At 72.0% G+C, this 57671-nt stretch carries 51 protein-coding genes, 1 tRNA gene and 1 pseudogene (1 of these 53 running past the window's edge); 27 read left to right on the forward strand and 26 right to left on the reverse strand.

All coding sequences use genetic code 11. The annotated features are described in order from the left end of the window. Positions 1–613, forward strand: a 613-nt coding sequence (locus Saso_RS03125) for a SidA/IucD/PvdA family monooxygenase (RefSeq protein ID WP_203833503.1), incomplete at its 5' end; no start/stop codon positions are given. Between the two features lie 115 nt (positions 614–728). Here the strand turns inward: Saso_RS03125 and Saso_RS03130 are convergent. Then, entirely contained in the window at positions 729–2543 is a 1815-nt protein-coding gene (locus Saso_RS03130; protein WP_189916704.1) for a bifunctional metallophosphatase/5'-nucleotidase, read from the reverse strand. Between the two features lie 444 nt (positions 2544–2987). On the opposite strand from Saso_RS03130, the gene pyk reads away from it, so the two are divergent. Further along, a complete protein-coding gene (gene pyk / locus Saso_RS03135) occupies positions 2988–4424 on the forward strand; it encodes a pyruvate kinase (protein WP_189916702.1) in 1437 nt (478 codons plus the stop codon). A gap of 3 nt (positions 4425–4427) precedes the next feature. Here the strand turns inward: pyk and Saso_RS03140 are convergent, their stop codons facing one another. Together Saso_RS03140 and Saso_RS03145 are read right to left on the reverse strand one after the other, a co-directional pair. Next, positions 4428–5009 carry a helix-turn-helix domain-containing protein gene (locus Saso_RS03140; protein WP_189916701.1) on the reverse strand — a complete coding sequence of 194 codons (582 nt, stop codon included), beginning with the start codon at positions 5007–5009 and terminating at the stop codon, positions 4428–4430. Positions 5010–5115: 106 nt separating this feature from the next. Next, positions 5116–5190 (reverse strand) — tRNA-Leu (locus Saso_RS03145). A 99-nt stretch (positions 5191–5289) separates the two neighbouring features. On the opposite strand from Saso_RS03145, the gene Saso_RS03150 reads away from it, so the two are divergent. Then, on the forward strand, positions 5290–5946 hold the full coding sequence (locus Saso_RS03150) for an ANTAR domain-containing response regulator (RefSeq protein ID WP_189916700.1): 657 nt from the start codon (positions 5290–5292) through the stop codon (positions 5944–5946). A gap of 75 nt (positions 5947–6021) precedes the next feature. Here the strand turns inward: Saso_RS03150 and Saso_RS03155 are convergent, their stop codons facing one another. From Saso_RS03155 to Saso_RS03195, 9 genes are all read right to left on the reverse strand, one after another. Then, positions 6022–6738: an ABC transporter ATP-binding protein gene (locus Saso_RS03155; protein ID WP_189916699.1), complete on the reverse strand. Its 717-nt coding sequence runs from the start codon at positions 6736–6738 to the stop codon at positions 6022–6024. Further along, on the reverse strand, positions 6735–7640 hold the full coding sequence (locus Saso_RS03160; protein WP_189916698.1) for an ABC transporter ATP-binding protein: 906 nt from the start codon (positions 7638–7640) through the stop codon (positions 6735–6737). Before Saso_RS03160 ends, Saso_RS03155 begins: the two co-directional genes overlap by 4 nt. Before the next feature lie 5 nt (positions 7641–7645). Next, positions 7646–9472 carry a branched-chain amino acid ABC transporter permease gene (locus tag Saso_RS03165; protein ID WP_189916697.1) on the reverse strand — a complete coding sequence of 609 codons (1827 nt, stop codon included), beginning with the start codon at positions 9470–9472 and terminating at the stop codon, positions 7646–7648. Between the two features lie 5 nt (positions 9473–9477). Continuing rightward, positions 9478–10410: a branched-chain amino acid ABC transporter permease gene (locus Saso_RS03170; protein WP_189916696.1), complete on the reverse strand. Its 933-nt coding sequence runs from the start codon at positions 10408–10410 to the stop codon at positions 9478–9480. A 110-nt stretch (positions 10411–10520) separates the two neighbouring features. Beyond that, positions 10521–11750 carry a branched-chain amino acid ABC transporter substrate-binding protein gene (locus Saso_RS03175; protein WP_189916695.1) on the reverse strand — a complete coding sequence of 410 codons (1230 nt, stop codon included), beginning with the start codon at positions 11748–11750 and terminating at the stop codon, positions 10521–10523. 271 nt (positions 11751–12021) lie between these two features. Further along, complete coding sequence (locus Saso_RS03180; RefSeq protein WP_189916693.1) at positions 12022–12732, reverse strand: Tat pathway signal sequence domain protein; 711 nt, start codon at positions 12730–12732, stop codon at positions 12022–12024. Next, positions 12729–13154, reverse strand: coding sequence for a hypothetical protein (locus Saso_RS03185; RefSeq protein WP_189916691.1), 426 nt, complete (start codon positions 13152–13154; stop codon positions 12729–12731). The genes Saso_RS03180 and Saso_RS03185 overlap by 4 nt, the downstream gene beginning before the upstream one ends. 94 nt (positions 13155–13248) lie before the next feature. Next, the gene (locus Saso_RS03190) at positions 13249–13737 is read right to left on the reverse strand and encodes a PaaI family thioesterase (protein ID WP_189916689.1); all 489 of its coding nucleotides are present in this window, start codon (positions 13735–13737) and stop codon (positions 13249–13251) included. 50 nt (positions 13738–13787) lie between these two features. Then, positions 13788–16082 carry an FdhF/YdeP family oxidoreductase gene (locus tag Saso_RS03195; protein WP_189916687.1) on the reverse strand — a complete coding sequence of 765 codons (2295 nt, stop codon included), beginning with the start codon at positions 16080–16082 and terminating at the stop codon, positions 13788–13790. A 176-nt stretch (positions 16083–16258) separates the two neighbouring features. Between Saso_RS03195 and polA the strand changes: the two genes are divergently transcribed. Next, positions 16259–18985 carry a DNA polymerase I gene (gene polA / locus Saso_RS03200; protein WP_189916685.1) on the forward strand — a complete coding sequence of 909 codons (2727 nt, stop codon included), beginning with the start codon at positions 16259–16261 and terminating at the stop codon, positions 18983–18985. A 280-nt stretch (positions 18986–19265) separates the two neighbouring features. Continuing rightward, complete coding sequence (locus tag Saso_RS03205; RefSeq protein ID WP_189916683.1) at positions 19266–19667, forward strand: hypothetical protein; 402 nt, start codon at positions 19266–19268, stop codon at positions 19665–19667. Here the strand turns inward: Saso_RS03205 and Saso_RS03210 are convergent. Beyond that, positions 19636–20547: a DUF4184 family protein gene (locus tag Saso_RS03210; RefSeq protein ID WP_189916681.1), complete on the reverse strand. Its 912-nt coding sequence runs from the start codon at positions 20545–20547 to the stop codon at positions 19636–19638. The genes Saso_RS03205 and Saso_RS03210 overlap by 32 nt on opposite strands. Before the next feature lie 403 nt (positions 20548–20950). On the opposite strand from Saso_RS03210, the gene Saso_RS03215 reads away from it, so the two are divergent. From Saso_RS03215 to Saso_RS03225, 3 genes are all read left to right on the forward strand, one after another. After that, positions 20951–22717 carry a lytic transglycosylase domain-containing protein gene (locus Saso_RS03215; protein WP_189916679.1) on the forward strand — a complete coding sequence of 589 codons (1767 nt, stop codon included), beginning with the start codon at positions 20951–20953 and terminating at the stop codon, positions 22715–22717. Between the two features lie 164 nt (positions 22718–22881). Beyond that, a complete protein-coding gene (locus tag Saso_RS03220) occupies positions 22882–23016 on the forward strand; it encodes an SPW_0924 family protein (RefSeq protein ID WP_189916677.1) in 135 nt (44 codons plus the stop codon). Between the two features lie 37 nt (positions 23017–23053). Continuing rightward, on the forward strand, positions 23054–24046 hold the full coding sequence (locus tag Saso_RS03225; protein ID WP_189916675.1) for a PorA family protein: 993 nt from the start codon (positions 23054–23056) through the stop codon (positions 24044–24046). On the opposite strand, the gene hrpB is transcribed toward Saso_RS03225, so the two are convergent. Further along, positions 24036–26597 (reverse strand): ATP-dependent helicase HrpB, encoded by a 2562-nt coding sequence (gene hrpB, locus Saso_RS03230; protein ID WP_189918448.1) that lies wholly within the window; start codon positions 26595–26597, stop codon positions 24036–24038. The genes Saso_RS03225 and hrpB overlap by 11 nt on opposite strands. Before the next feature lie 82 nt (positions 26598–26679). Then, complete coding sequence (locus tag Saso_RS03235) at positions 26680–27654, reverse strand: class I SAM-dependent methyltransferase (RefSeq protein WP_229900968.1); 975 nt, start codon at positions 27652–27654, stop codon at positions 26680–26682. A gap of 226 nt (positions 27655–27880) precedes the next feature. Here Saso_RS03235 and rpsA point away from each other — a divergent pair, with 226 nt between their 5' ends. The 4 genes from rpsA to Saso_RS03255 all read left to right on the forward strand — a co-directional run bounded on the left by rpsA (position 27881) and on the right by Saso_RS03255 (position 31678). Further along, positions 27881–29383, forward strand: a complete 1503-nt coding sequence (gene rpsA, locus Saso_RS03240; RefSeq protein ID WP_189916674.1) for a 30S ribosomal protein S1 — start codon at positions 27881–27883, stop codon at positions 29381–29383. Positions 29384–29555: 172 nt separating this feature from the next. Next, positions 29556–30494 carry a PAC2 family protein gene (locus tag Saso_RS03245; protein WP_189916673.1) on the forward strand — a complete coding sequence of 313 codons (939 nt, stop codon included), beginning with the start codon at positions 29556–29558 and terminating at the stop codon, positions 30492–30494. 132 nt (positions 30495–30626) lie between these two features. Beyond that, positions 30627–31247 carry a dephospho-CoA kinase gene (gene coaE, locus Saso_RS03250; protein ID WP_189916672.1) on the forward strand — a complete coding sequence of 207 codons (621 nt, stop codon included), beginning with the start codon at positions 30627–30629 and terminating at the stop codon, positions 31245–31247. 50 nt (positions 31248–31297) lie between these two features. Next, the gene (locus Saso_RS03255; RefSeq protein ID WP_189916671.1) at positions 31298–31678 is read left to right on the forward strand and encodes a tetratricopeptide repeat protein; all 381 of its coding nucleotides are present in this window, start codon (positions 31298–31300) and stop codon (positions 31676–31678) included. A 106-nt stretch (positions 31679–31784) separates the two neighbouring features. Here Saso_RS03255 and Saso_RS03260 read toward each other — a convergent pair whose 3' ends face one another. Next, complete coding sequence (locus tag Saso_RS03260) at positions 31785–32051, reverse strand: DUF6343 family protein (RefSeq protein ID WP_189916670.1); 267 nt, start codon at positions 32049–32051, stop codon at positions 31785–31787. A 173-nt stretch (positions 32052–32224) separates the two neighbouring features. On the opposite strand from Saso_RS03260, the gene Saso_RS03265 reads away from it, so the two are divergent. From Saso_RS03265 to Saso_RS03275, 3 genes are all read left to right on the forward strand, one after another. Beyond that, a complete protein-coding gene (locus Saso_RS03265) occupies positions 32225–32908 on the forward strand; it encodes a class I SAM-dependent methyltransferase (RefSeq protein ID WP_189916669.1) in 684 nt (227 codons plus the stop codon). A gap of 102 nt (positions 32909–33010) precedes the next feature. Continuing rightward, on the forward strand, positions 33011–33511 hold the full coding sequence (locus Saso_RS03270; protein ID WP_189916667.1) for a DoxX family protein: 501 nt from the start codon (positions 33011–33013) through the stop codon (positions 33509–33511). 271 nt (positions 33512–33782) lie between these two features. Next, positions 33783–34475, forward strand: coding sequence for a uracil-DNA glycosylase (locus Saso_RS03275; protein WP_308426816.1), 693 nt, complete (start codon positions 33783–33785; stop codon positions 34473–34475). Positions 34476–34482: 7 nt separating this feature from the next. Here the strand turns inward: Saso_RS03275 and Saso_RS03280 are convergent, their stop codons facing one another. Then, positions 34483–35940, reverse strand: a complete 1458-nt coding sequence (locus tag Saso_RS03280) for a LamG domain-containing protein (RefSeq protein WP_189916665.1) — start codon at positions 35938–35940, stop codon at positions 34483–34485. A 96-nt stretch (positions 35941–36036) separates the two neighbouring features. Beyond that, entirely contained in the window at positions 36037–36711 is a 675-nt protein-coding gene (locus Saso_RS03285) for a GntR family transcriptional regulator (RefSeq protein ID WP_189916663.1), read from the reverse strand. Between the two features lie 151 nt (positions 36712–36862). On the opposite strand from Saso_RS03285, the gene Saso_RS03290 reads away from it, so the two are divergent. The 5 genes from Saso_RS03290 to Saso_RS03310 all read left to right on the forward strand — a co-directional run bounded on the left by Saso_RS03290 (position 36863) and on the right by Saso_RS03310 (position 43232). Further along, positions 36863–38347 carry an NCS1 family nucleobase:cation symporter-1 gene (locus Saso_RS03290; RefSeq protein ID WP_189916661.1) on the forward strand — a complete coding sequence of 495 codons (1485 nt, stop codon included), beginning with the start codon at positions 36863–36865 and terminating at the stop codon, positions 38345–38347. Positions 38348–38361: 14 nt separating this feature from the next. Further along, complete coding sequence (locus Saso_RS03295; RefSeq protein ID WP_189918445.1) at positions 38362–39075, forward strand: aspartate/glutamate racemase family protein; 714 nt, start codon at positions 38362–38364, stop codon at positions 39073–39075. 479 nt (positions 39076–39554) lie between these two features. Next, positions 39555–39917 carry a hypothetical protein gene (locus Saso_RS03300; protein WP_229900966.1) on the forward strand — a complete coding sequence of 121 codons (363 nt, stop codon included), beginning with the start codon at positions 39555–39557 and terminating at the stop codon, positions 39915–39917. 55 nt (positions 39918–39972) lie between these two features. Next, positions 39973–40704, forward strand: coding sequence for a DUF7873 family protein (locus tag Saso_RS03305; protein ID WP_189916657.1), 732 nt, complete (start codon positions 39973–39975; stop codon positions 40702–40704). 614 nt (positions 40705–41318) lie between these two features. Next, positions 41319–43232 (forward strand): FUSC family protein, encoded by a 1914-nt coding sequence (locus tag Saso_RS03310; RefSeq protein WP_372442426.1) that lies wholly within the window; start codon positions 41319–41321, stop codon positions 43230–43232. 46 nt (positions 43233–43278) lie between these two features. Here Saso_RS03310 and Saso_RS03315 read toward each other — a convergent pair whose 3' ends face one another. Continuing rightward, positions 43279–44274: an endonuclease/exonuclease/phosphatase family protein gene (locus Saso_RS03315; RefSeq protein WP_189916653.1), complete on the reverse strand. Its 996-nt coding sequence runs from the start codon at positions 44272–44274 to the stop codon at positions 43279–43281. A gap of 228 nt (positions 44275–44502) precedes the next feature. On the opposite strand from Saso_RS03315, the gene Saso_RS03320 reads away from it, so the two are divergent. Together Saso_RS03320 and Saso_RS03325 are read left to right on the forward strand one after the other, a co-directional pair. Further along, the gene (locus Saso_RS03320) at positions 44503–45171 is read left to right on the forward strand and encodes a DUF899 family protein (RefSeq protein WP_189916651.1); all 669 of its coding nucleotides are present in this window, start codon (positions 44503–44505) and stop codon (positions 45169–45171) included. Positions 45172–45327: 156 nt separating this feature from the next. Continuing rightward, positions 45328–45504 carry a hypothetical protein gene (locus Saso_RS03325; protein WP_189916650.1) on the forward strand — a complete coding sequence of 59 codons (177 nt, stop codon included), beginning with the start codon at positions 45328–45330 and terminating at the stop codon, positions 45502–45504. A gap of 4 nt (positions 45505–45508) precedes the next feature. On the opposite strand, the gene Saso_RS03330 is transcribed toward Saso_RS03325, so the two are convergent. From Saso_RS03330 to Saso_RS38155, 3 genes and pseudogenes are all read right to left on the reverse strand, one after another. Next, a complete protein-coding gene (locus Saso_RS03330) occupies positions 45509–47434 on the reverse strand; it encodes an ABC transporter ATP-binding protein (RefSeq protein WP_189918444.1) in 1926 nt (641 codons plus the stop codon). A gap of 327 nt (positions 47435–47761) precedes the next feature. After that, positions 47762–48208, reverse strand: a complete 447-nt coding sequence (locus tag Saso_RS03335; RefSeq protein ID WP_189916648.1) for a hypothetical protein — start codon at positions 48206–48208, stop codon at positions 47762–47764. Positions 48209–48684: 476 nt separating this feature from the next. Then, positions 48685–49233: pseudogene (locus Saso_RS38155) on the reverse strand (ATP-binding protein); the annotation flags it as partial. 263 nt (positions 49234–49496) lie between these two features. On the opposite strand from Saso_RS38155, the gene Saso_RS03345 reads away from it, so the two are divergent. The 3 genes from Saso_RS03345 to Saso_RS03355 all read left to right on the forward strand — a co-directional run bounded on the left by Saso_RS03345 (position 49497) and on the right by Saso_RS03355 (position 51582). Then, positions 49497–50357, forward strand: coding sequence for a helix-turn-helix domain-containing protein (locus Saso_RS03345; RefSeq protein WP_189916647.1), 861 nt, complete (start codon positions 49497–49499; stop codon positions 50355–50357). After that, on the forward strand, positions 50358–50633 hold the full coding sequence (locus Saso_RS03350) for a DUF397 domain-containing protein (protein ID WP_189916646.1): 276 nt from the start codon (positions 50358–50360) through the stop codon (positions 50631–50633). 136 nt (positions 50634–50769) lie between these two features. Then, on the forward strand, positions 50770–51582 hold the full coding sequence (locus tag Saso_RS03355) for an SAM-dependent methyltransferase (RefSeq protein ID WP_189916645.1): 813 nt from the start codon (positions 50770–50772) through the stop codon (positions 51580–51582). Between the two features lie 178 nt (positions 51583–51760). Here Saso_RS03355 and pdxR read toward each other — a convergent pair whose 3' ends face one another. The 4 genes from pdxR to Saso_RS03375 all read right to left on the reverse strand — a co-directional run bounded on the left by pdxR (position 51761) and on the right by Saso_RS03375 (position 56378). Further along, on the reverse strand, positions 51761–53263 hold the full coding sequence (gene pdxR, locus Saso_RS03360) for a MocR-like pyridoxine biosynthesis transcription factor PdxR (RefSeq protein ID WP_189916644.1): 1503 nt from the start codon (positions 53261–53263) through the stop codon (positions 51761–51763). Between the two features lie 183 nt (positions 53264–53446). Further along, positions 53447–54934 (reverse strand): glutamate synthase subunit beta, encoded by a 1488-nt coding sequence (locus Saso_RS03365; RefSeq protein WP_189916642.1) that lies wholly within the window; start codon positions 54932–54934, stop codon positions 53447–53449. Positions 54935–55078: 144 nt separating this feature from the next. After that, complete coding sequence (locus Saso_RS03370) at positions 55079–55558, reverse strand: anthrone oxygenase family protein (RefSeq protein ID WP_189916641.1); 480 nt, start codon at positions 55556–55558, stop codon at positions 55079–55081. 7 nt (positions 55559–55565) lie between these two features. After that, positions 55566–56378: a DUF2293 domain-containing protein gene (locus tag Saso_RS03375; RefSeq protein WP_189916640.1), complete on the reverse strand. Its 813-nt coding sequence runs from the start codon at positions 56376–56378 to the stop codon at positions 55566–55568. Positions 56379–56514: 136 nt separating this feature from the next. Here Saso_RS03375 and Saso_RS03380 point away from each other — a divergent pair, with 136 nt between their 5' ends. Further along, positions 56515–57147: a nucleoside/nucleotide kinase family protein gene (locus Saso_RS03380; RefSeq protein WP_189916639.1), complete on the forward strand. Its 633-nt coding sequence runs from the start codon at positions 56515–56517 to the stop codon at positions 57145–57147. A gap of 123 nt (positions 57148–57270) precedes the next feature. Continuing rightward, a protein-coding gene (locus tag Saso_RS03385; protein WP_189916638.1) for a CBS domain-containing protein crosses the window boundary here: on the forward strand, positions 57271–57671 show its 5' portion. Its footprint extends 34 nt past the window's final position; the window shows 401 of its 435 coding nt (coding positions 1–401); the start codon lies at positions 57271–57273; the stop codon falls past the right edge of the window.

The following is a 57671-nucleotide window of genomic DNA, read 5'->3' on the forward strand; positions in this document are numbered from 1 at the left end:
CACCCGCGACCGCCTCACCACCGCCCAATGGCAACTCCACAAAGGCATCGACGCGGACACCCTCGCCGCCCTCCACGACGAGCTCTACCGACGCACCCTCGACGGCCACTGGCCCGACACCGTCCTCACCCCCGGCGTCCGCGTCCGCACCGCAGGCCGCATCGCCACCACCCGGATCGAACTCCACCTCGAACACACCCAGCAGAACACCCGCACCCGCCTCACCACCGACGCCGTCGTCCTCGCCACCGGACACCGCGAACGCCCCCTCGACCGCATCCTCGCCGGCCTCGACCCCTACATCCGCCGCGACAACAGCGAACGCCCCCGCATCGACGAACACTTCCGCCTCGTCCTCGACCCCTCCATCACCGCCACCGGCAGCAACGTCTACGTCCAGAACGCCGAACGCCACACCCACGGCGTAGGCGCACCCGACCTCGGCCTCACCGCCTGGCGCGGCGCCACCATCCTCAACACCCTGACCGGCAAGGAGACCTACCCCCTCCCCACCCGAACCGCCTTCACCACCTTCGGACTCCACCAACCCCGACCCCGCGTCCCCCAAGCCCGCCAGGCACCCACCCTCACCCCCCTCGTCGACCTGCGCTGAACCCCACCACCCCCACCCGAGGCCCCCACGCGAAAGGCGGTGCCCCGCCGATGACCCACCAGGCCACCACACGGAACACCGCCCGACGCCGCCGCGGAACGACGACCCGCCGACCCTAGAAGACCGGCGTACCCTCACGCGTCAGCCGCCAGTCCACCGACGCGAAGTCCTTCGGATCCAGCACACCCTTCGCCGTCACCCACTCCGAGATCCGCGTACGGATCTCCGTCGACTCCGACCACAGCTCCTGCGCCGACGCCACGTGCGGGAACGCCCCACCACCATTGGCCCGGTAGTTGTTCACCGCCAGCACGAACTGCTGCGCGTCGTCCAACGGCGCACCACCGAACGTCAGGTTCGTGATCCGCGAACCCGCCGCCCGCGAGATGTCGATGTCGTACGCCAGACCCGACACATAGTCGTAGTTGTAGTCCGGACGCCCCGCCGCGTTCGTCAGCTTCTCCGTGTCCACGGCCGCACCCACCGCCGTCTGCACGAAGTACTCCGCCGAATACTCCAGGTACGCCCGCACCTGCGCACCCGTCAGCAGCTTCGCCACCAGCGTGTTGTCGTACACGTACAGACTCGACAGATCCCGGATCGTCACCTGACCCGCCGGGATCTCCGACGTCCGCGAGAACGGCGAAGCCTGCGCGATCACCGGCAACGACGCGTACGACGTACCCGCCAGCGCCGCCTTGACGACGTCCTCCTGCACCTTCGTGATCAGGTCGATGATCGGCGCGTCCTTGAACCGCGCCTCCACCGTCGTCAACGTCTCCGTCGCCGTACCCACCACCTGGTTGACGTACGTCACGACCTTCGCGTGCTCGTCGCTCAACAGCTTCGTGATCTTCGGATCGTCCGCCACCGTGTTCGAGTTCAGCACCTTCGAGGCGACGGACTCCACCGACCACCGCCCCTTCTCGAACACCAGCTGCACATCGAACACCGACAGCCGCTCCGCGTACGCCAACGGCTCCGACAGCACGACCGTCCGCCCGGACTTCGCGTTGACGACCTTCAACTCCGGGATCTCCACATGCGCGTGACCCACCAGCACCGCATCGATGTCCGGCACCTGCTGCGCCACCAACGCCGCCGAGTTCTCCACGTACGGCAACTGGTCACCGTACGACGACGTACCCGACGAACCCGAGTGCGCCGACACGATCACCACATCCGCACCCAGCGACTTCAGCTTCGGCACCCACTTCGCCGCCTGCTCCTCCAGCCCCGGGAACGCCAGCTTGCCCTGCACGTACGCCTTGTCCCAGATCGCGATACCCGGGTTCGTCAGCCCCAGCACCGCCACCTTCACCGGCGGCGCGCCCTTCACACAGAACGTCTTGATCACATACGGCCGGAACGCCGGCTTCAGGGTCTTCGCGTCGACCGCGTTCGCCCCCAGCAACGGGAACCGCAGCTGCGACTCGAACTTCCGCAGCGTCTCGATGCCGTAGTTGAACTCGTGATTGCCCAGCGCCGCCGCGTCGTACCCGATCGCGTTCATCGCCTGCGCCATCGGGTGCACCGGGCCACCCTTGGCGGTGATCGGGTCCACCTTCGCGTAGTAGTACGTCAACGGCGTGCCCTGGATCGTGTCACCCGCGTCCAGCAGCAGCACGTTCTCGCGCCCCTTCTCCTCCCGGATCCGGTTCACCAGCGTCGAGATACGCGCCAGTCCCTGCGCGTTGCCGGCCGCGTCCTTGTACTCCGCGTCCTTGAAGTAGTCCCAGTTGAAGACATGCCCGTGCAGGTCCGTCGTCCCCAGCACCGTCAGCGCGTACCGCTTGGGCTGCTTGCCCGGCTTAGCGGGCTTCCCCGCCTCCGCGGCCTGCGCCGCCGGAGCCGCGGCCGCACCCGCCAGCGCCACCCCCGCCCCGGTCACGGCGGACTTCTTCAGGAACTTCCGGCGATTCAACGGCATGTCTCAGGCTCCTCGGCGAACGGTGAACAACGCGCGTAGATTCTGACCCGGCCACCGCCGACGGCAACAGGTCCAGGAGGTTTCGATCTGGTGACCGGCAGGGTCAACTCCCCCCGGGGAACACACAAAGCCAGGACAAGATGGGACGTACGACCTCCCTCCCCGGGAGAGATACCCGGCGTCGTCCGTCCGGCCCCGTCCGGCCCCGCCCTCGGGGGCGAGGCGACACCCGCCCCGCCGCAAACCCACCCGCCCCGTGAATTCACCCATTCGGCCAAACGCGTCATACACAGGGTTACCGAAAACAGAAACAAACGCTCATCGGAGCGGCGGCCCGCACAATGTACGAGCCGACAACAGTTGACAACAACCCTTCACCCAAAGGTTGTTGAGCCGACATGCCCCCCAAATTCCCTACCCACCGGTAAGACATAAGCTCGAAACATGCGCCGAGCAAAAATCGTCTGCACCCTGGGCCCCGCCACCGACACCTACGACCAGATCAAAGCCCTGGTCGACGCCGGAATGGACGTAGCCCGCCTCAACCTCAGCCACGGCGGCCACGCCGAGCACGAGGAGCGCTACCAGCGCGTCCGCAAGGCTTCCGACGAAACCGGCCGCAGCGTCGGCCTCCTCGCCGACCTTCAAGGCCCGAAGATCCGACTCGGCACCTTCACCGAAGGCCCCGTACTCCTCGAACGCGGCGACACCTTCACCATCACCGTCGAAGAAGGCACCGAAGGCGACCGCCACCACTGCGGCACCACCTACGCCGGCCTCGCCACCGACGTCACCACCGGCGAACGCATCCTCGTCGACGACGGCAAAGTCAGCCTCGAAGTCACCCACGTCGACGGCCCCCGGATCCACACCCGCGTCCTCGACGGCGGCGTGATCTCCGACCACAAAGGCCTCAACCTCCCCGGCGTCGCCGTCTCGGTCCCCGCCCTGACCAAGAAGGACGAGGACGACCTCCGCTGGGCCCTGCGCACCGGCTTCGACGTCATCGCCCTCTCCTTCGTCCGCACCGGCCGTGACATCCTCGACGTCCACCGCATCATGGACGAGGAAGGCCGCCGCCTCCCCGTCATCGCCAAGATCGAGAAACCCCAGGCCGTCGAGAACATCGACGACATCGTCGCCGCCTTCGACGGCATCATGGTCGCCCGCGGCGACCTCGGCGTCGAAATGCCCCTCGAACAAGTCCCCCTCGTTCAAAAACGCGCCGTCAAACTCGCCAAGCGCAACGCCAAACCCGTCATCGTCGCCACCCAGATGCTCGACTCCATGATCGAGAACTCCCGCCCCACCAGGGCCGAGGCATCCGACGTCGCCAACGCGATCATCGACGGCACCGACGCCGTCATGCTCTCCGGCGAGACCAGCGTCGGCGCCCACGCCGTCCAGACCGTCCGCACCATGGCCAAGATCGTCGCAGCGGCCGAGGAGGACATCCTCGCCAAGGGACTCCCACCCCTCACCGAATCCAACAAACCGCGCACCCAAGGCGGAGCCGTCGCCCGCGCCGCCGCCGAGATCGGCGACTTCCTCGACGCCGAATTCCTCGTCGCCTTCACCCAGACCGGCGACACCGTCCGCCGCCTCTCCCGCTACCGCTCCCCGATCCCGCTCCTCGCCTTCACCCCCGAACCGGCGACCCGCTCCCAGCTGAACCTCACCTGGGGTGTCGAGACGTTCCTCGGCCCGCAGGTGGACTCCACGGACGCGATGGTCGACCAGGTGGACGAGCACCTGCTGCGCCACGGCCGGTGCCGCAAGGGTGACGTCGTCGTCATCACGGCGGGTTCCCCTCCGGGCGTCTCGGGCTCGACCAACCTGGTCCGCGTCCACCACGTCGGCGAGGACGACACCCCGAAGTAGGTGTCAGTACTTGGGCCCCACGTGGGCGTCGAGTAGGGCGACGGAGGCCTTCTCGGCGATGGACACGTTCCTCAGGTTCTGCATTCTCCATTCGACTCCGAGCCGGTCGAGGGCATCGGTGAACAGGCCGATGATGTCGCCCGACAGATTCGTGAAGAAGTAGCGCGGGTAGGCGTAGCGCTTGCGTTCACCGCCGACGGTCCGCTCGGTCCAGTTGGTGATCCGGCAGCCGTCCGAATGGATGAGGCCGCGAACGAACTCCCACGGATGTTCGTCGACGATGGCCTGCTGCCAGGGTTCCAGGGCGATCCGCCGCTCGTGCTTCTTGCCGGGGCCGTGCTGCGGGAACAGATGCGGCCAGTGAGCGTAGTAGCCGACCACGGACACACACCCCGGAGCCTTCACGCGATGCGCGGTGCGTGCGGGGCTGACGGCCCGGACGGCTGCTTCACATGCGTCGATGAGTCGGTTCTGCCAGGATCGAATTGCCGCGCGCGAGATGCCTGTTTCCCGGCTGACGGAGTTCAGGCTGCGGCCCTGCGCAACCAGCGCGATCGCTCGCCTTCGCGTGCTGACGTCGTACATGTGCCCACTTTGTGAGCGTGATCGCGGCGAGACGCAGCAAAAAGCGGATGTTCACGAGAACGTGGACATCCGCTTGTGAATGGCAACCTTGGAATTCAAGGAAAAGTGCCCCAGGTGGGATTCGAACCCACACTGTCCGCTGTTTGAGAGCGGCCTCTCTGACCAGTTGGAGTACTGGGGCCTTAGAAAGAAAGGAGAAGTGCAACCCCTCGCGCACCCACCTTACCGCAGCTAGGTAGGCTCTTGTCAGCAGTGCCCCTGCCCTGAACGAGGAGCCCCCGTGACCGCCCCCGAGTCGCCCCAGCCCGTGGACGCGCCCGACGACGACAAGTCGCACGTACCTCCGCTGACGACCCGCGTCGTCATCGCCGAGGACGAGGCCCTGATCCGCCTCGACCTCAAAGAGATGCTGGAGGAGGAGGGCTACAGCGTCGTGGGCGAGGCCGGCGACGGTGAGCAGGCGATCGAGCTGGCCCGCGAGCACAAGCCGGATCTGGTCATCCTCGACGTGAAGATGCCCAAGCTGGACGGCATCTCCGCGGCCGAGAAGATCGCCGAGGAGCGTATCGCCCCCGTCCTGATGCTGACCGCGTTCTCGCAGCGCGACCTCGTCGAGCGCGCGCGTGACGCGGGTGCGATGGCGTACCTGGTGAAGCCGTTCAGCAAGAGCGACGTCGTCCCGGCGATCGAGATGGCCGTGTCCCGGTTCACGGAGCTGCGCGAGCTGGAGAACGAGGTCGCGGACCTGACGCTGCGGCTGGAGACCCGCAAGCTGGTGGACCGGGCGAAGTCGATCCTCCAGACGGAGTACGGGCTGACGGAGCCGGCGGCGTTCCGGTGGATCCAGAAGACGTCGATGGACCGGCGGATGTCGATGCAGCAGGTCGCCGAGGCGGTCATCCAGGACGCCGACGAGAAGAAGTCGTCCAAGGGCTGAGCGAGGTTTCGCCCCGTACGACGAAGGCCCGCGCCCGGAGAAGGGGCGCGGGCCTCGTCGTGTGCGAGGGGCTGCTCAGTCCTCGCCGAGGTAGGCCTTGCGGACGGACTCGTCGTGCAGGAGGTCCTGTCCGGTGCCGGAGAGGACGATCTTGCCGATCTCCATGACGTGGCCGTGGTCGGCGAGCGACAGTGCGGCCTGGGCGTTCTGCTCGATGAGCAGGATGGTCATGCCCTGGGACTTGAGTTCGGCGATGGTGGACATGATCTTCTGCATCATGATGGGGGAGAGGCCCATGGAGGGCTCGTCCAGCATGAGCAGTTTGGGCTGGGACATGAGGGCGCGGCCCATGGCGAGCATCTGCTGTTCGCCGCCGGAGAGGGTTCCGGCGGCCTGCTTGCGGCGTTCTCCCAGGATGGGGAAGAGGTCGTAGGCGCGCTGGATGTCCTTCTCGATGCCTGCCTTGTCGCTGCGGAGGAAGGCGCCGAGGCGGAGGTTGTCCTCGATGGTCATGCGCGGGAAGATGTGCCGCCCCTCGGGGGAGTGGGCGAGTCCGAGCGCGACGATGTCGTGCGCGGGGGTCTTCTTGAGGGACTTCCCGTTGAACTTGATCTGGCCGCCGACGGGCTTGAGGAGGCCGGAGAGGGTGCGCAGGGTGGTGGTCTTGCCTGCGCCGTTGGTGCCGATCAGGGTGACGACCTCGCCGGCCTCGACCTTGAACGAGATGCCTTTGACGGCTTCGATCTTGCCGTAGGCGACCCGGAGGTCTTCGACTTCGAGCAGTGCGGTCATCGGTCGTTCTCCTTGCCGGGCACGGCGTCCGTCGGGGTTGCGGCGCTGTCGGCGTTGGCCTCGGCGGCCTCGACTTCGGCGATCTCTTCGTCGCCGGGGGCGTTCTCGAAGGGTTCGCCGAGGTAGGCGGCGACGACTCGTTCGTCGCCCTGGACGGTGGCGCTGTCGCCTTCGACGAGTTTTTCGCCTTGGACGAGGACGGCGACGCGGTCGCAGAGGTTGAAGATGAAGCGCATGTCGTGCTCGATGACGAGGACGGCGATGCCCTTGTCGCGGATGGCGAAGACGAGTTCTTCGGTCGCGCGGGTTTCCTGGGGGTTCATGCCGGCGGTGGGCTCGTCGAGGAGGAGGAGTCCGGGTTCGCTGGCGAGGGCGCGGGCGATCTCGAGCTTGCGCTGTTCGCCGTAGGGGAGGTTGCGGGCCAGGTGGTCGGCCTTCTTCTCCAGGCCGATGAACTCGAGGAGTTCCATGGCGCGTTCGCGGGAGGCGGCTTCGGCTCGGTGGAAGCCGGGCAGGCGCAGGACGGCCGACCAGAAGCCTTCTTTGGTGCGGGTGTGGCGGCCGACGAGGACGTTCTCGAGGACCGTCATGTTGGCGAAGAGGCGGATGTTCTGGAAGGTGCGGGCGATACCGGCCGCGGTGACCTTGAAGGATTTCGGGGGAAGGACTTTGTCCTTGTAGCGGACTTCGCCTTCGGTGGGGATGTAGAGGCCGGTGAGGCAGTTGAAGAAGGTGGTCTTGCCGGCTCCGTTGGGGCCGATGAGGCCGACGATCTCTCCGGCGTTGACGTGGAGGTCGACGTCGCGGACGGCGGTGAGGCCGCCGAAGCGCATGGTGACGCCGCGGGCGTCGAGCACCCTTTCGCCGGTGGGGGCGACCGTGGTGGTGGTGTCGGTGGTCATGGTGGTCAGGCCCCTGCCTTGGTCAGGACGGTGGGAGCTTCCGCGTCCTCGTGGAACTCGAGCTGGCGGCGCCGGTTGGGGATGAGTCCTTCCGGGCGGAAGCGCATCAGCAGGATGAGGGCGAGGCCGAAGGCGAAGAGCTGGTAGTCGCCGAGGAACTGGAGCTTGTTGGGGATGAGGAAGAGGAGCGCGGCGCCGATGAGGGGGCCGCTGATGGTGCCCATGCCGCCGAGGACGACGGCGGCGAGGAGGAAGGCCGAGTTGGGCGGGATGGGGCCGGCGAAGAGGTACTGCTCGGGAGTCACGGTGTAGGTGACGTGGGCCTGGACGGTGCCGGCGAGGCCGGCGAGGGAGGCGCCGACGGCGAAGGCGATGAGTTTGACGCGGAAGCCGTTGATGCCCATGGCGAGGGCGGCGGTCTCGTCCTCGCGGATGGCGACCCAGGCGCGGCCGATGCGGGAGTCGCCGCTGCGTCGGAAGACGAGGACGACGACGGCCGTGATGATGAGCATCAGGAAGAAGTAGTTGGCGAACCGGCCGATGGTGAATCCGGCGATGGCGTGTTCGGCTCCGAAGTCGAACCCGAGGATGTTCAGGTTCGGGATGGAGGAGATGCCGTTGGATCCGTTGGTGATGTCGGGGCCGGAGGTGCCGTCGAGGTTGTTGGCGGTGATGCGGAAGATCTCTCCGAAGCCGAGGGTGACGATGGCGAGGTAGTCGCCGCGCAGCCTCAGGGTGGGGGCGCCGATGAGGACGCCGAAGATCAGGGAGGCTGCGGCGCCCACGAGGACCGCAGCCCAGAAGGGGAAGTGCACGTCGAAGGGGGAGCTGGGGGAGCCGGAGACCATGGCGGCGGCGTAGGCGCCGACGCCGAGGAAGGCGACGTAGCCGAGGTCGAGGAGGCCGGCGAGGCCGACGACGATGTTGAGGCCGAGGGCGACGGTGCCGAAGATCAGGATGTAGACGCCGACGGTGGCGTACTGGTCGTCGGTCTGGGTGAAGGGGAACATCGCGGCGGCGACGAAGGCGCCGCAGATGGTGATGTTCTGGTGGCGTGAGGTGATCTGCGAGGCCTGGTTGACGAGGCCGGCCTTGTTGAGGGCGGCGAAGCCGAAGCCCGCGGTGATGAGGAACCCGATGAAGAGTTCGTCGTACTCGGTGCCGATGCCGTAGGTGAAGACGGTGAGGCCGAGGCCGAGGATGGCGACGATCACGAGGATCTCGACGTAGGAGGGCAGGTTGCCGACCGGGCGGGCGGTGCCGCCGGAGAAGGCTGCCTTGGTGATCTCGCGGCCGGTGCGCAGGCGGTGGCGGGCGAGGTCCCAGCCGGTGTCGTCGGGGTCGTGGGGTTCGGGTTCGGGCCGCTCGAAGGGGAGGGCCAGGGCGCCGAGGAGGGCGGCCAGGGTGGCGAGGGCCGCGATGAAGCCGCCGGGTTCGAGGTTCACGATGCCGCCGAGGTCGACGGTGATCGCGATGATCGTGTACCAGACGGTGGCGAAGGCGGCGAGGGCGGCGAACTTGACGGCGCCGTCGGGGCCGGCGGGGGTGAGCCAGCGCAGGCCCTTGATGCCGTAGGAGGAGAGGCCGAACAGCGTGGTGAGGGCGCCGCCGATGAGGGCGAGGACCTGGAGGCCGCCGGGGTAGCCGTAGACGGTGAGGTCGCCGGGGAAGGCGGCGGTCCAGGTCCAGGCGAGGAAGGTGGAGACGACGGTGAGGGCGCCGCCGCCGGTGGCGAGGGCGCGGCCGGCCTGGGCCGGGATGCCGATGAGTCCGGTGGCTGCCCCGGTGGTGGGGGTGCTGGGGGTCTCGGCTGTGGTGGTCTGTGTGGTCATCGGTGTCACGCCCTGTCCGCGACGCGCTCGCCGAGCAGGCCTTGTGGCCTGAACAGCAGTACGAGGATGAGAAGTACGAAGGCCCAGACGTCTGCCCAGGACTGGCTGCCGAACTTGTCCATGCCGGGGATGTCGGCGATGTAGGCGGTGGCGAGGGTTTCGGCGATGCCGAGGACGACTCCGCCGATCATGGCGCCGTAGATGTTGCCGATGCCGCCGAGGACGGCCGCGGTGAAGGCCTTGAGTCCGAGGATGAAGCCCATGCGGTAGTCGATCTGGCCGTACTTGAGGCCGTAGGCGACGCCGCCGATGGCGGCGAACACGGCGCCGAGGGCGAAGGCGATCACGATGATGCGGTCGGTGTTGACGCCCATGAGCTTGGCGGTGTCGGGGTCCTGGGCGGTGGCCTGCATGCCGCGTCCGGTGCGGGTCTTCATGACGAAGTAGGCGAGGACGGCCATGCTGATCGGGGCGGCGGCGAGGAGGAAGATGTCGCCGGTCTGGATGGTGACGTCACCGATGTGGAAGGGGCCGCCCTCGATCTGGGGGAAGGTGCGGGCGGACTTCGCCTCGGGGTACCAGGCCCAGACGGCCTGCTGGAGGGCCAGGGAGAGGCCGATCGCGGTGATGAGGGGGGCGAGGCGTGGTGCGCCGCGCAGGGGGCGGTAGGCGAAGCGTTCCGCTCCGATGGCGACGAGGACGGCGACCAGGATGGCGCCGATGAGCATGAGGGGGAGGGCTATCCACATGGTGGTGCCGCTCGGCACTACCCAGAGGTAGACGGAGAGCGCCCCGAATGCGCCCGTCATGAAGATCTCGCCGTGGGCGAAGTTGATGAGCTGGACGATGCCGTAGACCATTGTGTAGCCAATGGCGACCAGCCCGTACATGGATCCCAGTAGCAGGCCGTTGACCAGCTGCTGCGGCAGTTCGTTCACCGCATGTCCTCCGAGACGTTCGGATGATTTCGACGTATGTGTCCGGATGTGAGTTCGCGCGGGGCGCCAGTGGAACAGCGCCCCGCGCGGCTCGTGTGATGCGGGGTGGGTCAGCCGGAGTAGGTGCCGGACTTGACCGGCTTCCAGGCGCCGTTCTCGACGGCGTACACGGTGAGCTGCTTGTTGGTGGCGTCACCGAACTCGTCGAAGGAGACCTTGCCGGTCACACCGTCGAAGGAGACGTTCTGCATGGCCTCGGTGACCTTGGCGCGGGCGTCGTCGGGGAGCTTGCCGTCGTTGTCGTCGACGACCTTCTTCACGGCTTCGATGATCGCCCAGGCCGAGTCGTAGGAGTAGCCGCCGTAGGCCTCGTAGGCCTCCTTGTAGCCGCCGTTCTTGTAGTTGGCCACGAACTCCTTGGCGGAGGGCAGCTGCTCGACGGGGGCGCCGACGGAGGTGGCGAGGTCGCCGGTGGCGGTGGCGCCGGCCAGCTTGATGAAGTCGGCGCTGTAGATGCCGTCTCCGCCGACCACGGGGATCTTGGCGCCGGCGGCCTTGATCTGCTTGCTGAGCGGGCCGGCCTGCGGGTACTCGCCGCCGTAGTAGACGACGTCGGCGCCGGAGTTCTTGACCTTCGTGGCGATGGCCGAGAAGTCCTTGCTGTCCGGGTTGATGTGCTCGGTGCCGGCGACGGTGCCGCCGAGCTTCTTGAACTCCTCGGTGAAGGTTCCGGCCAGGCCGGCGCCGTAGGTCTTCTTGTCGTCGATGACGAAGACCTTCTTCTTCTTGGCGTCGTTGACCAGGTACTGCGCGGCGAACGGGCCCTGGATGGCGTCCGTGGTCGCGGTACGGAAGTACGACTTGTAGGGGCGCTTCTTGGTGCTGGCCCAGTCGGTGCCCTGGGTGAGCGCCGGGTTGGTGTTGGCCGGGGAGACCTCGACGAGCTTGGCGTCGTCGAAGACCTTCTGCATGGACTCCGCGACGGAGGAGTTCAGCGGGCCGACGACGCCGAGGACGGACTTGTCGGCGACGAGCTTGGTGGCGTTCTGCTGGCCCGAGGACGGCTGGGCCTGGTCGTCGAGCGCCTGGATCTTGAAGGTGACGCCGTCGACGAGCTTCTGCTTGTTGGCCGTCTTGGCGGCGAGGTCGACGGAGTTCTTGATGCCGAGGCCCAGCGCGGACAGGTCGCCGGTCAGCGGGGCGTCGACGCCGATGGTGACGACGGTGCCGTCGCCGGAGTCGGAGCCCTTGTCGTCGCTGTCACGCGAGCCGCAGGCGGTGAGGGTGAGAGCTCCCGCGGACAGCGCGGCGGTAATGGCGATGAGCGAACGTTGACGCACGTTCCAGTCCTTTCCCTGGGCGGCCCTCCCCCCTGGAAGAAGCCGAGTCGAGCGCTGCGCCGAAGGGGTATTCCAGCCGCGCGGTGACTGGGCGTGACTCTAAGCGGGTGAAGCTGACGGGGAGGAGGGTCTGACCCATGCTGTGACGCTCTTGTTATGACACGAGGTAATGCAGAGCGGTACTTGGTGGGTGGAACAGCTGAATTCAGGCCGATTCGCCCTGTCCGCATGCTGAGAACGTGCAGGACGAACCCGCAGGTGTTCAGGTGTCTCAAGCGTTTTGGTCGTTACCGGAATCGTTGCTACAGGCGACTTGTAGGGCCTCGGACAGGTCGTGCGCATAGCGCGGGCCGAGGATGAAACTGTGGACTTGTATTGCACGCGCATTACGTAGAGTTACGTCCAGGAAAGGCAGTCCGACGCCTCTCGGGGTTTTTCCGCATTCCGTCACGCGCATCGTGACGACGACCTTGTGGGCGGCGCCCGCTTTCGTCCGGAACGGCGCCCGGGGTGCCGAGGTGAGGGAAAGCCCGGCATAGGGCTGGGTCACCCGCGTCACGGTCACCGGCGGACCGGAGTCCACGCCGAGCAGTACCGCGAAGGCGAAGCTCCGCGGCCGGGTGCCCGGCGGTACGGCGACCTCGCCCAAGTAGCTGACGTCCACCACCTGGGACGGGAACGGCGGTGCGGGCGCCGCCTGTCGGGTGTCGTGCGGCCGCGTCGCCCAGAGGTAGCCGCCGCCCGCGAGCAGCAGCGCGGCGGTGAGGGCGGTCAGGGCGGCCCGGCGGTGGGCGGCGTACAGGTGTGCGGGGCCACGGAGCAGGCGGGCGGCGGGAGTTGCGGCGTCCGCGCCGGGGGAGCCGGCCGCGAGCGGGTCGGCGCCGGCGGGGGCGCCTGCGGGGAAGTCCCGAACGGGGGTGTCCGCGGGGGTGTCCCGGGCGTGGGTGCCCTCGCCGGGTTCCACCGGGCCCACGCCGCTCACTGCCAGGGTCCCTCGGTCGGACTGCCCGGCCGGTAGCGGGCAGCGCAGCGCTCGGCGGTCTCGCGGTCGATCAACTCGTCCGCGGCGGAGGGCCCTTGGTGCTTGCGGGCGGTCCGTGCGGCGTCCACGACGGTGCGCAGGATGTCGTACTGGCCGTTGGACAGGCCCATCGACTGGTAGTCCCCGTAGGAGGTGCTGTCCAGGACCTCGCGCGCCCAGTGGGCCACGACGCGGGTGCACAGCTCGCCGGGCGAGGTCGTGGACGGGCCCGCGGACGGGGAGGAGGGCGGCGGGGCCGACGGGCCGCTCCGCGCGTCGGCCGCCCCGGGGGACCCGCAGCCGGCCGTGAGCAGACCGGCCAGCAACGCCGGTCCGAGCAGCCGTGCCGCGGCCCCCGCCGTCGGGGTCCCTCCCGTGGTCATGCCCCGACGCTAGGGCGCGGCGGTGGCGGGGGCAACGGGCACGCGCGGGTGACTCTCCGCAGCGGTGCCGCGGAGTCGCCGGCTCCGCGGACCGTCAGGCGCCGGCGCTGTTCTGCGGCCCGTCCCCGGCCCGCACGTCCCGCAGCAGACAGGTGAGCCGCGCGGTGCACACGCGGCGCCCCTCCGGGTCGCTGATGACGATCTCGTACGTCGCCGTCGAGCGCCCCCGGTGCACGGGTGTGGCCACGCCGGTGACCAGGCCGGAGCGGACCCCGCGGTGGTGGGTGCAGTTCAGGTCGACGCCGACGGCGATCTTGGAGCTGCCGCCGTGCAGCATGGAGCCGACCGAGCCGAGGGTCTCGGCGAGGACCGCGGAGGCGCCGCCGTGCAGCAGGCCGTAGGGCTGGGTGTTGCCCTCGACCGGCATGGTGCCGACGACCCGGTCCGCGGAGGCCTCGACGATCTCCACGCCCATGCGGCTGCCGAGGTGCCCGGCGGAGAACAGGGCCAGGATGTCGATGCCGAGGGCCGCGTACTCGTCGATGACCTCTTGCGGGAACTTCACGTGCTGCTGCTCGCCCATGGGGCCCGGCTCCGTTCGTCGATCACAGTCCAGCGTCGCTGAGCAAACGCTCAGTCGGTCGCCGATTGTTCCAGACGTACGACGACGGACTTGCTGGCCGGGGTGTTGCTGGTGTCGGCGGTCGCGTCCAGCGGCACCAGCACGTTGGTCTCCGGGTAGTACGCGGCGGCGCAGCCCCGCGTGGTCGGGTAGAGCACCACGCGGAAGCCCGGCGCCCGCCGTTCCACGCCGTCGCGCCACTCGCTCACCAGGTCCACGTAGGACCCTTCGGCGAGCCCGAGTTCACGCGCGTCCTCGACGTTGACCAGGACGACCCGGCGGCCGTTCGTGATGCCCCGGTAGCGGTCGTCGAGGCCGTAGATCGTGGTGTTGTACTGATCGTGCGAGCGCAGCGTCTGAAGGAGCAGCCGGCCCTCGGGCAGCCGCGGGTACTCGACGGGCGCGGCGGTGAAGTTGGCCTTGCCGGTCGCGGTGGGGAACCGGCGTTCGTCGCGCGGGGCGTGCGGCAGGGTGAACCCCTCCGGGCGGGCCACGCGCGCGTTGAAGTCCTCGAAGCCGGGGATCACGCGCGCGATGCGGTCCCGTATCGCCGCGTAGTCCTTCTCGAACTCCTCCCACGGCACCTTGCTGTCCTCGCCGAGCACGCGGCGTGCGAGGCGGCAGACGATGGCCGGCTCGGACAGCAGGTGCGGGCTCGCGGGCGCCAGGCGTCCGCGTGAGGCGTGCACCATGCCCATGGAGTCCTCGACGGTGACGAACTGGTCGGCGCCCTCGCCGTTCGCGCCGGCCTGGACGTCGCGCTCGGTGCGGCCGAGGGTCGGCAGGATCAGGGCGCGGGCGCCCGTCACGACGTGGGAGCGGTTGAGCTTGGTCGACACGTGCACGGTCAGCCGCGCGCGCCGCATGGCGGCCTCGGTGACCTCGGTGTCGGGGGAGGCGGAGACGAAGTTGCCGCCCATCGCGAAGAACAGTTTCGCCTCGCCGTCGCGCAGCGCGCGGATGGCCCGTACGACGTCGAAGCCGTGCTCGCGCGGGGGCGTGAAGCCGAACTCGCGCTCCAGGGCGTCCAGGAAGGCCGGCGCGGGCCGCTCGAAGATGCCCATGGTGCGGTCGCCCTGCACGTTCGAGTGGCCGCGCACCGGGCACACGCCCGCGCCGGGGCGGCCGATGTTGCCGCGCAGCAGGAGGAAGTTGACGACCTCGCGGATCGTCGGCACGGAGTGCTTGTGCTGGGTGAGTCCCATGGCCCAGCAGACGATGGTGCGCTCGGAGGCGAGCACCATGCGCAGGGTCTCCTCGATCTGTTCGCGCGTGAGGCCGGTCGCGGTGAGCGTCTCGTCCCAGTCGGCGGCGCGGGCCGCCTCGGCGAACTCCTCGAAGCCGTGCGTGTGTTCGGCGATGAACGCCTCGTCGAGCGCGCCGCCGGTCTCCAGGACCAGCTTGTTGAGGAGGCGGAAGAGCGCCTGGTCGCCGCCGATGCGGATCTGGAGGAACAGGTCGGTGAGCGCGGCTCCGGCGGTGAGCCCCTTGGGGGTCTGCGGGTTCTTGAAGCGCTCCAGGCCCGCCTCGGGCAGCGGGTTCACGCTGATGATCTTCGCCCCGCCGGCCTTGGCCTTCTCCAGCGCGGAGAGCATGCGCGGGTGGTTGGTGCCCGGGTTCTGTCCGGCGACGATGATCAGGTCGGCCCGGTAGAGGTCCTCCAGCAGGACGCTGCCCTTGCCGATGCCTATGGTCTCCGACAGGGCCGAGCCGGACGACTCGTGGCACATGTTGGAGCAGTCCGGCAGGTTGTTGGTGCCGAGCTCGCGGGCGAACAGCTGGTAGAGGAACGCCGCCTCGTTGCTGGTGCGGCCCGAGGTGTAGAAGACCGCCTCGTCGGGGGAGGCGAGGGCGGCCGCCTCCTCGGCGATGATGTCGAAGGCGCGCTCCCAGCTGACCGGCTCGTAGCGCTCCGCCCCTTCGGGCAGGTACATGGGGTGCGTGAGCCGCCCCTGCTGGCCGAGCCAGTAGCCGCTGCGGCCGGCGAGGTCGGCGACGGGGTGCGCGGCGAAGAACTCGGGGGTGACCCGGCGCAGCGTCGCCTCCTCGGCGACCGCCTTGGCGCCGTTCTCGCAGAACTCCGCGGTGTGCCGGTGTTCCGGCTCGGGCCAGGCGCAGCCAGGGCAGTCGAAGCCGTTCTTCTGGTTGACGCGCAGCAGCGTCAGCGCGGTGCGCCGGACGCCCATCTGCTGCTGGGCGATCCGCAGGGAGTGCCCGACGGCGGGCAGCCCCGCCGCCACGTGCCGGGGTTCGGCGACCCGGGGCGCGTCCTGGACCGGATCGGCCTTGGGAGGCTTCGTTGCCATCGCGCTCTCCTTCGCTCGCCTGTGCACACCGCCCCGAATCCTCGCACGAGGAGGCGACGGCATCGACGGTCGGTCCGCCCTCCGATCGACCGCAAAGGGCGCGGGCGGGCGGGCCGGGCCGGGTGGGCCGTGGCGGCCGGGGCGGAGTGTCGGTGGGGCGTGGCAGGATCGGGGGCGTGGCAGAGACAGCATCGAAGAAGACCGACACCCGCTCCGGCGAGAGCCGCCCCCGCCTGATGCTCATGGACGGGCACTCGCTGGCCTACCGCGCGTTCTTCGCGCTGCCCGCGGAGAACTTCACCACCGCGACGGGCCAGCCGACGAACGCGATCTACGGTTTCGCGTCGATGCTGGCCAACACCCTGCGTGACGAGGCGCCCACGCACTTCGCGGTCGCCTTCGACGTGTCCCGCAAGACCTGGCGCTCCGAGGAGTTCACCGAGTACAAGGCGAACCGCTCCAAAACGCCGGACGAGTTCCGCGGCCAGGTCGAGCTGATCGGCGAGCTGCTCGACGCGATGCACGTCTCGCGGTTCGCGGTCGACGGCTTCGAGGCGGACGACGTCATCGCCACCCTCGCCACCCAGGCCGAGGCCGAGGGCTTCGAGGTCCTGATCGTCACCGGCGACCGCGACTCCTTCCAGCTGGTGTCCGAGCACACCACGGTGCTGTACCCGACGAAGGGCGTCTCCGAGCTGACCCGGTTCACCCCGGAGAAGGTCGTCGAGAAGTACGGGTTGACGCCCGCCCAGTACCCCGACTTCGCGGCGCTGCGCGGCGACCCGTCCGACAACCTGCCCGGCATCCCGGGCGTCGGTGAGAAGACGGCCGCGAAGTGGATCAACCAGTTCGGTTCGTTCGCGGAGCTCGTCGAGCGGGTCGAGGAGGTCAAGGGCAAGGCCGGGCAGAACCTGCGCGACCACCTGGAGGCCGTCAAGCTCAACCGCCGCCTCACCGAGATGGTCACCACCGTCGAGCTGCCGAAGACGGTCCTCGACCTGGAGCGCGCCCCGTACGACCGCACGGCCGTCGCGATGATCCTGGACACCCTGGAGATCAGGAACCCGTCGCTGCGCGAGCGGCTGTTCGCCGTCGACCCGGGCGGCGAGGAGGCCGAGGCGACCCCGGTGGTCGCCGCCGGCGTCCCACTGGACGGCACGGTGCTGGGCACCGGCGAACTGGCCGGCTGGCTCGCGGAGCACGGCAGCCGCACCCTCGGTGTCGCCACCGTCGACTCCTGGGGGCTGGGCGTGGGCTCGGTCGCCGAGGTCGCGCTCGCCGCGGCCGAGGGAGCCGCCGCCTGGTTCGACCCGGCCGAGCTGGACGAGGCCGACGAGCAGGCGTGGGCGGCCTGGATCGCCGCCGCGGACCGCCCCAAGGTCCTGCACAACGCCAAGGGCGCCATGCGCGTCCTCGCCGAGCACGGCTGGTCCGTCGGAGGCGTGTGGATGGACACCGCCCTGGCCGCCTACCTGGTGAAGCCCGGCCGCCGTTCCTTCGACCTCGACGCGCTGTCCCTGGAGTACCTCGGCCGTGAGCTGGCGCCCGCCGCCGCGGCCGACGGACAGCTCGCCTTCGGCGCGGACGACGGCGCGGAGGCCGAGGCCCTCATGGTGCAGGCCCGCACGATCGTCGACCTCGGCGAGGCGTTCCGCGGCCGCCTGGAGGAGGTCGGCGCGGCCGACCTGCTGCGCGACATGGAACTGCCCACCTCCGCCCTCCTGGCCCGCATGGAGCGGCACGGCATCGCCGCCGACCGCGCCCACCTGGAGGCCATGGAGCAGATGTTCGCGGGCGCCGTCCAGCAGGCCGTGAAGGAGGCCCACGCGGCGGCCGGGCACGAGTTCAACCTCGGCTCGCCCAAGCAGCTCCAGGAGGTCCTCTTCGGCGAACTGGGCCTGCCGAAGACGAAGAAGACCAAGACCGGCTACACCACCGACGCCGACGCCCTGGCCTGGCTGGCCGGCCAGACGGACAACGAGCTGCCCGTCATCATGCTGCGCCACCGCGAGCAGGCGAAGCTCCGCGTCACCGTTGAGGGCCTGATCAAGACGATCGCCGCGGACGGCCGCATCCACACCACGTTCAACCAGACGGTCGCCGCGACCGGCCGGCTGTCGTCGACGGACCCGAACCTCCAGAACATCCCGGTCCGCACCGACGAAGGGCGCGCGATCCGCCGGGGTTTCGTCGTCGGCGAGGGCTTCGAGTCCCTGATGACGGCCGACTACAGCCAGATCGAACTGCGGGTCATGGCCCACCTGTCGCAGGACGAGGGCCTGATCGAGGCGTTCACCTCCGGTGAGGACCTGCACACCACGGCCGCCTCCCAGGTGTTCGGCGTCGAGCGCACCGCCGTGGACGCCGAGATGCGGCGCAAGATCAAGGCGATGTCCTACGGCCTGGCGTACGGCCTGTCGGCGTTCGGCCTGTCGCAGCAGCTGAACATCGAGGCGGGCGAGGCCCGCGGCCTGATGGACGCCTACTTCGAGCGCTTCGGCGGTGTGCAGGACTACCTGCGCCGCGCGGTCGACGAGGCCCGGGCGACCGGCTACACGGCGACGCTGTTCGGCCGCCGCCGCTATCTGCCCGACCTCAACAGCGACAACCGCCAGCGCCGCGAGGCCGCCGAGCGCATGGCGCTCAACGCGCCGATCCAGGGCACGGCCGCCGACATCGTCAAGATCGCCATGCTGAAGGTGGACGCGGCCCTGGTCGCGGCGGACCTCAGGTCGCGGATGCTGCTCCAGGTCCATGACGAAATCGTCCTGGAGATCGCCCCGGGCGAGCGCGCGGCCGTCGAGGAGCTGGTCCGCCGTGAGATGGCCGGCGCCGTGCAGCTCAGGGCCCCGCTGGACGTGTCCGTCGGCGCGGGCCCGGACTGGGAGTCCGCGGCGCACTAGCCTCCGGCGGCCGAGCGGCCCCAATCTCCGCCCCGGGGACTCACGTCCTCGGGGCGGAGCCATGCCCGGCCCTCCCGGTGGTGGGCGGCCCTGCCGGGGGCCCTCCCGGGGAGTGCGGTCCCTTCGGGGTGCGTGGGCCTTTTCGGGTGCCGGAGCGGCGTTGCGCCCGGTCACCCTCGGTGTTTTGCGGTGTTTTGCAGTGAATTCGACTGCGGGGGGTCTCACTCGCGTGGCCCCCGAGAACGAGCCTTCCGCGGCTCCGGGCCGCCAGGATGCCGCCATGGGTATACGCATGCTCCACCGCCGCAAGGCCCGCGCACGCGTTCACGCCACGGCGGCCGCGGCTGCGCGGACCGGCTCCGACGCGGCGCACCGGCCCCGGCCGCGTCCCGCACGGGCGCCCGCCGCCGCCACCGCCCGCATCCCGCGCACCCTTGCGATGACCCTGCGCGCGGCGGCCGGGGCCCGGGCGCGGCGCCTTTCGCCCACCGGGTTCCTGACCCGGACCGTCCTGCGGGAGGCCGGCCGGCCGCGCCGCTGGGCCGAGGCGGTGCGCGGTCGCCGGGCCGCGGCCCTCAGTGCCCTCGGCAGGCTCCGCCGACCGCGCGGGGACCGTCGTAGCCCCGTCTTCGTCGCGTCGGCGGACCCCCTCACCGGACGCCGGGACGACTCCGCCCGCTGACCGGCTCCGCGTCCGGCCCCCCGGCTCGCACGTCCGCACCGGCGGCGCCGGACGGTGCCGACACCCCGGACGGCCCGACCGGGCGGGCCGGACGCCACAGCCGCACGCCGAGGGCGTAGAGCAGCATCCCCAGCACCAGCCCCGCCCCCGCCCCGAAGCACAGGGTCGGGATCAGCTCCCACGGCTTCGCCGCGCGCCCCCGGTACTCCCGCCAGCGCGTCACCCGCAGGACCGCCGCGACCAGCGCACAGCCGCCGATGACGGCACCCGCCCGCCACCGGTCCCGCACCGACAGCGCCGGCACCCCCACCGGCTCACCGGCCGGGACCCGGCGCAGCGCGTACGTCACGAAAGCGGCGACGACGACGGCGGCCACGGCCGAACCCCCGTACTGGAGGTACCAGTACAGCGGTGAGCCGGCGACGTTCTCGCCGAGGACGGGGAACAGCCGCATGCCCCAGCGGTCCAGGTGCGTGAACGCGTCCCACACCACGTGGGTCAGCGCGCCGAGTGCCGCGGAGAGGTACCACCACAGGACGGTCGCCGGCCTCGCACGCGCGCGTGGCGTCCCGCAGCGGGTGAGGGCCGCCGCCCGGCCCTGCCGGGCCCGCGGCAGCAGCGCCACCAGCGGTTCGCGCACCAGCAGCCAGAACCCCACGAGCGCCCAGGCGGCGAGCACGTCGACCGTGAACACACCGGGGAAGGAATGGGTGACGTCACCGAACTCCATGGCCCCGGAACGGACACTCGCCGCGTAGTAGGTCAGGTCGGGAGCGAAGGATCCCGCCACCAGGACCGCCGGCACCAGACGTCCGCGGCCGGTGCCGTCGGCGCGCACGACGGGCAGCACGGCCGCCGCGTGACTCAGGGTGAACGGCAATGGGACTCCCGGGGGCGGACGTTGACGGACCGGTCGGCCCGATGATCGACGACGTCCAGTATGCGGGGCCCGGTTCCCGGCGAACGGTGTGTGAGCGGCCGGTGAAAACGACCCCCGAACGGGTGCCGGTGCAAAAGAAGTTGTCGTAGGGTCGCCTGGGTCGGCGTGCCCGCGGGCGCGCCGCACACAGGGACGGAGCAGCGCAAACCGCCCAGGGTGCAACCCTCCGGGCGGCCCGGCCGTCACACAGGTGACGGCAGCGGCATCGAGGGCGGCACGGCAACGGCCGTGACGGCAGTGACAACAGCACGACGGCAGTGACGGCCGCCGCAGGGGCAACAGCCGCGAGGCGGGCGCAGGCGAACAGAACGGGCGTACCGCGTCCACGGGAGGGTTTCACTTCATGTCGGCGCATTTCGGCACGAGGCTGCGCAAGGGAGCTGTCAACACCACCGTGGCCGCGCTGGCGGTCGCGGCTCTCGCCGCGTCCCAGGCACCGGACGTCACGGCCGACGGTCACGGCAGACAGACCGCCGCCGACGCCCCGTCGGCCGCCGACAGCGGCACCGGCACCGGCACCGAGAGCGGCGCCACCGGCAACTCGCCGTACTACACCGACCTGCCGCCGCTCAACAGCCCCAACCCCGCGCCGAGCGACGGCTCCTCCACCACCCCGGCCGCCACCGGCACCAACGAGGCGGGCATCCCGGCGACCGTCCTGGACGCCTACAAGAAGGCCGAGGCGGCGCTCGCGCAGGCCAAGCCCGGCTGCAACATGCCCTGGCAGCTCCTCGCCGCGATCGGCAACGTGGAGTCGGGCCAGGCGGGCGGCGGCAACGTCTCCGCCGACGGCACGACCGTCACGCCGATCCTCGGACCGGTCCTCAACGGCGTCGGCTTCGCGAACATCAGCGACACCGACAACGGCGCCTACGACGGCGACAGCACCTACGACCGCGCCGTGGGCCCCATGCAGTTCATCCCGTCCACCTGGGCGTGGGCGGGCCGCGACGGCAACGGCGACGGCAAGAAGGACCCCAACAACATCTACGACGCGGCGCTCGCCGCCGGCCACTACCTGTGCCGGTACGACTGGGACATGTCGTCCACGTCCGGGATGCGCAGCGCGATCCTCAGCTACAACAACTCGACGGACTACCTGAACACCGTCCTGTCGTGGCTGGAGTACTACCGCAAGGGCACGCACGAGGTCCCCGACGGCAGCGGCAGCGTGCCGGGCAACCGCAGCGACGACGGCACCGGCTTCACTCCCACCCTGCCCTCCGTCCCGACGGCGCCCGGCACCCCCGCCCCGGGCAAGCCCGGCACGCCCGCCAAGCCCTCCACGCCGCCCAAGCCGAGCACGCCCCCGAAGCCGAGCCCGCCCGCTCCGACGCCCACCGAGACCGTCGACCACCTCGAGTACGCGGGCACGACGAGCCTCACCGTCACGGCCGGCAGCACCTCCACCGACCGCGTCGGCACGCGCGCGGAGACGGCGGCCGGCAAGACCGTCGCGAAGGTCAGGATCCGTTTCACGATCGTCGGCGACACCGACACCACCTTCACGGGCGGCGAGACCGTCGCCGTGATCGCCACCGACAGCAAGGGCGTCGCCCTCGCCCCCGCCCTGCGGGCGGGCGAGAAGACCGGCGACTTCACCGTCCGCGCCACGGTCCTCGGCCGCACGGTCACCGCGCTCGACCACAAGGCCACCGTCACCGCCCGCGCCGCCGACGCCCTCGCCCGCACCGGCGACGCCGCGCTGACCTGCACCGCCGGCGGCGAGTTCGCCACCCGGGTCGAGGTGAAGGCGACCTACAAGGGCGCCGCGGCGGGCAAGGTCGCCGCCACCGCCACCCTCGTGAAGTCGGCCGACGACCAGAGCACCAACGACAAGGGCCCCTACTTCAAGGACGCCGCGGGCAACCCCGTGCGCACCCTGGACCTCCGGACGGACGCGAACGGCCTGCTGGCGCTGCCCACGCTGTACGCCGACGACACCGCCGGCACCTACCTGCTGCGCATCACCACCACGGGCGGCGCGACCCTCACGCTGGAACTCACCGTCACCGCCGCGACGCCCGACCCGACGCCCGACCCGACGCCCAGCGAATCGGCGTCGAGCCCCGCCTCCACCGAGCCGGAGCCGACGGCCTCCGGCTCGTAACCCCTCTTCGTACGACGACGGCGGCGCTCCTCCACCCGGAGGGGCGCCGCCGTCGTGTGCGACGTGTTCTCATCTCGGCCGCCCGTTGCTACCGTGCCCGACCTGACGACCCATCAGCTCCGTTGCCGGTCCCGGTTCCCGGCGCCGCACCCAGGGAGGCCCGTATGCGTGCCCTGATCGCCGCCGCGACCGGCCTGGCCGCCGCACTCGCCCTGGTGTTCACCCTCACCGCCCTGGGCTCCCCGGCCGGCAAGACCTCCCCGCGACCCCTGCTGACGACCGTCCCCGCCCACCCGTGACCGCCCGCCCGCCGCACCGCCCGCGAAGGAGGCCGAGATGCGCCGCAGAGCCGGTCTGATCCTGCTCGCCCTCGCCGTGTTCTTCGCGGCGCTGTCCCCCCTGCTGCGCTGGTACGCCTTCCCGCGCCTGGCCAAGATCCCCGCGAACGAGTACCAGACCATGGTCCTCGAGGCGAAGAACGCCACCCTCCTCGACTACGCCACCCTCACCGCCCGCACGGTTCCCGAGGTCACCATCGTGCAGACCCTCAAGGGCGACGTGGAGGCCTCCGAGAAGATCGAGAAGACAGCGGGCCGCGACGTCGTCGTCTGGGACGGCCTCTCCTACGTCCAGGGCCCCGACGGCAAGATGGTCTCCAAGGTCCCCGAGCGGTACATCTTCGACGCCCACACCCAGGAACCCGTGCACGCCACCGGCGAGATGGTCGACGGCGACCCCGTACGCCGCGAGGGCATCGAGTTCAAATGGCCGTTCCTCACCGAGAAACGGGACTACGAGTACTTCGACGCCCAGACCCGCACCACGGCCCCCATCCACTACGAGGGCACCCGCACCTTCCACGGCCTGGAGGTCTACTACTTCGAGCAGACCGTCCCCTGGACCAAGGTCCCCATGCCCCGGACCATGCCGGTCAAGGGCATCACCCCCGAGAACATCGCCAGGACCGGCACCACCCGCTGGTACACCACCGTCCGCAAGTTCTGGGTCGAACCCGTCACCGGCGCCCCCGTCTACGGCGAGGAGATCCACCAGGAGGAACTGCGCGGCGGCACCCTCCTCGGCGGCCGCGCCAAGGTCACCGCCTTCGCCGGACACGTGAAGATGCGCGAGGACTACACCGAGCACACCGTGGCCCTGGTCAAGTCCAACCGCACCCTGGTCCTGCTCCTGACCGCCTACCTGCCCTGGGGATTCCTGCTGCTCGGCGCCCTGCTGATGTCCCTCGCCCTCTACCTGGAGGCCCGCTCCCGCCGCCCGGACGCACCCACCGCCACCGAGACGGCCGCACCCCGGCCCGTCACCGCCTGAGCCGCGCGTTGGTGTACCGGGTCGGCTCGGCGCCCGCCGGATCCTCCGGCCAGGGATGCTTCGGATACCGGCCCCGCAACTCCGCCCGCACCCCCCGGTAGCCGTCCCTCCAGAACGAGGCCAGGTCCGCCGTCACCGCCACGGGCCGCCCGGCGGGCGACAACAGGTGCACGAGCAACGGCACCCCGGCCACCCGCGGCGACTCCTGGAGCCCGAACATCTCCTGGAGCTTCACCGCCAGGACCGGCCGCTCCGGGTCGGCGTAGTCGATCCGGACCCGGGACCCGCTCGGCACGACGACCCGCTCCGGCGCCAGCTCCTCCAGCCGGGCCGCCTCCCCGGACGCCCACGGCAGCAGCCGCCCCAGCGCCTGCCCGGCGTCGATCCGCCCGAGATCTCCCCGCCGCCGCGCCCGGCCCAGCTCCGGCTCCAGCCATTCGTCCACGCGCGCGTACAGCGACCCGTCACGGACGTCGGGCCACGGATCCCCCAGATGACGGTGCAGGAAGGCCAGCCGCTGCCGCAGCCCCACCGCCTCGGCCGGCCACCGCAGCAACCCGAGCCCTTCCTTGCGCAGCCCCTCCAGCAACGCGCCGCGGACCAGCCCGGCATCCGCGTCCCGCAGCGGACGCTCCGCCAGCTCCACGGCCCCCAGCCGCTCCACCCGCCGCGCCACGACGTCGCCGTCGGCCCACAGGACCTCCTCCCGCTCGTCGAGCAGCGCGCCGCCCGCCAGCCTCGCGACCCCCTCGTCCACCGCCGCCGCGAGCTGCACGCGCGCGTGACCGCGGCCCACCGGCCGGTCGGCCACCGCCACGGCCAGCCACGGGGCGCCCCGCAGACCGGTGCCCTCGCCCACCTCGGCCCGCGTACCGGACGCCATGAGGAGCGAACCCCCGTCCGCCTTCGCCAGCCGCTCCGGAAAGGCGAGCGCGACGACGAGCCCCACCGCGGCGTCCACCCCACCCGGCCCACCCGGTACATCCAGCACCGTGCCCCCGTCGCGCCCGTCGCGCCCGTCGCGCCCGTCGTCCCCGGAGGGCATGTCCGAGGCGACCACCGCGCGCAGCCGGCGCACCTCCGCCCGCCACCGCGCGCCATAGGCGTCACCGCCCCGCCGGGCAGCACGCAGAGCGGCGGCCAGATCGTCGCCGTACTCGCGCGGGGGCTCCTCGCTCAACAGCGCGACCACCTCGACGGCCCGCTCCGCCCCCACCGCCGCGGCCCCGTCCAGCAGGGCCCGCCCCAGCCTCGGGTGCAGCCCCAGCCGCGCCAGCCGGACCCCCCGCCCGGTCGCCCGCCCCTCGGCGTCCACCGCCCCGATCGCGCCCAGCAGCGACCGCGCCGCCGCCATCGCCCCGGCCGGCGGCGCATCGAGCAACGCCAGCCCGGAGGCGTCCGGATCCCCCCAGCAGGCCGCCTGGAGGGCGAACGCCGTCAGGTCGGCCACCCTGATCTCCGGAGCCGGGAACGCCGGCAGACGGGCGTCCTCGGCCTGCGCCCAGCACCGGTACACCGCACCCGGCGCCTCCCGCCCGGCCCGCCCCGCCCGCTGCCGGCCCGCCGCCTGCGACGCCCGCACGGTCGCGAGCGCGCTCAGCCCGCGCGCGTGGTCCACCCGCGGCTCCCGCGCCAGCCCCGAATCGACGACCACCCGCACCCCGGGCACCGTCAGCGAGGACTCGGCGACGGACGTGGCCAGGACGACCCGCCGCCGCTCCCCGGGAGCCAGCACCGCGTCCTGCACCGCCGCCGGCGCCCGCCCGTGCACCTGGAGCACGTCCACACCGTCCGCCCCGCCCAGCAGCCCCGCGACCCGCGCGATCTCCCCGACACCCGGCAGGAAGCACAGCACGTCCCCCGACCGCTCGGCCAGCGCGCGCCGGACCACCGACGCCACGTGCGCCAGCAGCGCGGGATCCACGCGCATCCCGTGCGGCGGCCGCACCGGACGCGGCGGCGGCGCCCACACCACCTCGACGTCGAAAACGGACCCCTGTGCCTGCACCACCGGCGCCCCGCCCAGCAGCCGCGCCCACCCGGCCGTGTCCGTCGTCGCCGACGCCGCCACCAACCGCAGGTCGGGCCGCAGCGTCTCGCGCACGTCCCACAAGAAGGCGGCCGAGGTGTCCGCGTCGAGATGGCGCTCGTGGCACTCGTCCAGCACCACCACGTCGACGCCCGTCAGCTCCTGGTCGCGCTGGAGACGCTGGAGCAGGACGCCCGTCGTGACGACCTCCACGCGCGTGTGCCGCCCCACCACCCGCTCCCCGCGCACGGTGTGTCCCACGCTCTGCCCGGGCCGCTCACCCAGCAGCCACGCCATCCGGCGGGCCGCCGCCCGCGCCGCGATCCGCCGCGGCTCCGCCACCACCACCCGGCGGGCCGGCCCCCCGCCCAGCAGCCCGGCCAGCGCCAGCGGCACCAGAGTCGTCTTGCCGGTGCCGGGCGGCGCCGCGAGAACGGCGCTCCCGTGCCCGTCCAGGGCGTCCTCCAGGGCAGGCAGGGCCGACCGGACGGGCAGCGCCTCCAGGGCGTCTTCACGAGGGATCACGCCCCCAGTGTCGTACGCCCCCGGGAACCGGTCGGCCGCCCCGCTGGCCGGCTTGTCCGCCTGCCCGCGTCCCCAGTCCCTAGTCCCGCTCGCAGACGAAGACGGCCGTCCCCGGGATCAGGTTCCCGCGCAGCGGCGACCAGCCGCCCCACTCCGAGGTGTTCCACGAGGGCCACTGCGGCTCGACCAGGTCCACCAGCCGGAAGCCGCCCGCCACGATGTCGCGGACCCGGTCGCCCAGCGTCCGGTGGTGCTCCACGTACACCGCGTGGCCCTCGTCGTCCTGCTCGACGTACGGGGTGCGGTCGAAGTAGGAGGACGTCACCGTCAGCCCCTCCGGGCCCGGCTCGTCCGGGAACGCCCAGCGCACCGGGTGGGTCACCGAGAACACGAAGCGGCCGCCCGGCCGCAGCACCCGCCGCACCTCCTTCAGGACCAGCACCGGATCGGCGACGAAGGGCAGCGCCCCGTACGCCGAGCAGGCCAGGTCGAAGGAGGCGTCGGCGAAGGGCAGCGCGCCAGCGTCGGCGCACACCAGCGGGAACGGCGCGCCGATGCGCAGCGCGTGCTGGAGCTGACGGTGGGAGAGGTCCAGGGCCACCGGGTGGGCGCCCTGGGCGCTCAGCCAGCGCGCGCACTGCGCCGCGCCGGCGCCGATCTCCAGGACCGCCTTGCCCTTCAGGTCCTCCGGCGGGCCGAGCAGCTCGGCCTCCACCTCGTCCAGTCCCTCGGGACTCCACACGAAGCGGTCGTCGCCGAGGAAGGTGCCGTGCTCGATCTGGTATTCGTCCGCGTTGCGGTCCCACCAGCCCCGGTTGGCCCGGGAACTCTCGGTGACGCCGGCGTCACGTCGGGTGGCTTCCGGCTCGAAGGCCGGCTCGGACGATGCGGGCTCTTGGATGATCGGCTCCCTCGTCGTACTCTTCCGTGCAACCCGCCCGTCGGTGTCACCCGAGGTGTCACCGAAGGGGCCTCCTGCGGCCTGCGTGACCTCAGGAGAAAGGTTGTGTGCCGGGTTTGCGGCGATCCGCCCCGGGTGTGCGCCTTCGCGCATTGACCCCGCCCGGCTGCCCCCGTATGCTACAAGTTGCGCTGTGGGCCTGCGCACCTCAGACATAGCAGGCTGCGCCGCATCTGTTGTATGTCCCCTCGGTTGTCGAGGCGTCCTCACCGTTTCCTGGTGAGGCGTTTCCTGAGCTGTCCGGTCTTCATCAGAGCGACACGGGTTCCCGGCGTAGCAGTACCTACGACTCACTGTCCGTACCGGAGCCCTTTCCCACATGACGAGCAGCACCGAGACCACCGCCACCACCCCGCAGGTTGCGGTCAACGACATCGGTGACGAGGAAGCATTCCTCGCCGCTATCGACGAGACGATCAAGTACTTCAACGATGGCGACATCGTCGACGGCGTCATCGTCAAGGTTGACCGGGACGAGGTTCTCCTCGACATCGGTTACAAGACCGAAGGTGTCATCCCGAGCCGCGAGCTCTCGATCAAGCACGACGTCGACCCCAACGAGGTCGTCGCCGTCGGTGACGAGATCGAAGCCCTTGTTCTCCAGAAGGAGGACAAGGAAGGCCGCCTGATCCTCTCGAAGAAGCGCGCCCAGTACGAGCGCGCCTGGGGCACCATCGAGAAGATCAAGGAAGAGGACGGCATCGTCACCGGTACCGTCATCGAGGTCGTCAAGGGTGGTCTCATCCTCGACATCGGCCTCCGTGGCTTCCTGCCGGCCTCCCTCGTCGAGATGCGCCGCGTCCGCGACCTCCAGCCCTACGTGGGCAAGGAGCTCGAGGCGAAGATCATCGAGCTGGACAAGAACCGCAACAACGTGGTCCTGTCCCGCCGCGCCTGGCTGGAGCAGACCCAGTCCGAGGTGCGCCAGACGTTCCTCACGACCCTCCAGAAGGGTCAGGTCCGTTCCGGCGTCGTCTCCTCGATCGTCAACTTCGGTGCCTTCGTGGACCTGGGTGGCGTCGACGGTCTGGTCCACGTCTCGGAGCTCTCCTGGAAGCACATCGACCACCCCTCCGAGGTCGTCGAGGTCGGCCAGGAGGTCACGGTCGAGGTCCTCGACGTCGACATGGACCGCGAGCGCGTCTCCCTGTCGCTGAAGGCGACCCAGGAAGACCCGTGGCAGCAGTTCGCCCGGACCCACCAGATCGGTCAGGTCGTGCCCGGCAAGGTCACGAAGCTGGTTCCGTTCGGTGCGTTCGTCCGCGTCGACGAGGGCATCGAGGGTCTGGTCCACATCTCCGAGCTGGCCGAGCGCCACGTGGAGATCCCGGAGCAGGTCGTCCAGGTCAACGACGAGATCTTCGTCAAGGTCATCGACATCGACCTCGAGCGTCGCCGGATCTCGCTGTCGCTGAAGCAGGCCAACGAGTCCTTCGGTTCCGACCCGGCCTCGGTCGAGTTCGACCCGACGCTCTACGGCATGGCCGCGTCGTACGACGACCAGGGCAACTACATCTACCCCGAGGGCTTCGACCCCGAGACCAACGACTGGCTCGAGGGCTTCGAGTCGCAGCGTGAGGTCTGGGAGAACCAGTACGCCGAGGCGCAGACCCGCTTCGAGCAGCACCAGGCTCAGGTCATCAAGTCCCGCGAGGCGGACGCCGCCGCGGCCGCCGAGGGCGGCGACACCGCGGGTGCGGCTCCGGCCGCGTCCGGTGGTGGCGGCTCCTACTCCTCCGAGGGTGCCGACACGTCCGGCGCGCTGGCCTCGGACGAGGCGCTCGCCGCACTGCGCGAGAAGCTGGCCGGCGGCCAGAGCTGAACGAACGCTAGCCACTGAGGCCTAGTCGCTCGACCGAGGGCCCGCACCTTCTCAGGTGCGGGCCCTCGGTGCTGCCCGGACACCCGCCACCCCGCCCGAACAAGATCGCGGCCCGGGAATACCCACCCCCTCAAGGGCGTTGGAACGAAGGAACACGAGGGGAGCGGTCCAAGTGCTTGATCCGCAGGGTTTGTACGCATGGGAGCCGAAAGGGCTGGCGGTCGTCGACATGGCGCTCGCCCAGGAGTCGGCCGGACTTGTCATGCTCTACCACTTCGACGGATACATCGACGCGGGCGAGACCGGCGACCAGATCGTCGACCGGCTCCTCGACTCGCTGCCCCACCAGCTCGTCGCCCGCTTCGACCACGACCGGCTGGTCGACTACCGCGCCCGCCGCCCGCTGCTGACCTTCAAGCGCGACCGGTGGACCGAGTACGAGGAGCCGGCCATCGAGGTCCGGCTGGTGCAGGACACCACCGGCGCGCCCTTCCTCCTGCTGTCCGGCCCCGAGCCCGACGTCGAGTGGGAACGCTTCGCCGTCGCCGTCCGGCAGATCGTCGAGCGGCTCGGCGTCCGCCTGTCGGTCAACTTCCACGGCATCCCCATGGGCGTCCCGCACACCCGTCCCGTCGGTCTCACCCCGCACGGCAACCGCACGGACCTCATGCCGGGCCACCGCAGCCCCTTCGACGAGGCCCAGGTCCCCGGCAGCGCCGAGGCGCTCGTCGAGTACCGCCTCATGGAAGCCGGACACGACATCCTGGGCGTCGCCGCGCACGTCCCGCACTACATCGCCCGCTCGGCCTACCCGGACGCGGCACTGACCGTCCTGGAGGCCATCACGGCGGCCACCGGCCTCGTCCTGCCGGGCATCGCGCACTCCCTGCGCACGGACGCCCACCGCACACAGACCGAGATCGACCGCCAGATCCAGGAGGGCGACGAGGAACTCACCTCCCTCGTCCAGGGCCTGGAGCACCAGTACGACGCGGCCGCCGGCGCCGAGACCCGCGGCAACATGCTCGCCGAACCGGTCGACATCCCCTCGGCGGACGAGATCGGGCAGGAGTTCGAGCGATTCCTCGCCGAACGCGAAGGCGAAGCCTGACCCCGCCCGCGAACGCGCCCCGTCCCCGCCGCACCCTCCCACCAGGGGAGACACGGCGGGGAACGCGCGGGGAACACCGTGCGCAAGGGCCTGGCGGGCGCTCCGTCACCGCCAGGCCCTAAGCTTCCGCCCATGCTGAAAGTGGGCCTGACCGGCGGCATCGGCGCCGGCAAGAGCGAGGTGTCACGGCTGCTCGTCGCACACGGAGCCGTGCTCATCGACGCCGACCGCATCGCACGCGAGGTCGTCGCCCCCGGGACCCCCGGACTCACCGCCGTCACGCAAGCCTTCGGCGAGGACGTCCTCGCCCCGGACGGCAGCCTCGACCGCCCCCGCCTGGGCTCCGTCGTCTTCGCCGACCCGGAGAAACTGGCCCTCCTCAACTCGATCGTGCACCCCCTCGTCGGAGCACGCTCCCGCGAACTGGAGACGGCCGCCCCCGAGGACGCCGTCGTCGTCCACGACGTCCCCCTCCTCACCGAGAACGGCCTCGCCCCCCTCTACGACCTCGTGATCGTCGTCGACGTCGCCCCCGGGACCCAGCTCGACCGGCTCGTCCGGCTGCGCGGCATGACCGAGGACGACGCCCGCGCGCGCATGGCCGCACAGGCCACCCGCGACGACCGCCGGAAGATCGCCGACATCGTCATCGACAACGACGTACCGCTCGTCGACCTCCAGCGGCGCGTCGAGGACGTCTGGGCCGACCTCGCACGCAGAGCACGGGCGTCCCACGGGTCCGCCCCGGAATAGCGGCCCTCGCCACGCGCGTTGAACCCGGCGAGCAAGGGAAGGATTTTTCCGTGCCCGATACCAGCGGTTCGACCGGACGTACCCCGGAGACAGATGTCATCGACTTCCGTGCCGCCGAGCACCTGCTCGCCGCACGGGACCCGCGGGGCGCGGTGAAATTGCTCGACGGAGTCATCGCCGCGCACCCCGAGAACACGGCCGCCCGGCTGCTGCGCGCGCGAGCCTTCTTCGCCGCCGCCCAACTGCGGCCCGCCGAGCTGGAGTTCACGGTCGTCCTGGAGCGCGAGCCGGACAACGCCTTCGCGCACTTCGCACTCGGCCGCACCTACGAACGGCAGGGCCGCGGCGACCAGGCCAAACGCCACTTCCGGCTCGCCGCCGCCCTCGACCCGAACCCGCAGTACCTCAAAGCGGCCCGCTTCGAGGACTGAGAGCGCCCGGACCCGGCCACCGCGCCCGGACCCGGCCGCCCGAATCCGGCCCCCGCCCCTCGGGGCGGACCGCCGCACGGTTCGCGACGGCCGTCCTGCGGATGCCTCACGGGTGACGGTGCTCGGGCGGCCGGTACGGCGGGACGTCACGGCCCGGCTGATAGTGCGGACCCTCCCGCCGGTGCCGCAGGATCATCGTCAGATCCACGGTGACCACCACCCACAGCACCCCGCAGGCAGCCGCCCACCCCGGACGCCCGGCGAGGGCGAACGCGGCCGTCCCGAAGATCGCCCAGGCCAGACCCCACAGCGTCAGCCACAGACGCATCCTCAGCGCACTGCGCGCTGTCGTCGGCTCACTGCCCGTACGCATCCCGATCACCGCTCCTCCCTGCAACGTACTCCTCGGCTCCGGCGTTCTCCAGGGAGCGGGTGAACCGGCCCCCACACCGCTCGAACAGGACACCCATCCCTCGAACGAGTGAACCAGCGGCCCGACGGAACGCCCCGACGCCCACGGCCCGTTGGACGGGCATGGGACTCCAGATGCGAGAAGGACACAACGGAACCGGCCCCGGCGCGATCACCCCCGACGGCTGCGCGGTCGAGCTCTACTCCCGCCTGCCGGTGGGCGACGAACCCGAGATCATCACCGCGGCGGTGCCCCCGCGCGCCCACATCCTGGAACTGGGCAGCGGCGTCGGCCGGATCACCCACGCCCTCCTGGACCGCGGCTTCACGGTCACGGCCGTGGACGAATCCGCCGAGATGCTGGAACGCGTCCGCGGGGCGCGCACCATACGCGGCCCCATCGAGGACCTCGCCCTGGAGGAGACGTTCGACGTCGTGATGCTCGCGTCGTTCCTCGTGCACAACGCGGACGCCGGCTTACGGCGAAAGATGCTGCGCGCCTGCGCACGGCACGTCGCCGACGGCGGGTGCGTGCTGATCCAGCGGGAGGGAGCGCACTACCACTGCGACGTGCCGCGCGAACGCGTCGATCCCGCCGGCTTCACGGTACGGATCGTCTCGTGCGAGCCCGTCGCGGACGGCGTCGACTCCGTGCGCGCGCAGTACGAGTTCCCGGACGCGGTATGGACCCAGACCTTCAGATCCCGGTCCTTGACCGATGAACAGTTCGAGGAGGCACTGACCGAGGCGGGACTGGAACGGGAGAGCTGGCTGACGCAGGACCGCATGTGGGTGAGAGCGGTGCGGACGGCGGAGTAAGGGGCGGCGAGGTGCGATGAGTTCGGGAGCCGGGGGCGGTCTACCTCACCGACAGCACGACGCACCGCTCACCACACACCGCTCACACCGCAGGAGACCTCCATGTCCGAGACCACGGCTCCCCTCGCCGCCTCCGCCACTGCCTCCGCCGCCGGAGCCCCGTCCGGCTCCGGCTCCGGCTCTGGTTCCGCCCCGGCTCCGGCACGCGCGGAGCGCCGCGCCCGCCGGGCCCGGATCGCACTGCGGGGCTTGCAGGTGTTCCTCGCGCTCTTCTACGGCATCGCCAGCGCGCTGCCGAAGCTGATCGCGCACCCGTCGGCGTCCGAGGGCTTCGACAAGATGGGCTGGGGCAACGCCGGCATGTACACCATCGGCGTCCTCGAGCTCGCCGGGGCGATCGCCCTGCTCGTCCCGGTGCTCCAGTCCGTGGCGGCGGTGGCACTGGGAGCGCTGATGGTGGGCGCCTTCGTCGTCCAGGTCGTCGTCTTCGACGGCCAGAACGCGGCGACGCCCCTCATCCTGATCATCCCGCTGGCGCTCATCGCCTGGAAGCGCCGGGAGTCGAACAGGGCACTCCTGCGCTGGGCACGACGAGAGGCATGACAGGCGGGGGAGGGGTGGGGTCGGGGGGTGGGGGGGGGGAGGGGGACCCCCCGGCTGCTCAAGTCACCTGGCCGGGAATCCGCCCCTCCCGTCTTACGGTGGAGACATGGACGCCCCCAAGGCCCCCGCCCGTCCCGCCCCCGCTCTTCCCGCCTCCGCCTCTCCCACCCCGGCCTCTCCCGCCCCCGCTCCTCCCGCCTCCGGGGCCTCTCGGTCCGCTCTTGGCGAGCTCGATCTGCGGGTGGCGGGGTGCGGGGCGTGTGCTCGGCTGGTGGCGTGGCGTGAGGAGGTCGCCCGTACCAAGCGGGCGGCCTTCGCGGACTGGACGTACTGGGGTCGGCCGGTGCCCGGCTTCGGCCCGCCGGACGCCCGGCTGCTGATCGTCGGGCTGGCCCCCGCCGCGCACGGGGGGAACCGGACGGGGCGGATGTTCACCGGGGACCGTTCCGGGGACGTGCTGTACCAGGCGTTGTACGACGTGGGGCTCGCTTCGCAGCCCACCGCGGTCTCGGTGGACGACGGGCTGGAGCTGTACGGCGTGCGGATCACCTCGCCCGTGCACTGTGCGCCGCCCGCCAACAGGCCCACGCCGGGGGAGCGGGACACCTGCCGGCCCTGGCTGGTGCAGGAGTTGCGGCTGCTGCGGCCGACGTTGCGGGCGGTCGTCGTACTCGGCGCTTTCGGCTGGCAGGCCGCGTTGCCGGCGTTCGCCGAGGCCGGCTGGACCGTGCCCCGGCCGCGGCCCGCCTTCGCGCACGGAACCAGGGTGCCGCTCCCCGCCCCGGACCTTCCACGGGAGCCGGGCGGCCGGAAGGACGGCCTCGACGGTGCGGAAGGCCCCGGGGGCGTCGAGGTCTTCGGGTGTTTTCATGTCAGTCAGCGCAACACCTTCACGGGGCGGCTCACCCCCGCGATGCTGCGCGAGGTGCTGAGCACGGCCGCGGGGGTGGCGGGGCTGACGTGAGGGCGGGTCAGACGACGCGTGCCGCGGCGATCGGCCGTGAGGTGACCGGATAGGTCTTGTCGCGGGCGGTGTTGACGCTCCAGCGGTAGCGGGAGAACTCACCGGTGGCGTCGGAGGCGTAGAACATCATGTGGCCGATGCCGACGCCCTCGAACTGCTCCTGTGCGAGCAGGCTCACCATGCGGGTGTCGGGATACTTGGGGTAGTTGGTCAGGGCGTACACGCCGTGCGGTTCGGCGGTGCAGTCGACGACCTCGACGGCGTACTGGGTCTCGCCGGTGAAGTCGGCGACCCCGCTGAAGACGCCCTTGATCTCGCGGACCATCACGATGTGCCCGGTGTTGTTCTCGACCTGGCCGTTGTAGTCCACCGCGATCAGGTCGCCGGGCCGGAGGTCGGTGACCTTGCGGATCTGCTGGAGGCGCGGGCCGGCGGTGCCCGCGGCGAAGGCCCGGCGGTAGTCGGCCGCTTCGGGGATGCGGTCCTGGAAGTACTGGGTGAAGTAGGCGTCGGTGGCCCACCCGTAGGTGTGTTTCAGCGTCCAGGTGACGAAGGACGAGCAGCGGGCGCGGGCGATCCAGCTCGCCAGGTCGTCGGGGGTGCCCCAGGTGACGGTCGACGGGGAGCCGATGAGGTAGACGTTGTTGAGGCGGGCCGTCCGGCCGCTGATCAGGGAGATCTCGTCGGCGGTCAGGGCGCGGCCGTAGGCGCGGACGTCGTCGACGGAGCCCTTGAAGTGGTTCACGTAGGCGCCGTTCCAGCGGGCGCGGCCTATGTTGAAGCCCTGGGGGGCGGCCCAGGAGAGGGCGGCGTCGGCGGTGCCCTCGGGTACGCCGTTGACGTAGAGGTGGACCCGGGTGCCGTCCCACACGCCGGTCAGGTGGGTCCAGGTGCCGGGTGCGGGGGTGCTGGTGCCCAGGGCGGAGATCTTGACGCTCTGGTCCTCGGACCGCACCTTGAACGCCCAGGCGGCGGCGGTGTCGTCGTACTGGAGCAGGAAGCGGCTGCATCCGGTGCCGTCCTGGCTGACGGCGGTGTACATGCTGGTCGGGGCGGCGTCGGCGGCGAGGCGTACCCAGGCGGAGACGGTGAACGCGGCCGTGGTGTCGAGCACGGAGGCGGTGGTGGCCCAGGCCGTGTCGAGGGTGAGTTCGCCTCCGGCCCGCAGGGTCGTCCAGCTCGCGCCGGTGCCGAGGGTGAGGGGGTGGTCGCGGCCGGAGCGGTCGGCGCCGGAGCCGTCCAGCGGCCAGTGGCCGGCGAGATCGGTGGGGAGGTGGCCGGCGGCGAGGAGGCGCTGGTACTGCACCATCTGTTCGGCCTGGGCGAGGTGCGGTGTGGTGACGGGGGTGAAGGGGGTGTCGAGCGGGGTGTCGGCGGCCGCGCTCGGGGCGGTGCCCAGTACGCCGGTCACCGCGCCCGCCCCGACGAGTGCGGCTCCGCTCAGCAGTCCACGTCTGCTCACCATGCTGGTTCTCCCCGTTCGTGTTCGCCGTACGTGTTCGCCGTACGTGTGTCTTCGGACGCCTGTCCGAAGGGTCAGGGGATTCTAGGCGGAGCGTGATCAGGAGCGGGCGGTGTCCGCGGGCGGGTCCTGTTCGCCGAACAGGTGGCGGACGGTGGAGCGGTAGTTGGCCTGTACGTGGTGCAGGGCGTGGGCGCGGGCGCGGGCGGGGTCGCCGGAGGCGATGGCGTCGTAGAGGTCCTGGTGTTCGGTGAGGAGCTGGGGCCATTCCTCGTTGCGGCGGGTGAGCCATTGCAGGCGGCCGGCGACGGGTTCCATGACGGAGGTCAGCAGGGTGTTGCCGGCCATGGCGAGGAGCCGGTCGTGGAAGCGGGTGTTGATGTCGGTGATCGCCTCGGCGTCCGCGGCTTCGGTGGCGGCGGCCGCGCTGGTGAGCAGGTCCCGTAGTTCCGCGAGGTCGTCCGGGGTGGCCCGGGTGGCGGCCAGTCCGGCCGCGTACACCTCCAACGCCTCGCGGAGTTCGAAGAGTTCCTTGACGTCGGTGGGGCTCAGTGGGCGTACGACCGTGCGGCGGGGGGTTTCGGAGTGGACGAAGCCCTCGGCGACCAGTGCCCGGATCGCTTCGCGGACGGGGACTCTGGAGACGCCGTAGCGGTCGGCGAGTTCGCGTTCGACGAGCCGGTCCCCGGGGCGGAGCCTGCCGGCGATGATCTCCTGCCGCAGGGCCCCCAGGACGCGCTCGCGCACCGCTCCGAGGGGTTCGATCTTCGTCATGGGTCCATCTTCGCCGATGCGAGGGGGCTTTTACGGAGCCGTAACGGAGCCGACATCGGTCAGAACGCTTGACGGCGGGACCATGTGCGCAGTTTGGTATACCAAACGGTCCGGTCAGTAGTCTCCTCCGTCCCCCGTCCATGGAGGCCCCGTGTCCCTCGCCGACAGAACCGAAGCCACCGGCACACCCGCGTTCGTCCCCGATCCCCGGCTCACCAACGAAGACCTCGCGCCCGCGGGCAAGCGCAACTGGAAGGTCTTCGACCTCTTCGCCATGTGGATGTCGGACGTCCACAACCTGGGCAACTACACCTTCGCCGCCGGTCTGCTGGTCCTCGGCATGAACGTGTGGCAGATCTTCACCTCCCTGCTCGTCGGCTTCGTGCTCATCTACGTCGGCATGAACTGGATGGGCCGCATCGGCCAGCGGCACGGTGTGCCGTTCCCGGTGGTCAGCCGCATCAGCTTCGGCGTCTGGGGCGCGAACATCCCGGCCCTCATCCGCGCCGTGATCGCCATCATGTGGTACGGCATCCAGACCTACCTCGCCTCCGTCGCCGTCAACGTGATGCTGCTGGCCGCCTGGCCGGGACTGGAGTCCTGGACGCACAGTTCCTTCCTGGGCCTCGACGCGCTGGGCTGGATCTCCTTCCTGTCCCTGTGGCTGGTCCAGGCGCTGATCATCAGCCAGGGAATGGAGTCGGTGCGCAAGTTCCAGGACTTCTGCGGCCCGGCGATCTGGCTGGTGATGATCGCGCTGGCCGTGTGGGTGCTGTCCAAGGCCGGCTGGTCGATCTCGCTCACCTCGACCCCGCACCCGGTCTCCGTGGGTGAGCAGTGGCGCCAGTGGTTCGGGGCGATCGGCCTGATCCTCGCCACGTACGGCACGCTGATGCTGAACTTCTGCGACTTCTCCCGCTTCGCGCCCGACTACAGGACGGTCCGCCGCGGCAACTTCTGGGGGCTGCCCCTCAACTCGACGGCGTTCGTGATCGTCTCCGTGATCGTCACCGCCGGCTCGCTGGAGGTCTTCGGCGAGGCCATCACCGACCCGGCGGAGCTGGTCGCCAAGGTCGGCAACACCTGGGTCCTGGTCCTGGGGGCCCTGACCTTCGCCATCGCCACCATGGGCGTCAACATCGTCGCCAACTTCGTCTCCCCGGCGTACGACCTCGCCAACGTCTGGCCACAGAAGATCACCTTCAAGGTCGGCGGCATGATCAGCACGGTCGCGGCGCTGGTCGTCACCCCGTGGAACCTGTTCTCCAACCCCACGGTCGTCAACTACTTCCTCGGTGGCCTCGGCGCCTTCCTCGGCCCGCTGTTCGGCGTGATCATGGTCGACTACTACTGGGTCAAGCGCGGCCGCGTCGACGTCGACCAGCTGTTCGACGCCACCCCGGGATCGCCCTACTACTACCGCAAGGGCGTCAACCCCAAGGCGCTGTGGGCGTTCCTCCCCTCCGCCGCGGTCGCCGCGGTGCTCGCGCTGGTGAAGACCTTCAGCGATGTGGCGCCCTACTCCTGGTTCATCGGCACGGCGCTCGGCGCCGGTCTCTACGTGCTGCTGTGCCGCCGTGAGCGGGCGGCCGGATCCGCGGCCGCCGCCGAGAAGCCGAACCCCGTGGAGGTCTGAGAGACGTGCGGAGCGTGCGGATCGTCGTCACCAACTGCAACACCACGCAGGAGATGACCGAGGAGATCGTGCGAGGTGCCCGGGCCGCCGCAGGCCCGGGCACCACCGTGACCGGACTGACCCCCGGCTGGGGGCCCGAGTCGGCGGAGGGCTGGCTGGACAGCTACCTCTCCGCGGCGGCGGTCATGGACGCACTGCGGACCTACGACGGCGAGCCCTACGACGCCGTCGTCATGGCCGGTTTCGGGGAGCACGGACGGGAGGGCGCGCGGGAGCTGGTGGACGTGCCGGTCGTCGACATCACCGAGGCCGCCGCGCACCTGGCGTGTCTGCTGGGGCGCCGGTACGGGGTCGTGACCACGCTGGAGCGGTCCTGCGGGCAGATCGAGGACAGCCTGGAGCTGGCCGGGGTGGGCCGCAACTGCGCCGCCGTGGTCGGCACCGGCCTCGGCGTCCTCGACCTCGGCGACGCCGAGCGCACCGAGGCGGCCTTCCTGGCGGCCGCCGAGCGGGTCCGGGCTGCGGGCGCCGAGGTGCTGGTCCTGGGGTGCGCCGGGATGACGGGACTGGAGCGGACGGTGGGCGACAAGCTGGGCCTTCCGGTCGTGGACGGGGTCGGCGCGGCCGTGAAGCTGGCCGAGGGCCTGGTCGGCCTGGGGCTCACCACCAGCCGGGCGGGCAGTCTCGCCCGCCCGGTGCCCAAACGCAGGGCATGGGGCGCCGGATGACGAACCGCCCACCCTCCGGCGCGGCCCGCTGCCGAACCCGACCGGGCGGCGTGGCGAACCCGACCGACCCGGCCACACCGCCGGGCCTGGGCCTGACCGGCCGGGTGGCGGACGGCCCGGGAAGCGAACCGACCCCCGCGGCCCAGCGCCGGACCGGCGGGGTGGCGGACGGCCCGGGGAGTGAACGGGCCGCCCCCCTCGGCCGGGGTCGAACCGGCCGGGGCAGCGGACGGGCGGGGGAGTGACCCGGAGGGGTGACCGGCCGTACCCCCGAGTCGGCCTCGGCGGATCCCGGTGAGGCCGGGTCGTAGCGCTCCCTCGGGTGCGTGGGATATGCGATGGACAACCGGGTGGAGCGCGCGTCAGGCTTCCCGTCATGCGGACCAAGCGCCTGGGCCGGTTCACGGCGGCGGACTTCTAGGCCCGCCGGAAGTCCCGGCGGGCCTCGGAGGTCCGTCATGTCCCGTACCGTCCATCACGTGCGTCCCCGTCACCGGGTCGATCCCGGGGGCCTGTCGGCCCAGGGCCGCGGCTGGAGCACCGGCCACCGTCTCGGCGAACTCCGTCACGAGGCAGCGGAGACGGCCCGCGCGCGCCGCGAGGGGCGCCGCCCCGTCCCCGTGCCGCTGGTGCGCGCCTTTTGCTGCCGCACCTTTCCCCGGTCCCTGAACGCGGGGATCGAGGGCCCCTACGAGTCCCGTGCGCGTGCCGCGCTGTCCGTGTTCCGTTCGACCGCCCGCAACCGTCTGCGTGCCGCCGCGCCGGGCGCGCTCCTCGCCGCGGCCGAGGAGCTGGACCTGCCGCCTACCCGCCACCGGCACCGGAACGTCCGGGAGTGCTGACCGCGGTCCGATAACCCTTTGAGACACGGGCGTTGCCACGGCTACCGTCTGCGTCGTGGCGAAACTCAATCAGATCATCGCGGTCGAGAAGGGCATCAAGTCCAAGGCCCACCAGGACCTGACGGCGGCTCAGCACGGCCTGCACAAGCCCGCGCTGCTGGCCGGCATCTCGCGCACCTACCAGCCCAAGGACGAGGAGGGCGAGCAACTGCCGCCCGAGTCGACCCGGGTGCAGGTGAAGGCGGAGGACGTGCTGCGCGAGACGGCGGCGACCCTGACCCGGCTGTTCGACGTGACCGCCACGAAGGACTGGGCCAACTGCACGGCCCGCGCGGACGTGACGGTCGACGGCCGGGTCCTCGTCGCCGACGTTCCGGTGTCGTACCTGCTCTTCCTCGAGAAGCAGCTCGTCGACCTCAGCGCCTTCGTGCGCAGGCTGCCCGTGCTCGACGCCTCCGAGTCCTGGGCGCAGGACCCCTCCACCGACGCGTGGAAGACCGAGCCGGTACGGACGCTGCGGACCCGGAAGGTGCCCCGCAACCACGTGAAGGCCGAGGCGACCGACAAGCATCCGGCGCAGGTCGAGGTGTACTACGAGGACGTGCCGGTCGGATACTGGACGACCGTGAAGTTCTCGGGAGCCCTTCCCGCCCGCCGCGTCAACGAACTCCTGACCCGTCTGGAGAAGGTGCAGCAGGCGGTGAAGTTCGCCCGCGAGGAGGCGAACGGCACCGACGTCGTCGACCAGCGGGTCGGTGACGCCGTGTTCGGCTACCTGTTCGGGTAGCCTTCGAGACCCCCCGGCCCGACGAGGCCGGGGTGCGCGAGGAGCGCAAGCTGAAGCTGAAGCTTGTCGTGACGAGCGAACCGTACCCGCCACGCGACACAGGGACGGATCGCGATGAATCTCAGACTCTCGCTCCAGACTCAGCATTCGCCGCCGATCGCCGGAGCGACCGGGCCCAGGCCCCCGGACGTCGAAGTGCCGGTTCAAGTCCGGCCCGCGCAGCTCGATGCGCGGTGGTCCAAAGGCAGGACGCGACGACATCACGACTGACCTGGGTCCTCAAGTGCGCCGGCGTGCGACATGGGCGGCTCTCCAGGGGCCGGGGGCAGGCTACGCCCCCGGCCCCGCTCCCGTTGCGGGCCTTGCGTTCATAAAGAACCCGGGTTCCGGCCCAGGCGTCACCTCGCCGAAACACGACCGGCCCCTTCTCTCCCGGACCGCCCCGTACCGTGGACACCACAGCTCACAGCTGATCGCCCCGGCCGCCGTCGCCCGAAGGCAGACCCCCGCCCTCGTCCGACAGGAGATCCGTGCCCCCGCGCCCGCACCTTCCCGCTCGCGCATCCGTCCCTCGCGTCGGCCCCGGCGCGCGCTCTGCCCGCCCGCTGCGCGCACTGCGCCGGGTGCGCACCCCGCTCGCCGCTCTTCCGCCCTGGCTCTCCCACGCCCTGCGCGCCCAGCGCGGGCCGGTGCCGTGGAACGCCGTGACCCGAGGGGCGCTGGCGGCCGGGCCGCTGCTCCTCGTGTCCGTGCTGACCGGCCGGACCTCTCTCGGGGTGGTCGCCGCGATCGCCGCGATGCTGGCCGGGATCAACGACCGGCCCGGCAGCAGGAGGACCGCGGTGAGGCGGCTCGGGACGCCCGCGCTCGCGGGCGCGGCCGGCCTGCTCGCCGGGACCGCCGCCGGGGACCACCTCGGTGCGGTCGCGCTGACGGTCGTCCTCACCGGGCTCGGAGTGCTCGCCGGGGCGATGAGCGCCGTCGGGCCGGTCGCGTCCGCGGCCGGCACCCAGCTGCTCGTCGCCTCCGCGATCGGCGCGGGGATGCCCGTCCCGGAGGCCGGCTGGGCGCGCGCCCTCGCCTTCCTCGCGGGGGCAGGCTGGCTGCTCGCACTGCGGCTGGTCCTGCCCACGCCCGGCTCGATGGCGGGTGATTTCCGCTTCGACGGCGAGCGGGAGGCGGTGGCCGCCGTCTACGACGCCGTCGCGGAGCTGCTCGACGCCGCCGGGACCGACCGGGCCGTCGCCCGCCGGGCCGCGCTCACCGCGGCCCTCGACCACGCGCAGGACGCCCTCGCCGGGCCGCGGCTCCGGCCGCGCGCCGGCTCCGCCGCCGAACGGCGCCTGCACGCCCAGTACGCCGCGGCGCTGCCCCTCGCCGAGGCGGCGACCGCGCTCGCCTGGGCGGGGGAGCCCCTGTCCGGGCGGGCCTCCACCGGGCCCCGGCGCCTCGCGGCCGCCGTACGGGCGCACACGCACACGGGTCCGCTGCCCGCCCCCACCCGGTCCGCTCCCGCGCTGCGGGCCCTCGACGACGCCCTGCTGCACGCCGCCGACGCCTTCGACCAGGGCGACGGCGGCGCGCTGCACACCCGCCGGCGCGGCGCCCGCGATCTGCTGCGCGCCGCGTCCGGGGCGGGCGGCCGCGAGTTCGGGCTGCGGATCGGTCTCTCCTTCGGGGCCGCGGTCGCCGTCGCCCAGGCACTGAACCACGCCCAGTGGTACGGGCGGCACACGCACTGGTACTGGCTGCCCGCCACCGCCGTCTTCCTGGTCAAGCCCGACCTCGGGCCGCTGGTGTCCCGGGCACTGTGCCGGGCGGCGGGGACCGTGCTCGGGGCGCTGCTCTTCGCCGGTCTCGCCGCCGTGCTGCCCCGGCCGGAGGGGCTGGTGGCGCTGGTCGCCCTCTGCGGGGCGCTGATCCCCGCCTCCACCCGGCACTTCGCCGCCCAGACCGCCGTCGTCACCGTGCTCGTGCTGTCCCTGGTGATGGTCGGCGGGGAGCCCCAGGCCTGCGTCAGCCGGATCGCGGAGACCTTGCTGGCCTGCGCGATCGTACTGATCGTCGGGCATCTGCCGATGCCGGGGCCGCGCGGCGGGCAGGTGCGGGTCCGGCTCGCCGCCGCGGCGGACGCCGCGCACGCCTACCTCACCCATGTGCTCGACGGCACCGAGGGCCTCGACGGCCGGGCCGCCCGCTGGACGCTGCGCCGTGAGGCCTACCGGGCCCTGGCCGAGGCGCGTACCGCCATCGCCCTGGCCGCCCACGAACTGCCCGCCGTCGCCCGCCACACCGAGGGCACGGACGAGGTCGCCGCCGTCCTGGAACGGCTCGTCGACACCATCACGGCCTGCGCCGTCCACCTCGACGACACGGGCCGGCTCACCGCACGGCACCGGGAGGAACTCGCCGCGCTCCTCGGCGAGGCGGAGGCGAAACGGCGGCGGGTGGGGCTGCGTGCGCCGGTGCCCGGGCCGCCGGCGGCGGGACGGTCCCGGCCGGCGTCCGGTACGGCGTCCGTCGGCTGAGCCCCGGCCCGGGAGGAGCCGGCCCGAGCGCCTCCCCGGCCCCCGGTCACTCGATGCGCGCCCACACCGGCGCGTGGTCCGATCCCGGTGCGTTCCGGCGCGCGGCGGGATCCGGGCCGACCGAGGGGAGCGGCGGCTCCCGCCGGGCCTCCTGGTCCGGCGCCCCGGTGCCCGCCGACGTCAGCCGGTGGACCAGGCGGTGACTCGTCATGACGTGGTCGATCAGCTCCCGGCGGCCGGAGTCGATCCGTGAGTAGCGGCGCTCCGCCGGGATCAGCGGGGCCACGTCCCACAGCCGGGCCGCGTCGCCCCGGTCCGGTGTCCCGAATCCGCGGGTGCCGATCTCCGAGCCGGGCGGGCCGAGCAGGATCTGGGTGGTGGCCGCCTGCACCTCGTCGTTCAGATCGCCGAGCACCGCCACGTCGCGCCGGCGGCCGTCGCCCGCGAGAAGGTCGTCGGCCAGCGCGCGCAGCGCCGTCGCCTCGGCGGCCCGGCGGTAGAGGGCGTAGGCGGCGTACCGCGCCCGTTCGCCTTCGTCCCGGGGGAAGAAGCGATCCCCGGGGTAGGACAGCAGCTTCGACTTCAGATGGGCCACCGCCACCCGCAGCGGCCCGGCCCCGGTGACCGTCTCCACCGCGAGGAACCCGCGGCCCGCGCCGTCCGTGGCCGCCCCGGAGTCGTCCGCCTGCACGGGGCGCAGCAGGGCCGGGTACGCGCGCGTATCGGCCAGCACCTCCACCGGGGTACGGCTGATCACGCCGACCCGGATGCCCCGGCCGTCCGGATGCGCGGACAGCGCCGCGTACCAGGTGCCGCCCACGGCTTCCAGCAGGTCAGACAGCGCCTCGGGTTCGCCGACCTCCTGCACGCCGAGGACGTCCGGGGCGAGCGCGGTGACGACGTCGGCGAGCGCGGCGAGCTTCGCCTCGTAGGCGGCCTCGTCCTTCGGGCCGAACGGTCCTCCCCCACTCTCGGCTTCACCCGAACGGGGGGACCCCCATGGCCGGTAGAGGTTCTCCAGGTTCCAGGTGCCGATGAGCATGCCGGGCTCCCTCCAGGAGGTGTCGTGGCGCCAGGGTGCCGCCTCCGGCGGGGCCCGCGACAGGGCCGGGACACGATGCGCGCCGTGGCTCGCACCAGGGCACGACCCGGGCCTACGTCGGCACGACGATTCCTTCTCCTCGCGCGGATTGCGTCCGGGGACGCCGATGAGTCCCGGGCCGCCGTGCGGTCACCCCTTCCGACGGACCGTCGCACAGGAGGGGCAGCCATGGCGCACCCGGAGCTTCCGGAGATCGTCTCGCACGAGGAGTGGCGCACCGCGCGGGCGGAACTGCTGGCCAAGGAGCAGGTGGTGGCACGCGCGCGTGCGGCGCTGGACGCCGAGCGGCGCGCGCTGCCCATGGCCGAGGTCGGCACGGAGTACGTCTTCGAGGGGGGCGACGGCAAGGCGGGACTTGTCGACCTCTTCGAGGGGCGGCGGCAACTCGTCGTCCACCACTTCGAGTTCGAACCGGGGTGGGAGAGCGGGTGCCGGTGCTGCGCGGCCTTCCTCGACCAGGTCGGCCACCTCGCGCACCTCAACGCGCAGGGCACCTCCTTCGCCGTGGTGTCCCGGGCGCCGTTCACGAGGATCCTGCCGTTCAAGGCGCGCATGGGCTGGACGGTGCCCTGGTACTCCTGCCCCGAGGACGACTTCGGCGGAGACTTCGAGGCGACCGTGCCCGCGCAGGAGGCGGCCGGGGAGCCGGACCCGGGCCCCGGCGGGCGGCCCGGGCTGAGCTGCTTCCTGCGGGACGGCGGCCGCGTGTTCCACACCTACTCGGTGTTCGGGCGGGAGCTCGACCGGCTGGGCCCCGCGGCCGGGCTCCTCGCCCTGACGGCGCTGGGACCGTGGGACGGCGCCCGCGTCCGCTACCACGACGAGTACGAGATGTGACACGGAGAGTGTCCGACATGTTCGTAAGGTGACCGGATTCTCACACTCCGCGGTGACCTCGTGTCAAGTAGGTCTCAGTACCGCAACCGGGCGAGGCGAACCACCCTCCAAGAGCGTTAACTCCTACAGGTACGACGCTTGATCGGAGGTGGCGAGATGGTGAACGGGCGGACCGTGCTCGAACGCTTTCCCGCAGGTGGGCCGCGCGGCTCTTGGCCCGCGGAGGAGTTCGCGCACGCGCGGCGCTTGGAGGGGCTGGCCGCCGAGGTCGTCATGGACCTCGCCACGGACACCTTCCTGGTGGTCGTCCGGGGCGGCGACACCGAGCGCTGAGCGCTCAGCCCGCCCCCGCCCCCGCCTGTGACGGAGCGGGCACCGGCGCCGAGAACTGCTCGGCCTGGAGCGTGTACAGCTCCGCGTAGACCCCGCCGCCCGCCAGCAGCTCGTCCGGCGTTCCCGACTCCACCAGCCGGCCCTGGTCCAGTACGTGCACCAGGTCGGCGTGCCGGACCGACGCCAGCCGGTGGGTGATCAGCACCACCGTCTGCCCGCCGTCCGCGAGGGCACGGATCTTCTCGAAGACCTCCAGCTCGGCACGGGCGTCCAGGGCCGCCGTCGGCTCGTCCACGACCAGGATGCGTCCGCGCCGGTAGGCGGCCCGCGCGATGCCCAGGCGCTGCCATTGGCCGCCGGACAGTTCGTGGCCGCCGCTGAAGTGCCGGGCCAGCAAGGTGTCCAGGCCGCGCGGCAGGTCCGACACGACCTCCTGCGCACCCGCCTCGGCGATCGACGCGGCGAGCCGTTCCTCGGTGAGCGGGGCGCCGGAGCGGCCGATGGCGACGTTGACCCGCGCCGTGAACGGCCACCGCTTGAAGTCCTGCGCCACCATCGCGATGCGCTCGGCCAGCTGCCGCCGGTCCGCGTCCGCCGCGTCCACGCCGTCCCACAGGATCCGCCCCCGGTCCGGCCTGTACAGTCCCGCGAGCAGCTTCACCAGAGTGGTCTTGCCGGAGCCGTTCTCGCCGACGAGCGCGATGATCCTGCCGAGCGGCAGCGAGAGGCTGACGTCGTCGAGCGCGGGCCGCGCCGACTCGCCCGGATAGCCGAACGTGACGTTCTCGAAGCGGATCTCCCGCGGCTCCTCCGGCAGCGCCGCGCCGCCCACCGGGATGGCCCGTTCGGCCGCCTCCACGTACAGCCGCTGGAGGTCGCCCACGAACAGCGCCTCCTCGTGCAGCTGGTTGACCTCCAGGACGAGCGTGTTCAGGCTCGCCGAGCCGCTGCGGATCGCGATGACGGCCGTGCCCGCCACCGCGAGCGCCATCGTCCCGGTGAGCAGCAGCCCGCCCAGCGTGGCGTACGTCGCCAGGGTCGCCAGGCCCGTCCAGGTCGCCGCGAACAGTCCGGTGCGGGCCGCGAGCCGGGCCAGCCGGGCCTGCTCCGCCTCCGCGGTCTCCGACATGGCGCGGAAGTGCCGCAGCAGGAAGGGGCCGACGCCGTGGACGCGGATCTCGGGCGCGGCCGCCGGCTCGGTGAGCAGACCGGCGATCAGATGCCCCGCGCGCGCGTGCTGCACCCAGGTGTGGAAGGACTCGTAGCGGCGCCGGGCGTTGGTCAGGGCGCTCCACGCGCTGGGCAGCGTCATCGTCACGAGCAGCGGCAGCAGGAGCGGGTGGAGCACGGTGAGGACGCCGGCCGACGCGGTCAGCGAGATCATCGCGTTCACCACGCGCGTGCCGTGACTGATCATGTAGCGGCTGGACCGTGCCCCGTACTGCGCGGTGTCGAGCAGCTTGTGGAAGGCGTGGTCCTCGATCGCGGCGAGCTCGACCGCGGCCGCCCGCTCCAGGTACAGCTCGGTGGCCACCCGTTCCACCTTGGGTTCGAGGCGCCCGGTGGCGTACGTCGACGCGGCCCGCAGCAGCGCCCCGGCGAGCAGGACGACGGTCATGACGGCCAGGGCGGGAGCGGCGCCGCGCAGCCGCTCGTCGATCGGGCCGCCGGTGACGAGCCGTCCCAGGACGGCGTTCATGGCGAGCAGGCCCACCGCCTGCGCCACGCCCCGGGCGATCTCGGCGCCCAGGACGACGCGGGCGGCCCTCGGGTCGGCCTGGCGGGCGAGCCGCAGACTGGAGCCCAGCAGGGACGGCAGCCGGGTCACCATGGCGCGGACGTTCAGTTCCAGGAAGGCGTCGCGGTGCTGGTTCCAGCCCGTGTCGTAGCGCAGGGGGCCGCCGAAGAGCAGGCGCTCCGACTCCGACACGCCCCGCTCGTCCGGCCCCTCCGGCCCGTCCGCCGCTTCCGTCCCCGGCGCGGTGCCCGCCCCGGCCTTCGGCCCGTCCGCCGTTTCCGTCCCCGGCGCCGTGCCCGCCCCGGCCTGCGGGCCGTCCGGTGTCCCGGTCTTCGGCTTGGTGCCTACCTCGGCCCCCCGTGTCCGTCCCACCGCCGGCCTCCCGATCGCGATCGTCGACGAACGGCCACTATCTCGGGATGCGCCGCCCGCGGGCAGGGCGCGGGACTGGAGGTTCCCGGCGCGCGGGCGTGCGCCGGACGGCGTCGCCGCTCGCCCCGCGGAGAGGGGGCGGGCCGGCTAGGCGATGATCGCCCGCGACCAGGTGGGCGTCGTGCCCACCAGACGGCACAGCGCCAGATAGAGGGGGATCGGCGGCGTGTACGGAAGCGTGCCGTCCGGCCGGTGGACGAGGCGGGGACGGTGCACGGAGTCCGGGAGCAGCGCGCCGGTCGCGTAGTGCGCGGGGGCGGGCCATTCCAGGGCGTAGTCGGAGTCGGAGGGGACCAGCCACCACCAGCGCGTCCCGTCCGCGTAGACACAGCCCACACGCGGCAGGCGCGGCATCAGGAGCGGGCCGAAACGGGCGGGGGCGGACACGGCGTCGCAGCCCAGCGGGGCCGTCATGCCGTCGGGCACGGTGAGCCGGCGCGGCGGCTCGGGGGCCTGCGCGCCGTCGGGTCCGCGCCGCATGCGGACGAGCGTGTCGAGGGTGAGCAGCGGGCCCCGGCCGGGGAGGGCGGTCATGCCCTTCCCCGCTCGCGCCCGTGTCCGAGCGGGAGGGAACCGGTGGCGTGTCCGACGGCCCACGCGTCACGGCCGCCCTCGGATCCGCCGTGGCCGGCGGGGGAGCGGCGCCACTGCGGTGCCACACGGGGGTCCGCGCCGTCGGGCGCCGGCCCGGGCGCGGGCGTGGGTGCGGCCTTCGGTGCGGCCTGGGCGGTCGCCGCGGGGGCGAGCGGCGCGGGGAGGGCGGGGCGCGGTCGCCGTACGCCCGGACCGGGGACGCTCGCGTGCCGCTGCTCGGCCTGCTCGTCCTCGTCGGCGGGGCCCTCGGCCGGTCCCGGCTTGGGACGGGAGCCCCAGCCGAGGTCGTTGCGGGGCGCGGCCGGGCCGGTGCGCGGCGCGGCGGGGCCGTCGTGGAACTCGTCCAGGGTGTCGAGGAGGTCGCCGAGGTCGCCGTGGTGCGCCTCGGCGAGGTCCGCGCCCAGGCTGTTGCAGGGCTCGGCGGGATCGCGCGGGACCTCGGCCTTGCGGGCGAGGTCGGCCCAGACCAGCAGGCCGGGGCCGTGTTCCTGGGCGCCCCAGGCGTGACAGAGGGCCTCGACGAGGATCAGCCCCCGCCCGTGCTCCTCCTCGGGGCGCTGCGGCGAGGGGTGCGGCTCGCCCGGAGCGCACCCCTGATCGCGCACGGCTATGCGCACCAGGTCGTCGCCGTCGTGCAGCTCGCAGACGACGATGTCGCTCGCGGTGTGCACTATGGCGTTGGTGACCAGCTCGGATATGACCAGGGCGGCGGTGTCGCAGGTGTCCTCGCACACCGACCAGCCGGTCAGCCGGGCCCTCGTCAGGCGTCTGGCCTGCGCGGGGGAACCAGGATGGGCGGCCAGTTCGAACCGGAACCGGCGCTCGGCAGCGGCCTGGTCGGAGCCGGCTCCCTCCCCTGTTCTCGCATGCGCTCGAGCGGGGGAACCCCCATCGGCACCGAGACCCTGGGGGCGGCCTGCGGAGGCGTCTGTTCCTAAGGGCGCGGACGGAATCACGCTTGCCACTATCTCCCCGCCGTGCACACTTGGCAAGTGTCACTCTGAAAAATGCAGAGTGCTGTGTGACGCGGTGAGAGGCCGTGGCACACTGCTCGCAACAGCACGTCGAACGGCGCCAGTCGGGATCGCCGGAGATCCGTACCACGCGTACCAGATCTTCGAACGGATCTTCGGGTGGCGCCGTAGGGCTGTCGGGATTCTTTGCGTTGCCGGCCGGGTGGGCCCGTGTGCTCCCGAGCGGTCGGCCGGGCTCTTCGTGGAGGTGGAGCGTGAGCGAACCGCGGTCCGCGCCGACGGTCGGACAGGTCGTCCTCGGTCGGCGCCTGCTGGACCTGCGGGAACGCGCCGGGCTCAAGCGCGAGGAGGCCGCCCGCATCCTGCGGGTCGCGCCCGCCACGGTCCGCCGCATGGAGATGGCCGAGGTCAGCCTCAAGATTCCGTACCTCCAGCTGCTGCTGAAGGCCTACGGCGTCACCGACGAGGAGGCCGAGGGCTTCGTCCGGCTCGCCGAGGACGCGAACCGGCCGGGCTGGTGGCAGCGCTTCCACGACGTCCTGCCCGGCTGGTTCTCGATGCACGTCAGCCTCGAGGGCGCCGCCGCCCTGATCCGCCAGTACGAGCCCCACTTCGTGCCCGGCCTGCTCCAGACCGAGGACTACGCGCGAGGCGTCCTGAAGTCCGGCGCCATCGGCCAGACCCGCCCGGAGGACATCGAGCGCCTCGTCGACCTGCGCATGCAGCGCCAGGACCTGCTCACCCGTCAGGACGCGCCGCGGCTGTGGTTCGTGATGGACGAGACGGTGCTGCGTCGCCCGGTCGGCGGCCCGGAGGTGATGCGCGCGCAGATCGACAAACTGCTCGACGCCACGGAGCTGCCCCACGTGACCCTCCAGATCGCGCCGTTCGAGAACGGGCCGCATCCGGGCACGTACGGGCCCTTCGTGCTGTTCCGATTCGCCATGCCGGAGCTTCCGGACATGGTCTACAGCGAGTACCTGACCGGCGCCGTCTACCTCGACGCCCGCACCGAGGTGGCGACCCACCTCGAGGTCATGGACCGCATGGCGGCGCAGGCCGCTACTGCACATCGCACGAAGGAGATCCTCCGGGATCTCCGCAAGGAGTTGTGAATGAACCGCATCAAGACCCAGTCCGGGCCGCGGGTCCGCGCCCAGCGGATCTACAACGGCATGCCCGCCCGGGATCTGGGCAGCGAGGGCTGGCACAAGCCGTGGAGCGGCGGTAACGGAGGCAACTGCCTGGAAGCGATGAAGCTCGCCGACGGCCGCATCGCCGTCCGCCAGTCGACCGACCCCGACGGGCCGGCCCTGATCTACACGAGCGACGAGATGACGGCCTTCATCGAGGGAGCCAAGGCGGGGGAGGCGGACTTCCTGTTGTCCTGAACGCGTCCGACCGGCTCTTCCTTTTTCCCGATCCGACCACCACTTTCCCCGTCCACCCGCCACTCTTCCTTTCTCTGCTTACTTGTTTCGGTGCTGACTTGAACACTATCCGCGTCACATGCTTACGGAGTGCCTCATGACCGGGCAGGAACCCGCCGGAGCCCCCGAGATCGACACCAGCAAGCCCCACCCCGCCCGGATGTACGACTGGTACCTCGGCGGCAAGGACAACTACCCCGTCGACGAGGCCATGGGCCGCCAGATGCTCGCGCTCGACCCCCGGGTGCCGGTGATGGCACGAGTCAACCGGGCCTTCATGCACCGCTCCACCCGCTGGCTGGCCGAGAACGGCGTACGCCAGTTCCTGGACGTCGGCACGGGCATCCCGACCGAGCCCAACCTGCACCAGATCGCCCAGCGGATCGCACCCGACTCCCGCGTGGTCTACTGCGACAACGACCCGATCGTCCTGGCCCACGCGGCCGCTCTGCTGCGCAGCACGCCCGACGGCGTCACGGAGTACCTCCAGGCGGACGTCCGCGATCCGGACGCGGTCCTGGAGGGTGCCGGGAAGATCCTGGACCTCGACCGGCCGGTGGCGCTGTCGCTCGTCGCCCTGCTGCACTTCGTCTCCGACGAGGACGGCGCGCACGAACTGGTCGACCGCCTGCTCGCGCCGCTCGCCCCGGGCAGCTACCTGGTGATGACCCACGCCACCGCCGACTTCTCCCCGCAGGAGTCGGCGGCGGCCACGGAGAAGCTCAAGGCCGCGGGCGTCACCCTCGCCCTGCGCTCGCGCGAGCGGTTCACCCGCTTCTTCGACGGGCTCGAACTGGTCGAACCCGGCGTCGCGGTCGTCCCCGACTGGCACCCCGAACTCGGGGACCCGGTACCGGGCCAGGACGACGGCGTGATTCCGGGATACGGGGCGGTGGGCCGCAAGAACTGATCCCCGGTCCTCGGCCGCCGGTACCCGATACCCGGTTCCGGCGAGCGCCGTGACCGGGGGCCGGGCCTGCTGCCGCATGCTGTGGGGCGTCCGGCGGACGCCCCACAGCACTTCGCCGGGGGCCGCTCGCGGGCACGGCGCGCGGTGTCCGCCGGTACGGCCGACCGCGGCGGCGGTCTCAGCGGGGGGTCGGGGCCGGCCCCGGGTCGCGCACCGGCACCGGGTCCGGACCCGGGGTCAGGATGCCGCACAGCGCCTCCAGTGCCGCCCCGTAGGCGTGTTCCGCCGGGGTCGCGTAGCCGACGACGAGTCCGTCCTGCGCCGCCGTGTCGCCGTCCGGATGCCGGAAGGCGTCCAGGCCGTCCAGGGCGACCCCCTGCCGGGCGGCCGCCTCGACGACGGACCGCTCGGTCCCGGGCGGCAGCCGCAGCACCGCGTGCAGCCCCGCCGCGATACCCGTGACCTCGACGTGCGGCGCCCGGACGGCCAGCGCCTCGACCAGCCGGTCACGCCGCCCGCGGTACCGCTGCCGCATCCGCCGTACATGACGGTCGTACGCCCCGGACCGGATGAGGTCGGCCAGACTCAGCTGGTCCAGGACGCTCGCCCAGGCCTCCCGCTCGCCCTTGGCCGCGAGAACCGCGCCGACGTACCGCTCGGGCAGCACCATCCAGCCGAGGCGCACCGCGGGCGACAGGCTCTTGCTGACCGAGCCGAGGTAGATCACCCGCTCGGGGTCGAGACCCTGGACGGCGCCGACGGGCTTGCGGTCGTAGCGGAACTCGCCGTCGTAGTCGTCCTCCAGGACCAGCGCGTCACGCGCGCGAGCCCAGTCGATCACGGTGGTCCGGCGGTTCGCGTGCAGGGGACCGCCGGTCGGGAACTGGTGCGCGGGGGTCAGCAGCACCGCCCGCTCGCGCGCCAGCCGCTCCACGCGCGCGCCGTCCGCGTCCAGCGGCAGGGGGACCGTGCGCACGCCCGCCGAGGCCAGCAGCCCGCGGTGGAAGCCCAGGCCGTACCCCTCCACGGCGAGCGGACCGCGCAGGACGGCGCCGCCGGGCGCGAACAGCAGCCGCAGCGCGTGGGCGAACCCCGAGCAGATGACGATGCGCCCGGGCTCGGCCCGCACGCCACGCGCGCGTGCCAGGTACTCGGCGAGGGCCTCCCGCAGTTCCCGCCGTCCGGCCGGGTCGCCGGGCCCGAACACCTCGTGGGGCGCTTCCTGGAGGGCCCGCCGGTAGGAGGCCAGCCAGGCCGAGCGGGGGAACGAGGAGGCGTCCGGCGTGCCCTGCCGCAGGTCGTGCAGCGGGCCACGCGCGCGTGACGGCACCTCGGCGGGCGGGCGGCGCCCTGCGGGCCGTACGTCACGGGCACGTGCCCCCTGCGCCGGCGGTGTGGTCGGCACCCCCATGGCGACCCGGGTCCCGGAACCCTGGCGCGCGGTCAGCCAGCCCTCCGCGACGAGTTCCGCGTACGCGTCGGCGACCGTGTTCCGGGCGACGCCGAGGTCGGCGGCGAGCGAGCGGTAGGGCGGCAGCCGGGTGCCGGGCGGCAGACGCCCCCCGCGCACGGCCTCGCGCAGCGCCCGGATGAGCGCGGCCCGCCGGCCGCCGGGACCGGCCGGATCGAGATGCAGGTCGACGCCGATCCGTTCGGCCGCATCGACCCATGACTCCGCCATGGAAAGCACCCTACAGAGCGGTCAATGCGGCCCGTGACCGAAGCCGCGACGACGAAGACGAACGGGGTCGGACGAGCCGGGCACCGACGGGCCGGGCAACGGACCAGCCGGAGGCCACAAGGCCGTCGCGGCCGAGCGGAGGCCCAGGGGTGGGCGCGGACGAGCCCGGCGGCCGGGGTCGTTTCAGATGCTCATCGGACGGTCGTACGGTCCGATCGGCGAGGGCAGTCGTGAACTCCCCGTCAGATGACGGTCGACGGCCGAGGCCACCGCCCGCCCCTCCGCTATGGCCCACACGATCAGTGACTGCCCGCGCGCCGCGTCCCCCGCCGCGAACACCCCGGGGACGTCGGTCGCGAAGCCGCCGTCCCGCGCGATCGTGCCGCGCGGCGACAGTGACACCCCGAGCTGCTCCACGAGACCGTCCTCGCGGTCGGGGCCCGAGAAGCCGAGGGCGAGCAGCACGAGATCGGCGGGCAGGGCCCGCGAGGTGCCCTCCACCGGCCTGCGCCGCTCGTCGACCTCGACGAGGTGCAGCGACCGCACGTGTCCCGTCTCGTCCCCGGTGAAACGGAGCGTGGACGCGGCGAACAGCCGCGCGTCCGCGTCGGCCGCCGGGGCGGACACCAGATCGCGCGCCTCCTCGTGCGCCGCCGAGAGCCGGTAGATCTTCGGATACGTCGGCCAGGGATCGGTGTCCTCGTCGCGCTCCGCGCCGGGCTGCGCGTAGATGTCGAGCTGGGTGACGGACGCGGCGCCCTCGCGGACCGCCGTGCCCAGGCAGTCGGCGCCCGTGTCGCCCCCGCCGACGATGACGACGTGCTTCCCGGCGGCGGACATCGGGGAGGCCGTGAGATCCCCCTCGCCGACCCGGTTGGCCAGCGGCAGATACTCCATGGCCTGCTGGATCCCGGTCAACTCCCGCCCGGGAACGTGCAGTTCACGCCAGTCGGTGGCACCGGTGGCGATCACCACGGCGTCGTAGCGGACCCGCAGATCCGCCGCCATGACGTCCCGCCCGACCGTGGTCGACGTGCGGAACCTCGTGCCCTCGGCCCGCATCTGCTCGATCCGCCGATCCAGGTGGTGCTTCTCCATCTTGAAGGAGGGGATCCCGTACCTCATCAGGCCGCCGACCCGGTCGTCCTTCTCGTAGACGGCGACGGTGTGCCCCGCCCGGGTCAACTGCTGCGCCGCGGCCAGCCCGGTGGGTCCCGAACCGATCACCGCGACCGTCTTGCCCGACAGCCGGTCCGGAGGCCGCGGCGGGGTGAGACCGTCCTCCCACGCCCGGTCGGCGATGGCGACCTCGACGTTCTTGATGGTGACGGCCGGCTGGTTGATGGCGAGCACGCACCCGGCCTCGCAGGGCGCGGGGCACAACCTGCCCGTGAACTCGGGGAAGTTGTTCGTCGCGTGCAGCCGGTCACTGGCCGCCCGCCAGTCCTCCCGGGAGACCAGGTCGTTCCACTCGGGGATCAGGTTCCCGAGCGGACAGGCGTCGTGGCAGAACGGGATCCCGCAGTCCATGCAACGGTCGGCCTGCCGGCTGATCAGGGGCAGCAGCGCCCCGGGGACGTACACCTCGTCCCAGTCCCCGACCCGCTCCTGGACCGGCCGGCGCGGCCACTCCTCGCGCGGGGTGGTCATGAATCCCTTGGGATCGGCCATGGGCGTCTTCCTCGCGTACCCGTACGACAGACAGGCCGAGCGTCATCGGGCGGCACTCTTGCGGCCACGATACGTCCCGCCGGGCGTCCGCGCAGAGTGGGCCGCAGCGCTTTCCCCGCCCCCGCGGGCGGCCCGTCGCCGGGTTCAGACCAGGGCGAGGACGTACACGACCGCCGAGGCCGCGGACGCGACCGCCCGTACGTGGTTCCACCGCGTCCACTGCCGCAGGTAGACCGGCCAGTACGCGAGCGCCTCCGGCGTGCCGGGCTCCAGTCCCGCCAGTTCCTCGTTGCGCGGCACGTTGGCCACCACGGTCACCCCGAACGCGCCGCACAGGTACAGCGCGCTGCCCAGCAGCAGGTGGACCGCCCCGTCGTCCGGCCACAGCACGAACGTCACCACGGCGATCACCGCGCACAGGACCGCCGCGCCGAGGAACAGGACCATGAACGCCGGGGTCGTCGCGGAGGAGTTGATCGCCTTCATCGCCGCGACACCCTGGGCGGGAGGCAGCGCGGCGAACCCCCGCATCACCAGGACCGAGAAGGCGCAGAAGACCCCCGCCATCAGCCCTGTGACCAGCGAGCCCACCACCGCGAGCAGCAGATACGGTCCCTCGATCATGAAAACGTCAACTCCCAGCCGTCGACCGGAGATCCTGCCCCGTACCGCCCCGCACCTCAAGGGGAAATCCGCTCGTGGACCCGGCCGCGTCCTCCTCCTCGTCCTCAGCGCCGGCTCCGTCCTCGTCCCCGGCTGCGGCCTCCCGCCACGTCCGTATCCGGGTCTCCACGTCGGCCATGATCTGCCGCCGGGCCTCGCGCCGGGGTACGCCGCTCATCAGCAGCCGGTCGTACGGCGTGTCCAGATGCCGCACCGACGCCACCACCGCCGAGACGACGGCCGTCTCGGACAACGCCCGTCCCGCGGCGCTGCGCCCCACCCGGCCGCTGCCCCGCAGCGAGGCGTGCGCGGCTATCCCGGCTGCCCGCTCCCGCGGGCAGCCGGGAAGCAGCCGCAGGATCTCGGCCGCGAACGCCTGCGCGAAGCGTGCGTCCAGTGCCGCCCGGCGCCGTGCGTCCCGGGCCCGGCGGCGCCGTCGCGCCTCCGCGTCCGCCAGACAGCGCTCCTCGGCCCGGACGAGCGCCGCCTCCTCGACCAGGACGCCCTGACGCTCGTAACGCCCCTTGCGCCGGTTGAACCGGACCACCACCGCCGACAGCCCGCTCTCCTCCCGTGACCTGCGGGTCAGGGCCGTGTCGCCACGCGGCAGGAACACCAGGTGCCCCAGGTCGGCGCAGTCGAGGCAGCGCGGCGCGGCGTCCTCCAGCACCAGCATCGCCACCGGACCGCGACGGCATCCGGCGCAGTGCCTGCGCCGGAGCGGCTGGACGACGACGAGTCCGGTGGGGGAGACGCGGGTCGGGAGGGCTGCGGCTGCCATGGGGGCTTCATTCCCCCTGGTGGGCGTGGCGGCACCTGGCCGGACACCCGTCGACCGCCGTCTCCGGTCGCGGGCCGGAGCGCAGAGACCGCTCGGGCCGAGGCGTCCGGTCCGGTGCCTGACGCATCATGGGCGGGTGCGACTCGAAGCGATCACCTGGGAACGGCTCGGCGACCTCCTCGCCGACCGGCTGCTCGACACGGAACCGCAGGGCGGCGGCCCCTGGACGCGCGTCGCCCTCGACGGCGCGCCGGCCGCCCGTCCCGCGGACCTCGCCGAGCGGATCGCCGAGGCCCTGCGCACCCGCGGCCGCCCCTCGCGGGTCGTGGACACCCACGGCTTCCTGCGCTCCGCCTCCCTCCGCCTGGAGTACGGCCGTCATGACGTCGAGGCCTACTACGACGGCTGGTTCGACACCGGCGCCCTGTGGCGCGAGGTGTTCGACCCCCTCGAACCGAACGGGGACGGGCGGATCCTGCCCGACCTCCGGGACCCCGTCACCGACCGCGCCACCCGGAGCCCTTATGTGCAACTCCCGCCCGGTGGAGTGTTGTTGCTGCACGGACCCCTTCTGCTGCGCCACTGGTTCCCCTTCGACCTGACCGTCCACGTCCTGCTCTCCCCGGCGGCCCTGCGCCGGCGCACCCCCGAAGCCGACCGGTGGACGCTGCCCGCGTTCGAGCGCTACGCCCAGGAGACCGATCCGGCCGCGGCGGCCGACGTCCTCGTCCGCGCCGACGACCCGCGCCACCCCGCCTGGGGCGGCTGACCCGGGCCCGGAGCACAGCGGCCCCGCGGGTGCGGGCGTCCGGCGGGGCGGCGAGAATGTAGGGCGCCGGGACCAGCGGCGCCCCCCGTGCCGCGCCGGCCGTCGGGCACCGGGAGGTACTCCATGACCACCGCAGCGGACATCATGCACCGGGGCGCGCAGTGGATCCCCGCCCATGAGACCCTCGACCGCGCCGCCCAGCTCATGCGTGAGCTGAACGTCGGCGCACTGCCGATCAGCGACGAGAACGAGCGGCTCTGCGGCATCCTCACCGACCGGGACATCGTCGTCGGCTGCGTGGCCGTGGGGCACGACCCCGCGAAGGTCACCGCCGGCGAGATGGCGCAGGGCACCCCGCGCTGGATCGACGCGGGCGCGGATGTCGGCCAGGTGCTGCGCGAGATGCAGGACCACCGGATCCGCCGGCTGCCCGTCATCGAGGACAAGCGCCTGGTGGGCATGATCAGCGAGGCCGACCTCGCCCGGCACCTGCCCGAGGAACAGCTCGCCACCTGGGCCGAGAG

Origin of the sequence: Streptomyces asoensis (assembly GCF_016860545.1) — a bacterium.
In the GTDB taxonomy this organism is placed as follows: domain Bacteria; phylum Actinomycetota; class Actinomycetes; order Streptomycetales; family Streptomycetaceae; genus Streptomyces; species Streptomyces asoensis.

Excerpts from the sequence above, each read along its gene's own strand:
- Saso_RS03130 (WP_189916704.1), bottom strand. The coding sequence starts at position 2,543 with ATGCCGTTGAATCGCCGGAAGTTCCTGAAGAAGTCCGCCGTGACCGGG.
- pyk (WP_189916702.1), top strand. The coding sequence starts at position 2,988 with ATGCGCCGAGCAAAAATCGTCTGCACCCTGGGCCCCGCCACCGACACC.
- Saso_RS03140 (WP_189916701.1), bottom strand. The coding sequence starts at position 5,009 with ATGTACGACGTCAGCACGCGAAGGCGAGCGATCGCGCTGGTTGCGCAG.
- Saso_RS03155 (WP_189916699.1), bottom strand. The coding sequence starts at position 6,738 with ATGACCGCACTGCTCGAAGTCGAAGACCTCCGGGTCGCCTACGGCAAG.
- Saso_RS03160 (WP_189916698.1), bottom strand. The coding sequence starts at position 7,640 with ATGACCACCGACACCACCACCACGGTCGCCCCCACCGGCGAAAGGGTG.
- Saso_RS03165 (WP_189916697.1), bottom strand. The coding sequence starts at position 9,472 with ATGACCACACAGACCACCACAGCCGAGACCCCCAGCACCCCCACCACC.
- Saso_RS03185 (WP_189916691.1), bottom strand. The coding sequence starts at position 13,154 with ATGACCACGGGAGGGACCCCGACGGCGGGGGCCGCGGCACGGCTGCTC.
- Saso_RS03190 (WP_189916689.1), bottom strand. The coding sequence starts at position 13,737 with ATGGGCGAGCAGCAGCACGTGAAGTTCCCGCAAGAGGTCATCGACGAG.
- Saso_RS03195 (WP_189916687.1), bottom strand. The coding sequence starts at position 16,082 with ATGGCAACGAAGCCTCCCAAGGCCGATCCGGTCCAGGACGCGCCCCGG.
- Saso_RS03205 (WP_189916683.1), top strand. The coding sequence starts at position 19,266 with ATGGGTATACGCATGCTCCACCGCCGCAAGGCCCGCGCACGCGTTCAC.
- Saso_RS03215 (WP_189916679.1), top strand. The coding sequence starts at position 20,951 with ATGTCGGCGCATTTCGGCACGAGGCTGCGCAAGGGAGCTGTCAACACC.
- Saso_RS03220 (WP_189916677.1), top strand. The coding sequence starts at position 22,882 with ATGCGTGCCCTGATCGCCGCCGCGACCGGCCTGGCCGCCGCACTCGCC.
- Saso_RS03225 (WP_189916675.1), top strand. The coding sequence starts at position 23,054 with ATGCGCCGCAGAGCCGGTCTGATCCTGCTCGCCCTCGCCGTGTTCTTC.
- Saso_RS03235 (WP_229900968.1), bottom strand. The coding sequence starts at position 27,654 with ATGCGCGAAGGCGCACACCCGGGGCGGATCGCCGCAAACCCGGCACAC.
- rpsA (WP_189916674.1), top strand. The coding sequence starts at position 27,881 with ATGACGAGCAGCACCGAGACCACCGCCACCACCCCGCAGGTTGCGGTC.
- coaE (WP_189916672.1), top strand. The coding sequence starts at position 30,627 with ATGCTGAAAGTGGGCCTGACCGGCGGCATCGGCGCCGGCAAGAGCGAG.
- Saso_RS03260 (WP_189916670.1), bottom strand. The coding sequence starts at position 32,051 with ATGCGTACGGGCAGTGAGCCGACGACAGCGCGCAGTGCGCTGAGGATG.
- Saso_RS03265 (WP_189916669.1), top strand. The coding sequence starts at position 32,225 with ATGCGAGAAGGACACAACGGAACCGGCCCCGGCGCGATCACCCCCGAC.
- Saso_RS03270 (WP_189916667.1), top strand. The coding sequence starts at position 33,011 with ATGTCCGAGACCACGGCTCCCCTCGCCGCCTCCGCCACTGCCTCCGCC.
- Saso_RS03280 (WP_189916665.1), bottom strand. The coding sequence starts at position 35,940 with ATGGTGAGCAGACGTGGACTGCTGAGCGGAGCCGCACTCGTCGGGGCG.
- Saso_RS03285 (WP_189916663.1), bottom strand. The coding sequence starts at position 36,711 with ATGACGAAGATCGAACCCCTCGGAGCGGTGCGCGAGCGCGTCCTGGGG.
- Saso_RS03315 (WP_189916653.1), bottom strand. The coding sequence starts at position 44,274 with ATGCTCATCGGCACCTGGAACCTGGAGAACCTCTACCGGCCATGGGGG.
- Saso_RS03320 (WP_189916651.1), top strand. The coding sequence starts at position 44,503 with ATGGCGCACCCGGAGCTTCCGGAGATCGTCTCGCACGAGGAGTGGCGC.
- Saso_RS03325 (WP_189916650.1), top strand. The coding sequence starts at position 45,328 with ATGGTGAACGGGCGGACCGTGCTCGAACGCTTTCCCGCAGGTGGGCCG.
- Saso_RS03335 (WP_189916648.1), bottom strand. The coding sequence starts at position 48,208 with ATGACCGCCCTCCCCGGCCGGGGCCCGCTGCTCACCCTCGACACGCTC.
- Saso_RS03350 (WP_189916646.1), top strand. The coding sequence starts at position 50,358 with ATGAACCGCATCAAGACCCAGTCCGGGCCGCGGGTCCGCGCCCAGCGG.
- Saso_RS03355 (WP_189916645.1), top strand. The coding sequence starts at position 50,770 with ATGACCGGGCAGGAACCCGCCGGAGCCCCCGAGATCGACACCAGCAAG.
- pdxR (WP_189916644.1), bottom strand. The coding sequence starts at position 53,263 with ATGGCGGAGTCATGGGTCGATGCGGCCGAACGGATCGGCGTCGACCTG.
- Saso_RS03365 (WP_189916642.1), bottom strand. The coding sequence starts at position 54,934 with ATGGCCGATCCCAAGGGATTCATGACCACCCCGCGCGAGGAGTGGCCG.
- Saso_RS03370 (WP_189916641.1), bottom strand. The coding sequence starts at position 55,558 with ATGATCGAGGGACCGTATCTGCTGCTCGCGGTGGTGGGCTCGCTGGTC.
- Saso_RS03375 (WP_189916640.1), bottom strand. The coding sequence starts at position 56,378 with ATGGCAGCCGCAGCCCTCCCGACCCGCGTCTCCCCCACCGGACTCGTC.